Annotated in this window: 56 protein-coding genes and 3 tRNA genes (2 of these 59 running past the window's edge); 33 read left to right on the forward strand and 26 right to left on the reverse strand. The window is 72.4% G+C overall.

The genetic code is table 11. The features are described 5' to 3' along the window. Both QSK10_RS27785 and QSK10_RS27790 read left to right on the forward strand, forming a co-directional pair. A protein-coding gene (locus tag QSK10_RS27785) for a GNAT family N-acetyltransferase (protein WP_285666105.1) crosses the window boundary here: on the forward strand, positions 1–291 show its 3' portion. The gene continues 183 nt to the left of window position 1, outside the view; 291 of the gene's 474 nt are visible here — the last part of the coding sequence; its start codon lies off the left edge, out of view; its stop codon occupies positions 289–291. Positions 292–370: 79 nt separating this feature from the next. Continuing rightward, a tRNA-Tyr gene (locus tag QSK10_RS27790) sits at positions 371–452 on the forward strand. Positions 453–509: 57 nt separating this feature from the next. On the opposite strand, the gene QSK10_RS27795 is transcribed toward QSK10_RS27790, so the two are convergent. Together QSK10_RS27795 and QSK10_RS27800 are read right to left on the reverse strand one after the other, a co-directional pair. Continuing rightward, entirely contained in the window at positions 510–713 is a 204-nt protein-coding gene (locus tag QSK10_RS27795; RefSeq protein ID WP_285666106.1) for a hypothetical protein, read from the reverse strand. Positions 714–879: 166 nt separating this feature from the next. Next, positions 880–1,536, reverse strand: a complete 657-nt coding sequence (locus tag QSK10_RS27800; protein ID WP_285666107.1) for a glycine-rich domain-containing protein — start codon at positions 1,534–1,536, stop codon at positions 880–882. A 313-nt stretch (positions 1,537–1,849) separates the two neighbouring features. On the opposite strand from QSK10_RS27800, the gene QSK10_RS27805 reads away from it, so the two are divergent. Then, complete coding sequence (locus QSK10_RS27805) at positions 1,850–3,055, forward strand: MFS transporter (protein WP_285666109.1); 1,206 nt, start codon at positions 1,850–1,852, stop codon at positions 3,053–3,055. 87 nt (positions 3,056–3,142) lie between these two features. Continuing rightward, the gene (locus tag QSK10_RS27810; RefSeq protein ID WP_285666110.1) at positions 3,143–3,490 is read left to right on the forward strand and encodes a DoxX family protein; all 348 of its coding nucleotides are present in this window, start codon (positions 3,143–3,145) and stop codon (positions 3,488–3,490) included. A 54-nt stretch (positions 3,491–3,544) separates the two neighbouring features. On the opposite strand, the gene QSK10_RS27815 is transcribed toward QSK10_RS27810, so the two are convergent. Further along, a complete protein-coding gene (locus tag QSK10_RS27815; RefSeq protein WP_285666111.1) occupies positions 3,545–4,297 on the reverse strand; it encodes an SDR family NAD(P)-dependent oxidoreductase in 753 nt (250 codons plus the stop codon). Between the two features lie 84 nt (positions 4,298–4,381). Here QSK10_RS27815 and QSK10_RS27820 point away from each other — a divergent pair, with 84 nt between their 5' ends. From QSK10_RS27820 to QSK10_RS27830, 3 genes are all read left to right on the forward strand, one after another. After that, on the forward strand, positions 4,382–4,948 hold the full coding sequence (locus QSK10_RS27820; protein ID WP_285666112.1) for a TetR/AcrR family transcriptional regulator: 567 nt from the start codon (positions 4,382–4,384) through the stop codon (positions 4,946–4,948). A 64-nt stretch (positions 4,949–5,012) separates the two neighbouring features. Beyond that, positions 5,013–5,735, forward strand: a complete 723-nt coding sequence (locus QSK10_RS27825) for a hypothetical protein (protein WP_285666113.1) — start codon at positions 5,013–5,015, stop codon at positions 5,733–5,735. Positions 5,736–5,766: 31 nt separating this feature from the next. Next, positions 5,767–5,937 carry a hypothetical protein gene (locus QSK10_RS27830; protein ID WP_285666114.1) on the forward strand — a complete coding sequence of 57 codons (171 nt, stop codon included), beginning with the start codon at positions 5,767–5,769 and terminating at the stop codon, positions 5,935–5,937. 275 nt (positions 5,938–6,212) lie between these two features. On the opposite strand, the gene QSK10_RS27835 is transcribed toward QSK10_RS27830, so the two are convergent. The 5 genes from QSK10_RS27835 to QSK10_RS27855 are packed head-to-tail and all read right to left on the reverse strand — an operon-like array spanning position 6,213 to position 17,745. Next, positions 6,213–7,868 (reverse strand): hypothetical protein, encoded by a 1,656-nt coding sequence (locus tag QSK10_RS27835; protein WP_285666115.1) that lies wholly within the window; start codon positions 7,866–7,868, stop codon positions 6,213–6,215. Continuing rightward, positions 7,865–11,185: a DUF5682 family protein gene (locus QSK10_RS27840; RefSeq protein WP_285666117.1), complete on the reverse strand. Its 3,321-nt coding sequence runs from the start codon at positions 11,183–11,185 to the stop codon at positions 7,865–7,867. Before QSK10_RS27840 ends, QSK10_RS27835 begins: the two co-directional genes overlap by 4 nt. A 5-nt stretch (positions 11,186–11,190) precedes the next feature. Then, positions 11,191–12,312 (reverse strand): ATP-binding protein, encoded by a 1,122-nt coding sequence (locus QSK10_RS27845; RefSeq protein ID WP_285666119.1) that lies wholly within the window; start codon positions 12,310–12,312, stop codon positions 11,191–11,193. Then, complete coding sequence (locus QSK10_RS27850) at positions 12,309–16,835, reverse strand: hypothetical protein (RefSeq protein ID WP_285666120.1); 4,527 nt, start codon at positions 16,833–16,835, stop codon at positions 12,309–12,311. Before QSK10_RS27850 ends, QSK10_RS27845 begins: the two co-directional genes overlap by 4 nt. 1 nt (position 16,836) lies before the next feature. After that, positions 16,837–17,745: a DUF4132 domain-containing protein gene (locus QSK10_RS27855; RefSeq protein ID WP_285666121.1), complete on the reverse strand. Its 909-nt coding sequence runs from the start codon at positions 17,743–17,745 to the stop codon at positions 16,837–16,839. A 644-nt stretch (positions 17,746–18,389) separates the two neighbouring features. Here QSK10_RS27855 and QSK10_RS27860 point away from each other — a divergent pair. The 4 genes from QSK10_RS27860 to QSK10_RS27875 all read left to right on the forward strand — a co-directional run bounded on the left by QSK10_RS27860 (position 18,390) and on the right by QSK10_RS27875 (position 21,439). Beyond that, positions 18,390–18,557, forward strand: coding sequence for a hypothetical protein (locus tag QSK10_RS27860; RefSeq protein ID WP_285666123.1), 168 nt, complete (start codon positions 18,390–18,392; stop codon positions 18,555–18,557). Positions 18,558–18,664: 107 nt separating this feature from the next. Further along, positions 18,665–21,157, forward strand: a complete 2,493-nt coding sequence (locus tag QSK10_RS27865) for a putative bifunctional diguanylate cyclase/phosphodiesterase (protein WP_285666124.1) — start codon at positions 18,665–18,667, stop codon at positions 21,155–21,157. 82 nt (positions 21,158–21,239) lie between these two features. Further along, positions 21,240–21,312, forward strand: a tRNA-Thr gene (locus QSK10_RS27870). A gap of 54 nt (positions 21,313–21,366) precedes the next feature. After that, positions 21,367–21,439: transfer RNA gene (locus QSK10_RS27875), tRNA-Met, on the forward strand. 42 nt (positions 21,440–21,481) lie between these two features. Here QSK10_RS27875 and QSK10_RS27880 read toward each other — a convergent pair. Further along, a complete protein-coding gene (locus QSK10_RS27880) occupies positions 21,482–22,018 on the reverse strand; it encodes a GNAT family N-acetyltransferase (RefSeq protein WP_285666125.1) in 537 nt (178 codons plus the stop codon). Positions 22,019–22,289: 271 nt separating this feature from the next. On the opposite strand from QSK10_RS27880, the gene rpmG reads away from it, so the two are divergent. From rpmG to QSK10_RS27900, 4 genes are all read left to right on the forward strand, one after another. Continuing rightward, complete coding sequence (rpmG, locus tag QSK10_RS27885; RefSeq protein ID WP_285666127.1) at positions 22,290–22,457, forward strand: 50S ribosomal protein L33; 168 nt, start codon at positions 22,290–22,292, stop codon at positions 22,455–22,457. A 97-nt stretch (positions 22,458–22,554) separates the two neighbouring features. Beyond that, positions 22,555–22,854 (forward strand): FAS1-like dehydratase domain-containing protein, encoded by a 300-nt coding sequence (locus tag QSK10_RS27890; protein WP_285666129.1) that lies wholly within the window; start codon positions 22,555–22,557, stop codon positions 22,852–22,854. Next, positions 22,851–23,234, forward strand: a complete 384-nt coding sequence (locus QSK10_RS27895; protein WP_285666130.1) for a MaoC/PaaZ C-terminal domain-containing protein — start codon at positions 22,851–22,853, stop codon at positions 23,232–23,234. Before QSK10_RS27890 ends, QSK10_RS27895 begins: the two co-directional genes overlap by 4 nt. A gap of 124 nt (positions 23,235–23,358) precedes the next feature. Continuing rightward, a complete protein-coding gene (locus tag QSK10_RS27900) occupies positions 23,359–24,465 on the forward strand; it encodes a serine hydrolase domain-containing protein (RefSeq protein WP_285666131.1) in 1,107 nt (368 codons plus the stop codon). A 43-nt stretch (positions 24,466–24,508) separates the two neighbouring features. Here the strand turns inward: QSK10_RS27900 and QSK10_RS27905 are convergent, their stop codons facing one another. Then, complete coding sequence (locus QSK10_RS27905; protein WP_285666132.1) at positions 24,509–25,246, reverse strand: D-Ala-D-Ala carboxypeptidase family metallohydrolase; 738 nt, start codon at positions 25,244–25,246, stop codon at positions 24,509–24,511. Between the two features lie 155 nt (positions 25,247–25,401). Between QSK10_RS27905 and QSK10_RS27910 the strand changes: the two genes are divergently transcribed. Further along, on the forward strand, positions 25,402–26,058 hold the full coding sequence (locus tag QSK10_RS27910; protein ID WP_285666133.1) for an HNH endonuclease family protein: 657 nt from the start codon (positions 25,402–25,404) through the stop codon (positions 26,056–26,058). Here QSK10_RS27910 and QSK10_RS27915 read toward each other — a convergent pair whose 3' ends face one another. Both QSK10_RS27915 and QSK10_RS27920 read right to left on the reverse strand, forming a co-directional pair. After that, the gene (locus tag QSK10_RS27915) at positions 26,059–26,391 is read right to left on the reverse strand and encodes a YbaB/EbfC family nucleoid-associated protein (protein WP_285666134.1); all 333 of its coding nucleotides are present in this window, start codon (positions 26,389–26,391) and stop codon (positions 26,059–26,061) included. 101 nt (positions 26,392–26,492) lie between these two features. Then, positions 26,493–26,927 (reverse strand): winged helix-turn-helix transcriptional regulator, encoded by a 435-nt coding sequence (locus QSK10_RS27920; protein WP_285666135.1) that lies wholly within the window; start codon positions 26,925–26,927, stop codon positions 26,493–26,495. Between the two features lie 107 nt (positions 26,928–27,034). On the opposite strand from QSK10_RS27920, the gene QSK10_RS27925 reads away from it, so the two are divergent. Then, positions 27,035–27,964, forward strand: a complete 930-nt coding sequence (locus QSK10_RS27925; protein ID WP_285666136.1) for an NADP-dependent oxidoreductase — start codon at positions 27,035–27,037, stop codon at positions 27,962–27,964. Here QSK10_RS27925 and QSK10_RS27930 read toward each other — a convergent pair. Then, positions 27,954–28,400, reverse strand: coding sequence for a winged helix-turn-helix transcriptional regulator (locus QSK10_RS27930; protein WP_285666138.1), 447 nt, complete (start codon positions 28,398–28,400; stop codon positions 27,954–27,956). The genes QSK10_RS27925 and QSK10_RS27930 overlap by 11 nt on opposite strands. A 113-nt stretch (positions 28,401–28,513) precedes the next feature. Between QSK10_RS27930 and QSK10_RS27935 the strand changes: the two genes are divergently transcribed. Then, positions 28,514–29,437 (forward strand): NADP-dependent oxidoreductase, encoded by a 924-nt coding sequence (locus QSK10_RS27935; RefSeq protein ID WP_285666140.1) that lies wholly within the window; start codon positions 28,514–28,516, stop codon positions 29,435–29,437. Here QSK10_RS27935 and QSK10_RS27940 read toward each other — a convergent pair. Beyond that, complete coding sequence (locus tag QSK10_RS27940; RefSeq protein WP_285666142.1) at positions 29,434–30,750, reverse strand: MFS transporter; 1,317 nt, start codon at positions 30,748–30,750, stop codon at positions 29,434–29,436. The genes QSK10_RS27935 and QSK10_RS27940 overlap by 4 nt on opposite strands. A 175-nt stretch (positions 30,751–30,925) precedes the next feature. On the opposite strand from QSK10_RS27940, the gene QSK10_RS27945 reads away from it, so the two are divergent. The 3 genes from QSK10_RS27945 to thpR all read left to right on the forward strand — a co-directional run bounded on the left by QSK10_RS27945 (position 30,926) and on the right by thpR (position 32,714). After that, positions 30,926–31,672 carry a maleylpyruvate isomerase N-terminal domain-containing protein gene (locus QSK10_RS27945; protein WP_285666143.1) on the forward strand — a complete coding sequence of 249 codons (747 nt, stop codon included), beginning with the start codon at positions 30,926–30,928 and terminating at the stop codon, positions 31,670–31,672. A gap of 116 nt (positions 31,673–31,788) precedes the next feature. After that, on the forward strand, positions 31,789–32,196 hold the full coding sequence (locus QSK10_RS27950; RefSeq protein ID WP_285666145.1) for a hypothetical protein: 408 nt from the start codon (positions 31,789–31,791) through the stop codon (positions 32,194–32,196). Continuing rightward, positions 32,193–32,714, forward strand: a complete 522-nt coding sequence (gene thpR / locus QSK10_RS27955; protein WP_285666146.1) for an RNA 2',3'-cyclic phosphodiesterase — start codon at positions 32,193–32,195, stop codon at positions 32,712–32,714. Before QSK10_RS27950 ends, thpR begins: the two co-directional genes overlap by 4 nt. Here thpR and QSK10_RS27960 read toward each other — a convergent pair. The 7 genes from QSK10_RS27960 to QSK10_RS27990 all read right to left on the reverse strand — a co-directional run bounded on the left by QSK10_RS27960 (position 32,693) and on the right by QSK10_RS27990 (position 38,725). Beyond that, positions 32,693–33,487, reverse strand: coding sequence for a hypothetical protein (locus QSK10_RS27960; protein ID WP_285666147.1), 795 nt, complete (start codon positions 33,485–33,487; stop codon positions 32,693–32,695). The genes thpR and QSK10_RS27960 overlap by 22 nt on opposite strands. Before the next feature lie 118 nt (positions 33,488–33,605). Next, complete coding sequence (gene serC / locus QSK10_RS27965; RefSeq protein WP_285666148.1) at positions 33,606–34,718, reverse strand: phosphoserine transaminase; 1,113 nt, start codon at positions 34,716–34,718, stop codon at positions 33,606–33,608. A gap of 80 nt (positions 34,719–34,798) precedes the next feature. Further along, complete coding sequence (locus tag QSK10_RS27970) at positions 34,799–35,299, reverse strand: GNAT family N-acetyltransferase (RefSeq protein WP_285666149.1); 501 nt, start codon at positions 35,297–35,299, stop codon at positions 34,799–34,801. A gap of 61 nt (positions 35,300–35,360) precedes the next feature. Further along, on the reverse strand, positions 35,361–36,131 hold the full coding sequence (locus tag QSK10_RS27975; RefSeq protein WP_285666150.1) for an SCO4651 family lipoprotein: 771 nt from the start codon (positions 36,129–36,131) through the stop codon (positions 35,361–35,363). Between the two features lie 126 nt (positions 36,132–36,257). Further along, on the reverse strand, positions 36,258–36,998 hold the full coding sequence (locus tag QSK10_RS27980; RefSeq protein ID WP_285666151.1) for a LolA-like protein: 741 nt from the start codon (positions 36,996–36,998) through the stop codon (positions 36,258–36,260). Positions 36,999–37,095: 97 nt separating this feature from the next. After that, the gene (locus tag QSK10_RS27985) at positions 37,096–37,416 is read right to left on the reverse strand and encodes a hypothetical protein (RefSeq protein ID WP_285666152.1); all 321 of its coding nucleotides are present in this window, start codon (positions 37,414–37,416) and stop codon (positions 37,096–37,098) included. Between the two features lie 214 nt (positions 37,417–37,630). Continuing rightward, positions 37,631–38,725 (reverse strand): citrate synthase 2, encoded by a 1,095-nt coding sequence (locus QSK10_RS27990; RefSeq protein ID WP_285666153.1) that lies wholly within the window; start codon positions 38,723–38,725, stop codon positions 37,631–37,633. Between the two features lie 295 nt (positions 38,726–39,020). Here QSK10_RS27990 and pdxH point away from each other — a divergent pair, with 295 nt between their 5' ends. The 3 genes from pdxH (at position 39,021) to QSK10_RS28005 (ending at position 41,147) form a co-directional block, all read left to right on the forward strand. After that, positions 39,021–39,677: a pyridoxamine 5'-phosphate oxidase gene (gene pdxH, locus QSK10_RS27995; RefSeq protein ID WP_285666154.1), complete on the forward strand. Its 657-nt coding sequence runs from the start codon at positions 39,021–39,023 to the stop codon at positions 39,675–39,677. A 133-nt stretch (positions 39,678–39,810) separates the two neighbouring features. Then, entirely contained in the window at positions 39,811–40,701 is an 891-nt protein-coding gene (locus tag QSK10_RS28000) for an aldose 1-epimerase family protein (protein WP_285666155.1), read from the forward strand. A 104-nt stretch (positions 40,702–40,805) separates the two neighbouring features. After that, a complete protein-coding gene (locus QSK10_RS28005) occupies positions 40,806–41,147 on the forward strand; it encodes a type II toxin-antitoxin system VapB family antitoxin (protein ID WP_285666156.1) in 342 nt (113 codons plus the stop codon). Here the strand turns inward: QSK10_RS28005 and QSK10_RS28010 are convergent. Then, the gene (locus QSK10_RS28010; RefSeq protein WP_285666158.1) at positions 41,092–41,898 is read right to left on the reverse strand and encodes a hypothetical protein; all 807 of its coding nucleotides are present in this window, start codon (positions 41,896–41,898) and stop codon (positions 41,092–41,094) included. The genes QSK10_RS28005 and QSK10_RS28010 overlap by 56 nt on opposite strands. Positions 41,899–41,939: 41 nt before the next feature. After that, positions 41,940–42,635 carry a hypothetical protein gene (locus tag QSK10_RS28015; RefSeq protein ID WP_285666159.1) on the reverse strand — a complete coding sequence of 232 codons (696 nt, stop codon included), beginning with the start codon at positions 42,633–42,635 and terminating at the stop codon, positions 41,940–41,942. An 83-nt stretch (positions 42,636–42,718) separates the two neighbouring features. On the opposite strand from QSK10_RS28015, the gene QSK10_RS28020 reads away from it, so the two are divergent. From QSK10_RS28020 to QSK10_RS28030, 3 genes are all read left to right on the forward strand, one after another. Beyond that, a complete protein-coding gene (locus QSK10_RS28020) occupies positions 42,719–44,155 on the forward strand; it encodes an aldehyde dehydrogenase family protein (RefSeq protein WP_285666160.1) in 1,437 nt (478 codons plus the stop codon). A gap of 97 nt (positions 44,156–44,252) precedes the next feature. Further along, positions 44,253–46,115, forward strand: coding sequence for an ABC transporter ATP-binding protein (locus QSK10_RS28025; protein WP_285666162.1), 1,863 nt, complete (start codon positions 44,253–44,255; stop codon positions 46,113–46,115). Beyond that, entirely contained in the window at positions 46,112–46,600 is a 489-nt protein-coding gene (locus QSK10_RS28030; RefSeq protein ID WP_285666163.1) for a S26 family signal peptidase, read from the forward strand. Before QSK10_RS28025 ends, QSK10_RS28030 begins: the two co-directional genes overlap by 4 nt. On the opposite strand, the gene QSK10_RS28035 is transcribed toward QSK10_RS28030, so the two are convergent. Continuing rightward, positions 46,559–46,864 (reverse strand): DUF202 domain-containing protein, encoded by a 306-nt coding sequence (locus QSK10_RS28035; RefSeq protein WP_285666164.1) that lies wholly within the window; start codon positions 46,862–46,864, stop codon positions 46,559–46,561. The genes QSK10_RS28030 and QSK10_RS28035 overlap by 42 nt on opposite strands. Further along, on the reverse strand, positions 46,861–47,238 hold the full coding sequence (locus QSK10_RS28040) for a YidH family protein (protein WP_285666166.1): 378 nt from the start codon (positions 47,236–47,238) through the stop codon (positions 46,861–46,863). The genes QSK10_RS28035 and QSK10_RS28040 overlap by 4 nt, the downstream gene beginning before the upstream one ends. A 91-nt stretch (positions 47,239–47,329) precedes the next feature. Here QSK10_RS28040 and QSK10_RS28045 point away from each other — a divergent pair, with 91 nt between their 5' ends. From QSK10_RS28045 to QSK10_RS28060, 4 genes are all read left to right on the forward strand, one after another. Continuing rightward, entirely contained in the window at positions 47,330–48,004 is a 675-nt protein-coding gene (locus QSK10_RS28045) for a permease prefix domain 1-containing protein (RefSeq protein WP_285666167.1), read from the forward strand. Between the two features lie 35 nt (positions 48,005–48,039). Next, on the forward strand, positions 48,040–48,474 hold the full coding sequence (locus QSK10_RS28050; RefSeq protein WP_285666168.1) for a PepSY domain-containing protein: 435 nt from the start codon (positions 48,040–48,042) through the stop codon (positions 48,472–48,474). Between the two features lie 81 nt (positions 48,475–48,555). After that, positions 48,556–49,233 (forward strand): response regulator transcription factor, encoded by a 678-nt coding sequence (locus QSK10_RS28055; RefSeq protein ID WP_285666169.1) that lies wholly within the window; start codon positions 48,556–48,558, stop codon positions 49,231–49,233. 4 nt (positions 49,234–49,237) lie between these two features. Next, the gene (locus QSK10_RS28060; protein ID WP_285666171.1) at positions 49,238–50,647 is read left to right on the forward strand and encodes a sensor histidine kinase; all 1,410 of its coding nucleotides are present in this window, start codon (positions 49,238–49,240) and stop codon (positions 50,645–50,647) included. 27 nt (positions 50,648–50,674) lie between these two features. Here QSK10_RS28060 and QSK10_RS28065 read toward each other — a convergent pair whose 3' ends face one another. Beyond that, a complete protein-coding gene (locus tag QSK10_RS28065; RefSeq protein ID WP_285666174.1) occupies positions 50,675–51,325 on the reverse strand; it encodes a TetR/AcrR family transcriptional regulator in 651 nt (216 codons plus the stop codon). 69 nt (positions 51,326–51,394) lie between these two features. On the opposite strand from QSK10_RS28065, the gene QSK10_RS28070 reads away from it, so the two are divergent. Both QSK10_RS28070 and QSK10_RS28075 read left to right on the forward strand, forming a co-directional pair. After that, complete coding sequence (locus tag QSK10_RS28070) at positions 51,395–52,744, forward strand: DHA2 family efflux MFS transporter permease subunit (protein ID WP_285666176.1); 1,350 nt, start codon at positions 51,395–51,397, stop codon at positions 52,742–52,744. Between the two features lie 74 nt (positions 52,745–52,818). Next, positions 52,819–54,072: the 5' portion of a SpoIIE family protein phosphatase gene (locus QSK10_RS28075; protein WP_285666177.1), read on the forward strand. 846 nt of this gene lie beyond the right edge of the window; only the first 1,254 of its 2,100 coding nucleotides appear in the window; its start codon is at positions 52,819–52,821; its stop codon lies off the right edge, out of view.

The following is a 54,072-nucleotide window of genomic DNA, read 5'->3' on the forward strand; positions in this document are numbered from 1 at the left end:
CGCCCCGGCGACCCCGGCCACCTCGCCTCCTGCGCGGTCGGCACCATCGAGCAGCGCCTCGCCGCCCCCGACAACCCCAGCGGCCGCGTCGGCTACCTCTTCTCCGTCGCCACCGACGAGGACATGCGCCGCCGCGGCTACTCCCGGGCCTGCGTGTCGGCCCTCCTGGACTGGTACCGCGAGCGCGGCGTCACCAAGGTCGACCTCCGCGCGTCCGTCGACGCCGAACCCCTCTACCGCTCACTGGGCTTCATCCGCACCGCCGACCCGGCCATGCGCCTGAGCATGTGAACGTGGTGGGAACCCGGTTGCGAAGCCCCCGGGGGGTCTGGTTATTCTGTGTGCCGCGCCGTCGTTCGCGAAGGCGTGAGGCAGGTTGCCCGAGTGGCCAAAGGGAGCGGACTGTAAATCCGTCGGCTTAGCCTACGTTGGTTCGAATCCAACACCTGCCACCGCAGGAAGAAGAGCCCCTCACCTGGGGAAACTCGGGTGAGGGGCTCTTTCGTGCGCTAGTTGTCGCAACCGCAGCCGGCGAAGCGCTCGGGCTGGCCGCTCTTGTGGCACAGCAGTTCCGCGCCGCCGGTCTTGGCGCAGACCACCGGGTTGTAGACGCAGCGGCAGTAGAGCACCGGGCCGGCTTCGGCGGTGGCCTGGCCGACGAGGCGGTCGAGGAGCTTGTCGGTGGCGCGGTGGACAGCGGAGAGCAGCTTCATGAGGTCGCGGGCCTTTCGCCGTGGGTGATGGGTCCGCCGGGGTTCGCCCGTTATGGGCCGAAGCCCCGGCTGTTGATGACCTTGACCGAAATCCTCTACAGCTGTCAAGGCTTTGACGGCTGTAGAGCAATCGATGTGCGGTCCCGTATGCGCTGCGGACGCCCGGTCACCATGTGATCAGTGCCCACCCGTCGGTTCCCGACAGGCCCGTCGCGCCGATGCCGTCGCCGCCGTGGGCGCGGCCGTCGCCGGGGAGGAGGCCGTCGGACGGGGGAGCGCCGCCGTGGCCGACGGAGTCGTAGTCGCCGGTGGTGCCCGCCTCGCCGGTGAGGGTGTAGCCGGAGCCGTGGGCGGGGTCGATGGAGCCGGTGCCGCCCGCTCCCGCGCCGCCGGAGGCGGTGGCGCCGTCGCCGCCACCGGCGAGGGCGACGCGCAGCTCGCCGATCGACACGAAGGTGGGGCCGCCGACCGCGCCGTCCATGTCCTCGCGGGGACCGCCGGGGCCGCCGGGGCCGAGGTTGACGCCGAGGACGGTGTCCTGCGTCAGGCCGGTGAGGATCATGAAGGTGTAGCCGCCGCCTCCACCGCCGTTGCCGTTGTACATCCCTTCCGGGGTGCCGGAATCCAGCGTGCCGGACCGGCGCCCGCTGCCGCCGCCTCCGCCGCCCCACAGCTGGAGCTGGACGCGGGTGACCTTCGCGGGGACGGTGAAGGTCCCCGAGGCGGTGAACTCCGCGACGCCGCCGTCGACCGCCGCGCGGGCGGGGACGGGCGCGATGGCGAGGGCGAGGAGGACGGCGAGGGCGGTGGCGCGTGCGTGCATGCCGTCAGCATCGCGGCGGGCGGGGACGGGGGTGCGCGGCGCGGAGAGGACGGCGGGAACCCGCCGTGATCCTCGTCTCGCGGCCGGGGCCGCGAAAGCGGCCGGTGAAAACGGAGCCGGGCGAAAGCGGCGAATCCGGCGGCGTTCGCCGGGACCTTTTCAGCACCGGGGCGGCCGGTGAAAATTACCGCCAAGAGCCCTCACCGTTTTCGGATTCGGCCTCGCCACCTGCGGTTCCGTGCGCGTAAGGTTCGCGCCGCCCCTTGGAGCGACGGTGCTCCGCCCACCCCTTCACGTCCTTCGAGGTAGCCGCATGGTCGCGTCCGTCGCCGCTCCGTCCCGTTTGTGGACGGCGAACTTCGCCCTCTACTTCACCGGCCGCATGGCCTCCCTGTACGCCGACGCGATGATGCCCGTGGCCCTCTCGGTCGGGATGATCTCGATGGGATACGGGGTGGGCGCGGTCGGATTCGCGCTCGGCGCGTGGATGGCGACGTTCGCGCTGTTCGTCATCTTCGGCGGGGTCTTCGCCGACCGCTTCCACCCGCGGCCGCTCATGATCGGCGCCGACGCCGCCCGGATGCTGCTGCTGGGCGGGCTGGCCACGTGGTTCTGGCTGGACCGGCCGCCGCTGTGGTTCATCCTGGCCATCTGCGCGCTCGGCGGGCTGGCCACCGCGATGTTCCAGCCCGGCGTCAACGGCCTGGTGCCGCAGGTGGCGTCCGACCCGCAGAAGGCCAATGGCGTCGTGCGCATCGGGCAGGGCGTGTCGGGCATGGCCGGACCGGCGATGGCGGGCGCGCTGGTGGCGTTCGCGCCGGTCGCGGTGGCCTTCGCGGCCACCGCGCTGACCTTCGCCATCAGCGGGATCTCGCTGGCGGCGCTGCGGCTGCCGCCGTTCGTCGCCGACCGCTCGGAGTCGACCTGGGCGAACCTGCGCACCGGCTGGTGGGAGTTCCGCTCCCGCACCTGGCTGTGGGCGGTCATCCTGATCTGGTGGGTGCAGGGCGTCTTCGTCTCCGGCCCGATCATCCCGCTCGGCGCGGCCTCCATCATCGCCGAGCACGGCTCGGCCTCGTTCGGTTACGCCCAGGGCGCCTTCGGGATCGGCTCGGTCATCGGCGGCCTGGTCGCCGTCCGGCTGCGCCCGGCGCGCCCGCTGTTCGGCGGCGGCCTGGCGATGTTCCTGTTCCCGATGATGCCGCTGGCCGCCGCGCTCGTCCCGGCGCAGCCGCTCCTGTTCGCGCTCTACGCGATCAGCGGCGCCGGCTGGACGTTCTGGGGCGTCCAGTGGGCCACCAGCGTGCAGACGCAGATCCCCGAGGACCGCCTCAACCGCGTCACCGCCTACGAGATCGCCGGATCGATCGTGGCCATCCCGTTCGGGCAGGCCATCGCCGGTCCGGTCAGCGAGCTCATCGGCCTGCACCGCTTCCTGGCGATCTCCACCGTCGTGGGCCTGGGCTGCGCGGTCGCGCTGGTGAGCATCCGCCCGATCCGGGAACTGACCCGGGTGTGACCGGGCGCACGGTCACACTCTCGCGGGGCCCCCGGTCATGAGGGTGTGCGGCCGGAACGGACCGGCCACCGCGCGAAGGAGCCCCTCATGGAACTCGCCTACAAGATCGTCACCGTCGTCGCCGCCCTCTGGGTCGCCTTCTCGGCCTACTCGCTGTGGACCAAGAAGGCCTACACCGCCGACCCGCTGCGCGCCTACGGCGTCGACGAGAAGTTCTGGGGCGTCCTGGGCGCGCTCAAGCTCGCCGGTGCCGTCGGCCTGGTCGTCGGCTTCTGGATCCCGTTCCTGGGCGTGGCCGCCGGCATCGGCCTGATCCTGTACTTCCTCGGCGCGCTGGTCTTCATCGTCAGGGCCAAGTGGTTCGGGCACATCGCCGCCCCGATGATGTACCTGCTCCCGGTGGGCGCCTCGCTCATCCTCATGAGCCTCATCTGACCCACGGCACGAGTGAGGCCCCGGCGAACGCCGGGGCCTTTATCCGTGCCCGGCCTACAGCAGCGACCCGCCGGTGGCGTCCAGCCAGCTCCCGGTCACCCAGCGGGAGTTCTCCGAGGCCAGGAACGACACCACGTCGGCGACGTCCTGGACGGTCCCGACCCGCTTGAACACCGACCAGGCGCCGCCCGCCTCGCGGCCGCCCTCGGCGTCCAGCCAGAACGCGTTGCTCTCGGTGTCGATGACGCCCGGGCCCACCGAGTTGACGGTGATGCCGCGCGGGCCGACGTGCTTGGCGAGGGTGCGGGTGAAGGTGTCGAGCGCGCCCTTGGTCATCGCGTAGGCCGGGTCCTGCGGCCAGGGCAGAATGCCCGCGCCGGATGAGATGTTCACGATGCGCCCGCCCTCGCCCATGCGCTTCAGCGCCTCCTGCGCGATGAAGTAGGGCGCGCGCACGTTCAGCGCGAACACCCGGTCGAAGCCCTCGGCGTCGCTGTTCTCGATCTCGCCGGGACCGGCCTTGCCCACGTTGTTGACCAGGACGCCCAGGCCCGGCTCGATCCCGCGCTCGGCGAGCGCGGCGTCGAAGGCGGCGAACAGCTCCGCGGCGTCGCCGTGGACGCCCAGCGCGGCGCGGACGGCGAAGGCGCGGCCCCCGGCCTTCTCGATCGCGGCGACGGTGTCGCGCGCGGCGGCGTCGTCGGAGCCGTAGTGGACGGCGACGGTGAGGCCGTCGGCGGCCAGGCGCTCGGCGATGCCGCGTCCGATGCCGCGGGTGGCGCCGGTGACGAGGGCGGTGACAGACATGGTGACTCCAGGGGTAGGAATTCTGTAGTGCTCGCTACGGAAGTCACCGTAGCACATGTGTAGCGCCCGTTATAGAATTAGGGGGTGACCCGAGGACGCCCCCGCGCATTCGACCGCGACGAAGCCCTGCGCAAGGCCACGCTCGTGTTCTGGGAGCGCGGCTACGACGCCACCTCCATCGCCGACCTCACCGGGGCCCTCGGCATCCGCCCGCCGAGCCTTTACGCCGCCTTCGGCGACAAGCGCGCCCTCTTCGACGAGGTCGTCGCCGGGTACCAGACCGAGCACCGGCCGATCGTGGACGAGGCCCTCGCCCTGCCCACCGCCCGCGAGGCCGTCGCGTACCTGCTGGACGCCCTCGCCCGCGACTACACCGACCCGGGCCACCCGCCGGGCTGCCTGATCATCCACGCGGGCGTGAACACCACGTCCCCCGAGATCGGCGAGTACCTGCGGAGCCAGCGCGAGATCACCAAGGCCGCCCTCGCCGAGCGCCTGGCCGCCGAGGGCGTCCCCGGTCCGTGGGCCCTCGCCACCTATTACGCGGCGGTCATCCAGGGCATGTCCACGCAGGCCAGGGACGGCGCCGACCGCGCGTCACTGCTGGCCGTGGCGGGCCTGGCGATGCGGGCGTGGCCCGATCCCGATTGATCGAGGTCGATGGGATGTGCGAACCTGTTCCAGCCCGCACTCCCTCGCCCATGAGGTGCCCCCCATGCGTACCCGACGCATCGCCCTGCTCGCCGTGTCCGCCCTGCTGGTCCTGACCGCCTGCAAGGCCACGTTCCAGGACCCCGTCCTCGGTTCCGACCCCGCGAAGATCCTGGCCGGGGCGGTGAAGAGCTTCGAGAAGGGCGTGAACTTCTCCGGCGCGGTCACCAAGGACGGCCGGACCACGACCTTCCGGGGCTCCGAGGCCGCCGACGGGAGCCTCCGGCTCCTCGCCACCGACCCGAGCGTGACCACCTTCGACACGCGCTGGTCCGCGGGCGAGATGTGGATCAGCGCCATCGGGAACAACGCCCCCGACGGCTGGGGACACATGACGACCCAGGTCGACACCATGCGCGGGCTCTTCGGCGCGTACTCCCCGGCCGAGACGATGGCCGGGCTGCTGGAGGACGTCGACGCCGTCGAGCGCACCGGCAAGCTGCGCTACGAGGGCGTCCTCGACTACGGCGGCTCCGGCGACCGGCGGCTGGCGATGACCAAGTACTCCACCAGCTCGCTGGAGGACGCCGACGAGGTGGACTTCCTGGCCGTCCTCAACCCCGACGGCACGATCTCCTCCTTCGGCTACACCGTCGACGGCTTCGACGTCGTCTACAACTTCTCCGAGTACGGCGCCCCCGAGGCCCCGGCGAAGCCCGGCGACGGGATCAAGGAACTGGCGGGCCCCGAGGAGTTCCTCCGCTGGCTGCTCGGCACCGAGAAGTAACCCCCGTACGAACCCTTCACGAGGTACCACCATGCGCATTCGCCGTCTCACCGTGCTCGCCGTGTCCGCCCTGCTGGTCCTGACCGCCTGCGAGGCCACGTTCCAGGACCCGGTCCTGGGCAGTCCCGCCCACGCCATCAAGGAGGCCGTCAAGGCCCTCGCCAAGGGCTTCGAGTTCGGCGGCTCGATCGAGACCAAGTAGGGGACGAACTCCATCCACGGCGCCGACGATCCCGCCGCGAACGCCTTCGTCTGCAACACCGGCGACGGTCTGGAGGACGCCGAGGAGACCGAGTTCACCGTCCACCTGTACCAGGACGGCACCCTCGCGGGCCTCACCTGCGTCCTCGACTCGATCGACGTCACCGTGACCTACACCTTCAAGTCCCACGGCAAACCCGGCGCCATCGAGAAACCGAACGGCGAGGCCGTCGAGCTCGATGGCGCCGGGGACTTCGTGAACTGGGTGACCGGCCGCTAGACCGTCCACAGGTGACGCAGTAGCGCCCGCCTGGCGGCCGTCTCGTAGACGCCGCAGGCCACCCACGCCTCGGCGAGCGCGTCCGGCGGGGCCGGGACGCTCTCCCCGGTGGCGCGCAGGACGGTCGCCCCGGCCTCCTCGGCCAGGCGGCCGAGCATGGCCGCCGCCGCGGGCATCCGGTGGCGGCGCAGGCCCGCGCGGACGCCGTCGAGCACCGCGCCGCGCACGCCCGCGCGTCCACTGAGGACGGCGCGGCGGCGGGTGCGGGCCACCGGCTCCAGCGGGTCGGGGACGTCGGTGGCCAGGTGCCCCAGCGCGCTGCCGGTTGGCCCGGGCAGCTCGTCGAGGGTCAGGTTGGCGTGCCCGTGCCAGGCCTCGGGCAGGCCCAGTTCGGGGCAGTCGCCGACGGCCAGGGCGAAGGCGGTGCGCGGCAGGCGGGGGTGGACGCGCAGGATCATGCGCGCCGTCCGGCCACTGTGGAGGGACAGTCGCCGCAGGTTCCCGGTGACGGGCTGGGCGTCGGTGGCGGCGATGACCGAGACGGGCGTCTCCCCGATGTGGACGGTGAGCGCGCCCGGGGTGAGGCCGCCCAGTTCGGCGGCCACGAACAGCAGGTCGTCGCCGGCCCGCCGCTCGTCCTCGGGACCCGAGACCGCCGCCAGGGCGCGGTCGAGCTGCTTCTCGAAGGGCACGGCCCACAGCGCGTCCGGCCAGCCCTGGTGGCCGACGCGGGCCAGGAACGTCTTGCCGCCCTGCCCGAGACGGCCGTCGGCGCTCATGGTGAGGCCGGTGGCGAAGACCTCCAGGCGGCACAGGTCGCGCGGCGGCGGCCCCCACTCCGAGCGCCGGTAGGCGTCGTCGACGCGGGAGGCGTCGCCGGGACGCACGTCGGCGACCGTCCAGGTCAGGCCCTCGGCGTCGGCCACGTAGGTGACCACCCCGGCGTATCCGGACGCGGTCACCACCCGCTCGGCGAACAGCCCGGACAGCCGCCCGGTGCTCGCGTCGCCGTAGTCGCGGCGGGCGATGCCCAGGTCGGCCTCGGTCGGCTCGCCGCGCAGGCGCCCGGAGATCGCCAGCAGCGACCACAGGTCCTCGGTGAACTGCGGCAGCCGGAACGACGGCTCGTCGGAGGCCAGGCCCGACAGCCCCGACAGCACGCGCGTGGCGATCGCCGACAGGGCCGGGAGCTTGGCGCGGCGGGCCGACTCGGCGGCGTGCCGCAGCGCGTCCCGGGCCGGTGTTCCCGCGCGGGAGGCGCCCTCGGCCAGCAGCGCGGCACCGGCCGACCAGGCCAGGTCGGCGGCCTCGCGCTGCTTCGCGCTGAGGGTCACCGGAGCCGGTGGCGGCTCCTCCTCGGCGGCCTCGGGGACGGCCGCCGCGCCGGTCTCGGGCAGGGCCGCGACGACGGCCAGCAGGTGCAGGCATCGCGGCGACAGCAGGCAGTCGCAGGAGACCTGCCCGTCGCCGTCGAGCGTCTCGCCGTCGAGGCGGACCTTCTGGGCGCCGGTGTCGACCGTCCACACCGGACCGTCCTGGGACCAGTGCCAGCTCTCGGCGACACCGGGGTCGGCGTCGAGCTTCTTGGTCACCCGGGCGGGGGCGGCGGCGGTCAGCGCGGCGCGCAGGTCGGGGCTGATGGCGGGTCTCATGCGCGCACCTTCGCGGCGATCCAGTCGGCGAGCTGGGACGGGGACAGCGCGGCGACCGGTACCCCGGCGTCGGCGATGCGTCCCGCGATCGCCTTGTTGTAAACGGGTTCGCCCTTGTCGTCGAGGGCGGCCAGGCCGAGCACGTGGGTGCCGCCGGTGGCCAGCTGGCGGAACTCCTCCAGCATCCGCGACACCGACGCGCCCTCCTCGAAGTCGCTGACCACGGCCAGGATCGTGCGCGAGGGCACCTTGATCCGGTCGCGGACGTAGCGCAGGCCCTTGCCGATGTCGGTGCCGCCGCCGATGGAGACCTCCATGAGCAGGCTCAAGGGATCCGAGACGTGCTCGGTGAGGTCCACGACGTCGGTGGAGAACGTGGTCAGGTGCACCGACAGGGCGGGCACGCCGTGGAGGACGGCGGCGACGAGGGCACTGTAGACGGTCGAGCGCTCCATGGAGCCGGAGACGTCGACGAGGATGTGCACGTCCCAGTCGGCGCTGCGGGCGCCCCGGGAGCGGAAGACGAGCCGCTCGGGGACCAGCGTCGTGCCGTCCTGGACGGTGTGCAGGTTGGCGCGGACGGTGCGGGCCAGGTCCAGGCGGCCGGTGTGCCGCCGGGTCGGGCGCGCGGTGGTGAGGCCGGTCAGCGCGGGCCGCATCTTGGTCGCCAGGGCCTTGGTGAGCTCCTCGACGAGCCGGGCGGCCAGCCGCCGCAGCGGCGCCAGCTTCGACTCCGGCATCGCCCCGGCCAGCCCGAGGACGCGGGTCAGCAGGTCCACCGAGGGCGTGACGTGCCCGGGATCCAGTTGCAGGATGGCGTCGAGGCGGCCGCGCCCGGCGGCGCGCGCCAGGACCTCCTCGCGGACCCGGGAGCCGAACAGCTCGGCCAGATCCTCGGCCCACTCCCGGATCGAGGGCTCGGCCGCGCCGACGCCCCCGCTGGTCCCGCCGACGGCGCCGATGCCCATGGAGCCCTCGCCGTGCCCGCTGCCGTACAGGTCGTCCAGGGCCAGCGCGCCGCGCCGGTAGGACGCCGACAGCCGGTCGCTCTCGCGGCCCAGGATCAGCCGCCAGCGGTCGACGGTCTCCGCGCCGTCCACAGGGGACTCCGGCGCGAGGTCGTCGCCGGTGTCCTCGCCACCGGCGGCGGCGATCCGGCCGGCTTCGTCGGCCGCCGCCCACGCCGCCAGGAGCTCGGGCGCGACCTCCAGCCGGCCCAGGGCGGTGTCGTCGCCGTAGCGGCCGCTCACCGTGCGGAACAGCCGCTCGCGGGCGGCGGTGGACAGGGCGTCGAAACCCTCGCGCAGGGCGGGCAGGCGCGGCCAGAAGTCCCGCTCGGGCCACGACTCCAGCCGCCGCGCCAGGGGCTCCCACAGGTCCGGGTCGGCGTCCCACAGGTCACCGGCGACCAGCAGCGCGCCGCGCAGGGCACCGGCGGCGCGTTCGCCGTCGGCGTCCTCGGCCCAGCTCGCGGCCAGTTCGCCCAGCCACTGGTGCGGACGCCGGTCCAGCAGCGTCAGCGCCGCCGCGGCCGCGCCCCGGGTGGGCGGGGAGGCGTCCTCGGTGAGCCGCGCGAGCTGCCAGACGAGGCGTTCGGCGCCCAGGTGCTCGTGCTCGGCGCGCGAGAGGCGCACCAGCTCGGCGAGCGCCCGGATGTCGGCGGCCTCACCGCTTCCGGCGAGCCCGCCGACGGCGTTGATCGCCGCGGCGGCGACCTCGGCGCGCAGCACCGGGTCGGTGCCCGCCCGGCCCAGCAGGTGGTAGGCGGTCAGCAGCTCGGGCAGCCCGGCGGTGGCGACGACGTCCTCGCGCATCCGGGCGGTGAACTCGGCGAGCAGGCCCGGCAGGTCGGCCTCCACGGCCGCCTCGAAGAACCCCAGCCGGTGGGCGGTGGTGGCCTCGGGGTCGATCCAGCGCTGCCGCAGCAGCCCGGTGGCGGCGTGCGCCAGGGTCGGGCCGTAGGTGGACAGCCAGTCGAGGGTCGCGGCGGTGCGCGGCTCCCACTTGACCGTCCACTCGCGGCCGAGGCTGTCCTGGTCGCCGATCCCGGCCAGTTCCCGGCGCTTGCCGAACGGGACGCCGCAAACGCGCGTGCGGGTCAGCAGCGCGTGGCGTTTGCGGTCCAGCGGCGAGCGGTGCGGGGCGAGTTTCAGCTGCTTGGCGCGGCCGTCGCGGGGGATCTTGAGCTCGTCGCAGGCCTGCTCCACATGGGACAGCAGTCCGGCGCGAGGCGCGTCGGGCGGCAGCTCGCCGCGCCGGTCGCCGACCAGGACCGCCTCGCAGGCGCGCGCGACCGCGGCCGCCCGGCCGAGCTGGTCGCCTTGCCCCAGCACCGATCCGAGGGCCTCGATGACCTCCCGGCGGCCCGGCGCGGTCAGCCCGCGCAGCGCCGACAGGCCCATCGCCAGCGAGTGCCCGGCGAGGGCGTCGGGGGTACCGGCGGCGTGCCCGGCCGCGCGCATCTTCCCGCAGACCTCGGTGATGACGCGGGTGGCGTGCCGCTCGACGGCGGTGGCCTCTCCCTTGGACTCCCAGACCGCCTGCTGCCACTCGGGATCGCGGATCCCGGCGGGGTAGCCGGACCGCGAGTCCAGCAGCGCGAAGGTGTAAGGCACGACCGCGCACGTCACCGGCGCGACCGGGCCCGACAGGTCGGGTTCGGTGTGGTCTCCGATCAGGGCGGCGGCGTGGAAGGACCCGATGACCGCGACCGGCCGGGACGCCCCCGTCGCCGCGATCTCCTTGCGCATCCACGCCTCCCGCAGCGCGTCGGCCTCGGATGGCCCGGCCTCGCCGCGCATCGCCACGCCCACCGCCAGCGCCGCCCGCCGCAGCGCCTGCGGATCGGCGCCGTAGGAGCGCGACTCCACCAGGCGGTCCCACAGCTCCTCGGTGTCGTCCACGCCGGCGGCGCGCCCGAAGGCCGCCGACAGCGGGTCGTGCTCGCGGAACTCCGAGCCCCTCGGGTGACCCGACGGCAGGTCGATGGCGTAGACGGGCACGTCGTTCTCACGCGCCCAGCGCAGTGCCGCCAGCTCCGGGGAGAAGTCGGCGAACGGGTAGAACCCGAGCCGCTCACCGGTGGCGTCGATGACGCTGCACGCCACCGGCGCCAGCGTGCCGGGATGGGCCAGCCAGCGCGTCCACTCGCCGAGCTCTTGAGGCAGCTCGACGCAGACGGCGTCGGGTTCGGCCGCGGCCAGCAGGTCCGGCATCGCCGCCGCCAGGGCGGGGGAGTGATGCCGGACGCCGATCAGGTGCGGCGACTTCGAGGAGTGGAGGGCGTCCACAAGGGACGCCGGATCGGTTTCCGACACCTGCCTCAGCCTTCGAGCAGGTGACGCAGCTCGTGCAGGCGCTTCCACGGCGCCGCCTCGGCCTCGGCCCGCCGCCGCACGGCGGTGTCCCAGTAGGCCAGCAGGCGGCCCCGGTCCTCCGGGTCGTCCTTGTGGACGGTGCCCAGCAGGTAGCCCGGCAGCAGCGCGGTCTCGTCGACCCCGCCCAGGTAGGTGCCCTGGAGACCCATGGACGTGGCCACGCCCACCGCCTCGGCGGTGCTCATGACCGTCGCCGGGCGCTCCACCGCCCAGCCCTCCTCGGCCTGCCCGCCGCGCAGGTCCCGGAACGCGGTGACCAGCGCGCGCAGGACGAGCTCGTCCACCGCGAAGTCGCGGCCGTGGCGGGACAGGGCCGCGCCCGCCTGGCGGCGCACCAGGTCCACTTCGGACTCCAGGTCGCCGATGGGCGGCACGGTCTCGAAGTTGAAGCGCCGCTTGAGGGCCGCGCTCATCTCCGACACGCCCCGGTCGCGCAGGTTCGCCGTGGCGATCACGGTGAAGCCCTCCGCGCTGGAGATGTTGGACCCCAGCTCCGGCACGGCCATGCGCCGGTCGGACAGCAGCGAGACCAGCGCGTCCTGGACCTCGGGCAGGCAGCGGGTGATCTCCTCCACCCGCACCACCGCGCCGCGCCGCATCGCCGTCAGCACCGGCGAGGGCACCAGCGCCTCCTCGGTCGGGCCCTTCGCCAGCAGCAGACCGTAGTTCCAGCCGTAGCGGAAGTGCTCCTCGGTGGTACCGGCGGTGCCCTGCACGGTCAGCGCGCTGCTGCCCGAGACCGCCGCCGACAGCAGCTCCGACAGCATCGACTTCGCGGTGCCCGGCTCGCCGACCAGCAGCAGCCCGCGGTCACCGGCGAGGGTGACCACGGCCCGCTCCACGAGGGCGCGCTCGCCGACGAACTTGCGGCTGATCTCCATCGTGGGCGGCGCCACCGGGTGCGGCTCGGGCAGCTCCAGGGTCTGGCCGCCCAGGACGAAGGTCACCACCGCGGCGGGGGTGAGCTTCCAGCCGGGCGGGCGGGGGCCGGAGTCGTAGGCGGCCAGGAATTCCAGTTCGGCCGCGTACCGCTGCTCGGCGGGCATGACCTGGGGACGTTCGGTCATCGGGGGAGGGTTCCTTCCGTGTGCAGACGCCAGGCGGCCGCGAAGATTTCGGGGAGGGGACGGTCGGGCAGGTAGCGCGGGCTGTTGTCGGTGTACAGGCCGAGTTTGTGGGTCTCCAGCGGCAGGTGCGGCGCGTTCAGGACCGTCCACGGCCCCGGCACGAACACCTTGCGCCCGGCGCGCGGGCGGGTCGCCTCGATCAGCAGACCGGCGTCCACGAGGGACGCGTGCGCCTTCTTCAGGCGCGGCGAGGCCCAGGCGTTCCACGCCTTCAGGTTGCGGTCGGTGGGCTCGGCCAGCGCCAGCAGCTGGAGGTAGGCCACCGCCGCGTCCTCGCCCAGGCCCAGGACCCCGGTGACCTCGGCGACCAGGCCCGGCGCGCACACGCGCGGGTCGGTCTCGTAGGCGCCCTCGGGCAGGCCCGCGTCGAGCCGTTCGAGGATCCCGGTGAGCCCTTGCGAGCGCGCCAGTTCCAGTGTCGGGACCGGGTTGTAGTAGCCGCGGATCAGCGACAGCGCCAGCTGCGTGGCCGTCCCGCCGTCCATCCGCGACGGCCGCAGGAACGTGCTGACCCGGGTGTCGGCGAAGACGAGGACCGCCGGGCCGGTGTCGGCCGTGCCGGGCACCGGCTTGCCGTCGGGACCGACGTACTCCGGCGCGTGCGTCGACTGGCGCAGCGAGGTCATCTCCTCCTCGCCCAGCCAGTTCCCGGAACCGTCGAGCAGCAGGCCCGGGGCGTCCAGCCGCGCCCGCAGCAACCGCACCGACTCGGCGACCACCGCGCGCACGGGGTCACCGCCGGGCAGCAGCGCGTAGGCGGCGCGGGCGCCGTTGACGATGTTGAGGAAGGCGCTCTGCAGGCTCGCGCCGCGCCCCGACAGCTCCGGCCACCGGGTGTCGCTCATGGCGACGTGGTCCTCGGCGTCGACGGTGAGGCACTCGACGCCCGCGGGCGCGACCAGCAGCGGCAGGACCGCCCCGATCGCCCCGTTCACGTGGTGGGACAGCAGCTCGACGGTCTCCTCGGGGACGCTCTGGCGGCGGCCGTTCGCGGCCACGTACTTCGCCGCCAGGCGCAGCGCCAGCTCGCGCGGCCCGTCCTCGGCCCACAGCGCGGCCGGGTCCTCCGGCATGAGGCCGGTGAACAGGTCCAGCAGGCCGTCCTCGCCCAGGCCCGACACGTCGGTGCGACCGGCCCGAAACGCCGCCGCCGACAGCTTGAAGGCGGTCTTGACCGCCTTGTCGCGCTCGGGGTCGCGCGGCCAGGAGCCGTGCGGCGGCACCGTCGCCAGCAGCCACGTCGCCGCGCCCCTGGTCAGGCCGGTGGCCTCGGCCAGCGCCTCCGCGACGGCCGGGTCCCACGTGACGGGACCGCGCTCGCGCAGCAGCGCGACGAACGCGCGCAGCCGCTCGGGCGTGGACCAGCCGGCGGGAGCCAGGCGGGTCTCGTTGACCGCCTTCGGGACGCCGCCCAGGCTCAGCACGTGGTTGCGGTTGAAGCGGACGTGCACCGCCCCGCCGTCGCGGATGACCTCCCCGCCGAGGTCGCTGTCGTAGGCGTCCATGTCGACGACGCTGAGCCGGACCGTCACGTTCGGATCGGCGAAGACGGTCCCGGCGGTGAACTCCAGGAAGTCCAGGATCGCCGCGCGGTGCTTCTCGGGGGTGAACGGCTGCGCCGCCCGCCACGCCATGCACTCCAGGCGGCCCATCAGCTGCGTCCACCGCGTCGGCACCCACCACGGGTGCTCGGTGGGCGCGGGCGCGTCGTGCCCGGTCAGCAGCTCCGAGGCCCAGCGCACGTGCGGCAGGATCGGGTGTTCGGTGGAGTTCCAGCTGCTGCCCATCAGCCCTTCGAGGGCGTGGATGAAGGCCTGGCGGTCCAGATCACCGGTCTCGGCGACGGTCACCTTGGCCATGCCGTCGCGGGCGGTGGCCAGGTTGCGGGCGTGCGCGATCAGCGAGGCCAGCCCCAGCGCGAGCCGCTCGTGGCCGGGCGCGAGGACCTCGGCGACCAGCTTCGGCAGGTCCTCGTCGGCGCCGGTGAACAGGCGCGCGACGGTGTCGTCGCCGAGGGTCCGCAGCCGCGCCGAGGTCTCCGGCGAGCGCGGGCTCAGGAAGTGCCAGAACGCCACCGGGGGCACCATCGCCTGCCCGGCCGCCTCGCGGCAGAGCCCGGCGGCCTTGCCGTCGCCCTCGCCGGCGCAGACCCGCCAGTGCGGGGTGCCCGAGCCGGGCTCGAACAGGCCCAGCTTGTCGCCGTTGACCGCGATCAGCCGCCGCTCGTCGCTCCCCGGGAGGGTGATCAGCGCGTGCGGCCACCACGTGTCGTTGCGGCGGGTGTCCATGCGGACCTCGGTGCCCTCGGCGGTGTGGAGGGTGACGGTCGCGGCGCCCTGGCCCCGGTGGGTGTACCAGTCGCCGACCTCGGGACCGCTGACGCGGCCGCCGAGCAGGCCCTCGCCGAAGGGACCGGACACGCCCTCGGGCAGCCGGGCCAGCCACGTGTACCACTCGTTGCGGATCTCGCCGGTGGGGACCGGGCCGACGGCGATCGCGGGCGGCTCGCCGGGGGCGCGGCGGCCGTCGGCGTCGAGGACCTTGTACTCGCCGTCGGAGTGGACCCAGCGGGTCTGGCCGTCGAAGAGGACGTGGGGGGCGGCCTCGTGCAGCTCGTTCAGGTCGCGGCGGCCGGGGTGCAGCGGCCCGTGGTGGCCGACGCGGACGCCCTGCTCGTCCACCGGCGAGTAGCCCAGCGGCGAGCTGCGGTAGGCGTAGCCGTAGGGCGGCTCGAAGGTGTCGGTCGGGTGGTCCGACCAGTAGCCCTCGCGCGGGTTCCAGCCGTGGCCGACCAGGAAGCGCCCGCCGGAGTAGATGACCAGCAGGTTGTAGTCGTCGAGGACCTCGCGGAACTGGTGCCGCGCGACCACGCCCTCGGGGCCGACGACCACGGCGTGGGTGGTGTCCCAGATGGTCAGGTACGGCCAGCTGACCGAGTACGCGTTGACGGACTTGAAGTCGGCCAGCGCCTCCTCCAGCGCGGGCCAGCCCAGCTCGTCGAAGACGCCCGCCCGCAGCGTGCGGCCCAGGGCGGCGGTGACGTCGACGCCCTTGAGGCGCGCGGCCAGCCGCTCGTCGACGGGCACGCCCTGCAGGACGCGCCGCAGCGTGTCGAGGGCGTCGGAGGCGGCGGCCAGGCCACCGCCGGCCGCGTGCTGGAACTGCTCGTCGAGGTACTGCTCCAGGTACGGCTTCAGCGCCGGATGCTCCAGGAACTTCACGCCGGAGTTCTGCGCCAGGTACAGCCACGCCGAGCGCCGCATCAGCGGCTCCCACTCCACCCGGGAGGCCAGGGTGGACAGTCCGGTGCGGCCGCGCCATTCGTCCAGGCCGAGGATCGACTGCGGGCCGGGCACCTTCATCGGGACGCCGGAGGCCAGGCAGGTCTCGACGAGGTCGGCCTGGAGGAAGCTGTGGCGCTCGACCCAGTTCTCGGGGTCCAGCGGCTCGGTGACGCGCGGGGCGAGGCGCTCGACGAAGGTGTACAGCTCCACCGGCGGGGCGGGCTGGCGCCAGGAGGTGCTCACCGTGTGGGCGCGGGCGATCCAGGCGGCCGGGTCGGAGACGGCGGCGGCCGCGTCGAACTCCAGCAGGAACGGCCACCACCAGGCGCGCTCCTCGGGGAAGAGGTCGGCGACGAGGCGGGCGGCTTCGGTGTTCGCCTTCACCAGCTTCGCCAGGATCGGCGTGACGGCCGTCCAGAAACCGGCGGGCGCGCGGCGCACGGCGGGCTGCCGCAGCAGGCGCAGCGCCAGGTCCGCCAGGGTCGCCTCGACGTCGAGCCCGGCGGCCCTGGCCAGGTCGCGTACCTGGACGGTCAGGCCCGCCCACGGCGCCACGCCCGCCTTGGTGCGGCGCATCGTGAGGTCCAGGAAGATGTCGAAGGCCTCCTGCGGGGTGTGCCGCTTCTGCAGCTCCGCCTGGTAGGACTTCAGTGCCTTCACCGACACCGCGCCCGCGATCGCGAACTCCACATAGGACAGGTGCAGCTCGTCGGGGTCGGGGGTCAGGGCGTGGGTGAGCTCGGCGGTGCGGGCCCGCCCGAAGTACGTCGACGCCCAGTGCCCGCGCTCGGCGTCGAGGAAGTCGCGGGCGGCCTGCTCGTACAGCGACGGCAGGTGCCGTACCGGGAGCCGCTTGGCGATCGTCTCGTAGGTGGCCTCGGCCTGCTTCGGCTTGGCGATCGCCTGCGCGGCGGCGACCCGCAGCTCCTTGGCGGCCTGCAGCGCGAGGGCCCCGTTGTCCGGGTCGTGCACCAGCGCCCAGCCCGGGTAGCCCAGGGGGCGGCGGGGGGCGGTCAGGCTCGGCTCGCCGAGGTCGGGCGCGCCGAAGCCGAGGAAGGACATGGCCGCGTCGGTGGCGGGGGCGATGCCGTCGGCGACCAGCCGCACCACGGACCGGCCGCCGAGGCCGGTGTGGGGGTAGGCGCGGGAGCGGACGACGTCATGAGGGGTGTCGGTCACGTCAGGCGTCTTCCTGGTCCGTGGAGCGTCCGGCGTAGATGAGTTCGGCCATGCGGATGCCCTCCGACCACGCGATCGGGCCCACCTGCGCGAGGGGCACCTGCTCCTCGTCGGCGTCCACGAACACCAGCTCTCCGGTGGCGGCCTCCGACCAGGGGTCGTCGGCGCCCAGCCAGTAGCGCGCCTGCCGCGCGGAGCCGGTGTCGGCGACCTGGCAGGTGGCCCAGCCGGCGCGCACCGGGAAACCGTGCCGCTGCGCCAGTCCCGTGGCGTGCTGGAGCTCGTCGAAGCGCGCGTTGGCGTACTTGATGACGGTGGCGATCTCGGGGGTGAGGTCGGACGGCGGGAGGAAGACGTCCCGCGCCAGCTGCGCGATCTCCTGCCGCGCGCCGAGGTCGGCGACCAGCCCGCGCCACTCGTCCAGTTCCTCCAGCAGCACCGGGTGCGCGATGAGGACCCGCTCGGGGTGGAACCACACGGTCTCGGCGTCGAGGTCGATGAGGCCGATGCGGCCCTCCTCGTCGACGCCCCGCAGCAGCCCGACCGTGGGGGGCTCGGTCAGGTCGGCGATGACCAGGTTCTCCAGCGCCATCCGCCACGACGGGTCCGGCCACAGCTCGGCGATCAGCCGCCCCGGCAGCGGAGTGGCGGCCAGCAGCCACGACTCCACGGTGTCCAGGCACTCCTTGTCGTGCTCGACCAGCCAGTCGCGGACCGCCTGGAGGGTCTGGCCCACGGTGGACTCGCGGATCTTCTTCGGCACCGATTTGAGTTCGCGGCCGTTGCTGTTGCGGCACAGCAGGCGCGTGCCGTCCAGGCGCAGCTCGTACCCGTCCCCCGCCGGGGTCCAGCCGTCAACCGGCACCCCTGTCTGGTCCGGGAAGTCCGATGTGGAGTCGTTCGCAGGCATGCCAGGCATAGTGCCATGGCCCTCCGACAGGACTTTCCCGGACGCCACGCGCGCGCAACTGATCTTCATGTCCCTGACGTGCGGATTCACAACTAGTCGGGTCGTGGATGCGGTGCGTCGGGGAACGGACAGAGAGGTGGACGGAATGGGAGGTGTGAGTGATTTTCAGATAGTGCGCGGAACAGTGCGTGAAGAGGCTCGAACGGGGTCGCTCGAACGGGTGGAAAAGATCGGCCCGGCGTCAGGACGGGGAGGAGCGTTCGTCGGAGTGTCGTGGGCGGAGGGATATGTGCCGGGGGACGAACGATGTTCTGGAGTGGAATGAGGGTGGGGTCGTGTGGCGGATGGGGCGGGAAAAGAGGTGTGGCGCAGTGAGTTCCCCGCCCGTCCTGAGATGATTTACCCGATACGCGACTCAGCGTGCCGACACCGCATCGGTGATCCGGTGTAGAAGAGACAGAGGACACACGGAAAATTGTCATGCGGAGAATCCCGGCATATAGGTGTATCTTGATCCATCAGCGCCGGACGGCAGGTCGGCCGTCTTTCAGATGGGTCGAAACCTGTGACACGATGTGGCCAATGGGCATTGATAGCCCACCCCCCTCGGATGGACGTCCCCCAGACCCAGAAGGAGGAGCAAGATGACGCGCATCATCAAGCGCCTCATTGTCGCCGCGTTCGCCCTCGCGGCACTCGGAGGAGCCGCAGTGACGGCTTCCGCGACTTCCAGCACAAGCACCGAAGCCACGCCGGGCGTGAGCAGTAGCCCGGTCGTGATGGTCGGGCTCCTAGAGCACGAGTGGAACTGATCACCCGCGGCCGCTAGAGACGGCGTGGAGCTCGCTGGGAGGCGTCGCCTTTGCCAAGTCAGACTCCTGTGACAAAGCGTTCGTCTCTCGCTTCATGGGGCGTGGCGATGGGGATCGCCGTACTGGCGGTCCTTCTCAGCCTCATCACGCTGCCCAAGACAGGGCAGATGCCCGAGCCATATGTGCTTCTGCTGTTCACCCTCGCGATACCCGGCGCCGCCGCGGTCTCGCTTCGATTCACCACGGGGCGGCAGAGCTGGGCCACGACGGCGACCGATGTGCCGCTGCTCCTGGCCCTGTTCTTCCTCCCGGCCTTCTGGCTGATCCTGGTCCGCGCCGTCGCCAGCCTCGCCATCTACGCCTACCGCTACTTCCGCGGCCAGGTGACCGCCGTGCAAGTGGTGTTCAATGTGGCCGCCCAGTCGGCCGCCGCCGCGTGCGCCGGGCTCCTCGTCATGGGCCTGGGCGTGGGCAGCGCCACCGATCCCAAGACCTGGGCGGTGCTGCTCCTGGGCATCCTGCTCGGCAGCGCCGTCACCGGCACCTGCGTGACCGCCATCCTGACGGTCCTGCAGGGCTGGGGCGGCATCGAGAGCGTGCTGCGCACGATGGTCGGCACGCTCCTGCTGACCGCCGTCAACGGTGTGCTCGGCCTGGTCATCCTCGTGTGCCTCAACGCCACGCCGTGGGCGGCGATCCTCATCGGCGTTCTCGCCGCGGTCGTGATCGGCATCTACCGGGGCTACTCCCGGCTCCTCGAACAGCGCCGGTCGCTGTCCGACCTGAACGACTTCACCCGCGAGGTCTCCGAGGCCACCCAGAGCGGGCGCCTCATCGACGTCATGCTCGGCCGCGTGCGCGCCCTGCTCAACGCGGAGAGCTCCTCGGTGTGGGTGCCGGCCGACGGGCGCTTCCCCGAGCTGCTGCTGAGCGCGCGCGTGGACGACATGGGCCTCCTGGACATGTCCCCGGTGCCCGAGGCGCTGCGCCGCCAGGTTCTGGAGAACGGCGCGACCCTCTTCGTCGGCCGCGACGGCGCCGCCGCCCACCGGGACGCCCTCAAGGGCAGCGACGTGACCGAGACGATCATCGTGCCGCTGCGGTCCGGGCAGGCCGTCTTCGGCTGCATCTCGATCACCAACCGGCTCGGCAGCGGCATGCCCCGCTTCCGCCACGCCGACCAGACCCTCCTTGAAACCCTCACCGCCCACGTCGGCGTCGCCGTCGAGAACTCCCGCCTCGTCGACCGCCTGCGCTTCGACGCCTACCACGACTCCCTCACCCGCCTCCCGAACCGGCGCCGCGCGATGCTCGCCCTGGAGGAGTCCATCAGCCGCGAGGTGCCCGGCGAGTTCGTCGCCGTGCTCGTGTTCGACGTGGACGGGATGCGCGAGGTCAACGACTCGCTCGGCTTCGCCGCCGGTGACGACCTGCTCGTCGAGGTCGCGCGGCGGTTGCGGGAGCTCGCCCCGGAGTCGGCGCACATCGGCCGGATCGGCGGGGACGAGTTCGCGGTGGTCTTCCGCACCGGTGACACCGAGCACGCCCTGGAGCAGGCGCGGACGATGCGCGCCGGGCTCCAGCAGCCGTTCCTGCTGGGGACCCTGGACGTGGACGTCGACGCCGCCGTGGGCGTCGCGATCCACCCCGAGCACGGCGACTCCGCCGACGGGCTTTTGCAGCGGGCCGACGTGGCGACCTACGCCGCGCGGAACGTCTCCTCGGGCGTGCAGCTGTTCAACGTCGGCCTCGAATCGCGGTCGGTGCGGCGGCTGGGCCTGGCCAGCGACCTGCGGCGGGCCTTCGACACCGGTGAGCTGTCGGTGCACTACCAGCCCAAGATCGACCTGGCCACGCGCACCGTCCTGGGCGTGGAGTGCCTGGCGCGGTGGCATCACCCGACGCACGGCGAGGTGCCGCCGGACGACTTCGTGCCCGTCGCCGAGCACACGGGGCAGCTGGCGCGGCTCACCGAGTTCGTGCTGCGGGCCGGGCTGCGGCACGCGCGGGACTGGGCGATCCAGGGGCGGCCGCTGACCGTGGCGGTGAACCTCTCGCCGCGCACCGTCGCCGACCCGGAGTTCCCGACCGTCGTGGACGCGCTGCTGCGCGAGTACGGGGTACCGCCCCGGCAGCTCACGCTGGAGATCACCGAGGACGGCATGGTCGGCGACCCCGACCGGCCGCTGCCGACGCTGCACCGGCTGCACGAGCTGGGCGTCCGGCTGTCCGTCGACGACTTCGGGACGGGTTACTCGTCGCTGTCGTACCTGCGGCGGCTGCCGGTGCACGAGGTCAAGATCGACCGCGGCTTCGTGCAGGGCATGGCCACCGACGAGGGCGACCTGGCGATCGTGCGCGCGGTGGTCGACCTCTCGCGGCACTTCGGCCTGTCCGTGGTCGCCGAGGGCGTGGAGAGCGAGATGACGCTGGCGCTGCTCACCGACATCGGCTGCGACATCGGGCAGGGCTTCCTGTTCTCGCGGCCGCTGTCCGAGGAGCGCCTGGAGGCGTGGCTGAACGCCCAGGCCGAGGAGCCCGCCGTGACCCCCGACCAGGGCGAAGAGGGCGCCGTGGTGCGCCGGCTGCGGGCCATCTGAGACCCGGGGGATACCCGTTTTGGCGGCCGCCCGCAGGTCGTGTAATCTATTCGAGCGCGCCCCGGAAGGGGAGCGGTGAACTGCCCCTTTAGCTCAGTCGGCAGAGCGTCTCCATGGTAAGGAGAAGGTCTACGGTTCGATTCCGTAAAGGGGCTCTGAAATCCCTCAGGCCGCCGGGCCCGGCGAAAGCCGGGCGGTGAGCGGCCCGCGGCGGTGTAGCTCAGATGGCAGAGCAAACGGCTCATAATCGTTGTGTCGGCGGTTCGATTCCGCCCACCGCTACGACACAGAACCCGGCGTCCACGACGCCGGGTTCCTCGCTTTTCAGGGCCGGTCGGCCCGGTAGACGTAGTGCGGCTCGCCGAAGGCGGAGTTGTCCGGACGCAGCGTGCCCTCCGCGACCCGCCGCAGCCCGGCCAGCTCCAGCGCCTCCCACGAGGCCCGGTTGGCCACCGCCACCGGCACGATGACGCACTCCGCGCCCTCCACGTCCGTCCAGGTCGCCTCGACCACGGCCCGCACCATCGCGGCGCCCAGGACGTGCCCGGGGTCCTCCTCCTCGCCCACGAGGTAGTCGAGGGCGACCGCGCCCTTCGGGACCTCGGTGAGGGCGGCGATCTCGTCGCGGTACTCGGGGTAGTCGCCGAAGCGGGAGCGCTGCACGAGCCCGACCGGCGTCCCGTACCGGCGCACCAGGAGGTCCTCCGAGGGCTCCTCGCCGCGCATGACGGGACCGAAGTCGCGCTCCAGGTAGTAGTCGTCGGTCTCGTGGTTCCACCACTCGTGGACGTGCGGCCGCCGCAGCCACTCGCCCAGCAGCGGGAAGTCCTCGGCGGTGAGGGCGGTCCAGGTGAGGTGCATCGGCGGCCTTCCTGAGCGTCGGCGGGCGGTCTCGCGTGACGGTAGCCGGTCGGCCGGACTACCCTGATGGGGCGTGCGGAGCTCGGGTCCGGCCCCCAGGGAGGCCGTGAAGGCACCTGGTAGAGTCGGATGCTGGCCGCCATCCCGGTGGTCATGCCGTGGTGCATCTGAATCTTCGGGGGCATCCGGCGCGCACAAGCCAATGTTCTGTTTACGCACGTGGACGCCCCCGCGTCCGATCACGTGCGCCGCAAGTAGGAGGCACTCCGCCGTGGCGAAGGCTACTGACGTCCGTCCCAAGATCACGATGGCGTGTGTGGAGTGCAAGGAGCGCAACTACATCACGCGGAAGAACCGTCGGAACAACCCCGACCGCCTTGAGCTGAAGAAGTACTGCTCGCGCTGCAACTCCAGCACCGCGCACCGCGAGACCCGCTAACTTGCTCAATGCCGCGTATGTCGGCCGGACGCTGCCCGCGACCGCGCCGCACGTTGTGACATCCGCCGAAGTCGCCGCCTTCCGGGCGGCGCTCGGCATGTCCGCGGAAGGCCCCGCCCCCGCGACGTTCCTTGTGTCACACACGCTGCCGGCGAGCGACCGTCTCGTCGACGACCCGGACTTCGGCCTGGACTTCACCCGCGTGCTGCACCGCGAACAGCGTTTCGCGCACGCGCGTCCGGTCGTCCCCGGGGACGCGCTGACGTGCACCGTCCACGTCGAGAGCATCAAGACCGTCGCCGGCAATGACGTGCTGACCACCCGCACCGAGGTCGCCGCCGGAGACGAGACCGTGTCCACGGTCTGGACCACCTTGTTCGTGAGGGGCGACGCGTGATCATCGACACCGCGTACACCATCACGCGCGCCGACCTGGTCGCCTACGCCAACGCCTCCGGCGACCAGAACCCGATCCACCAGGACGAGCTCGCGGCCAAGGCCGCCGGTCTCCCGGACGTGATCGCCCACGGCATGTACACCATGGGCCTCGGCGCCCGGGCCCTCACCGCGTGGGCGGGCTCGGAGGACGCGATCCTGGAGTACACCGTCCGCTTCGCCAAGCCCGTGGTCGTCCCGGCCGAGGGCGGCGCCGAAGTCCGGATCACCGGCGAGATCCGCAAGGAACTCGAAGACGGCCTCGTCGAGGTGAACCTCACCGTCACCTGCGGCGGCGAGAAGGTCCTGGCGCCCGCGAGGGCGACGGTCCGCAAGCCCTAGCGGCCACGAAGACGTACAACCGCGAGCGGCCCGGCCGCTCGCGGTTTTCTCATGCCCGAAATCCGGGTACGCACTAGGGGACATCCCCTACGGTGACCGTCCTCATCGGACATACCTTCGGGCCATGACGCACACGATCAGGCCGATCGCGGCCCTCCTCGCCGTGCTGGCCCTCGGGCTCACCGGCTGCGGCACGGTCGGACCGGCCGCCGGGCCCTCCGCCGGTGACGGGCTCCCGGCGACCGCCGCCGCCCTCCGGCTGGGCCTGACCGGCCTGGTGGACTCCGGCGCGCTGGTCGGCGGCGAGGCGGTGCTCCGGGACGGCAATGGCGCCGAGGACGTGACGGCCGGCCTGGGCGACCGCGAGACCGGCACGCCCTACCCCATGGGCGCCCACTCCCGGATCGCCAGCGTGACCAAGATGTTCACCGCCTCGATCGTGCTCCAGCTGGTGCACGAGGGCACGCTGCGCCTGGACGGCCCGGTGGGCGGGTACCTGACCGGCCTGCCGCACGGCGAGGGCGTCGACCCGGGCCGGATCACCGTCCGCCAGCTGCTGCGCCACCAGAGCGGCCTGCCCGAGCTGCCGGACGACGCCGACCCCGCCCGGGCGTACACGCCGCGCGAGCTGCTTGCGCTGACCGACGCGCTGCCCGCGCAGTTCCCGCCGGGGGAGCGCATGGTCTACACCAACACCAACTACGTCCTCGCCGGTGTGCTCATCGAGCAGGTCACCGGGCACGCCTACGCCGATGAGCTCGCCCGCCGGATCACCGGGCCGCTCGGGCTGAGCGGCACCCGCTTCCCGAAGCCCGGCGAGCGCGCGCTCCCGGGCCCGGCGCCGCGCGGCTACCAGGACGGCGTCGACGTCACCGAGCAGGAGCCCTCGGCCCTGTACTCCTCGGGCGGGATCGTGTCGACCGCCGCCGACCTGAACCGCTTCCTGACCGCGCTGCTGGACGGCGAGGTCGTGCCCGCGCCGCTGCTGGACGCGATGCGCGAGACGGTCCCGATGCCGGACGTGCCGGGCGTCGGGTACGGGCTGGGGCTGATGCGCCTGCCGGTGAGCTGCGGTAAGACGGTCTGGGGCCAGGCCGGTGACGTGCCGGGCTTCCAGACGATGACCGCCACCGACGGCGAGCGTTCGGTGAGCCTGCTGTTCAACCAGGGGCCGGGGGAGAAGCTGGGGCCCGGGCAGCTGCTGGGGCTGGTCGGCACGGCCTTGTGCTGAGCGCGCGGGCCGGAGCGGCGCGCCGCTCCGGCCCCGGGCCGGGCTAGATCCCGCAGTTGGGGGCCGACCAGTACTGCGAGGACCTCATGTCCACGTGCGTGTGGTCATTGTGGTCGGGGTATCCCGGGCCGAGGATGCCCCGGAAACCGTGGTTGCGCGCCTCTTTCGCCAGCGTGCACAGCGAGTGCGGTCCGGCGCCCAGGTCGGCGGCGTCCCCGTACAGGTGCCGTGAACTGGACGCCCCGCCGGCGGCGTTGTTGCAGGCGACCGACCGGAACCCGGAGGTCACCGTCAGCGGCTGGTCGCCGAGGGCGTGCCGCAGGGCCTCCAGCTTCCACATGGTCACCAGGGCGTTGAATTTGGCGGTGGCCGCCGAGACCGCGCCGCCCGACCAGGTCGAGTTGCAGTGGTTGAGTTCGGCGTAGGTGAAGTGGACGGGCGTGCAGTCGGCGTCCTGGAGGGCGTAGATCTTGGCGAAGGTCGCCGGTCCGGCCACGCCGTCGGCGGACAGTCCGTAGGCCTGCTGGAAGCGGGTGACGGCGGCCTTCGTTGCCGGGCCGAAGTCGCCGTCGAGGGAGATCGCGCTGCCGTATCCCGGGTAGCCGGAGACCCGGATCTGCAGCTGGCGTACGTCTTCGCCGGTCATGCCCTGGGACAGGCTGCGTCCCCAGCTGTAGCACTCGTCGGCGGAGGCGGGAGCGGTGGTCGCGGTCACGACGATGAGGGTCGCGGCGAAGGAGAGGACGATCGCGGAGAGGATCCGTAATGCGCGCTTGGCCATGTTGGTCGGCCTTCCATCTGGGGGGGCGTTGCCGCGAAGGTTTCCACGCACGCCGTCGGGGTGTCAAGACAAGTTGCCTACGCGTCGGCGAATCGTTTGTGGACGTTCGGGGAATGCCTGTGGGATAAGTGAAGTGCCTCTGGAAGGGTGAGCACATGCGCAAAGTGATCGCGGTCGTCTGCGCGGTGGCCGTGCTGGCCGGCTGCAAGCCGACGGGAAGCACCGGTGGCGGCGCCGGGTCCAGTGCCGACGGGCTCACCATCGCCGAGGCCCTGGAGAAGATCCCGGCCGGGGAGGAGGACCGCTCCGGCTACGACCGCGACAAGTTCGAGCACTGGGTCGACGCCGACGGCGACGGGTGCGACACCCGCGAGCAGGTCCTCATCGACGAGAAGACCGCCGGGAGCGTCAAGGACTGCAAGGTCACCGGCGGGAAGTGGCTGTCCTATTACGACGGGAAGGAGTGGACGAAGTCCACCGACGTGGACATCGACCACCTGGTCCCGCTGGCCGAGGCCTGGGATTCCGGGGCGAAGTCCTGGGACGCCGACCGGCGCAGGCGCTACGCCAACGACCTCGGTGATGACCGGACGCTGGTCGCCGTCACCGACAACGTGAACCAGGAGAAGTCCGATCAGGACCCCGCCGAGTGGCTGCCGCCCCTGAAGTCCGTCCAGTGCCGCTACGCCGCCGAGTGGGTGGCGGTGAAGCTGCGCTGGGGCCTGTCGGCCGATGACGCCGAGCGCAGGAAGCTCAAGGAGCTGGCCGGTGGCTGCCCGGACGAGCGGGTGACGGTGAAGGCCGCCGATTAGCTACAGCGGATCGGCCACGTCGTAGGCCCGCCGGATCGCCCCGGCCAGTTCGGGGTCCTCCGACAGCGCGTCGTGGACGACCCGCTCGACCTGGGCGGTGACCTGCCACTGCCCGGCCCACATGACGTGCATGATCTCCTCGGCCAGGCACTCGTGCCCGCGTTCGACGGCTTCGGGTGTCAGGCTCAGCCCGGCGACCCGGCCGTTGACGTCGACGCGGACGGTCACCGAGCGGTCGGCGTTGCTGGCGGCCACGCTGAGCGCGCCTAAGGCGTGGCGCAGCTCGGTGACGGTGCCCAGTCGCTCCTCGACGGTGGTTTCGAGTTCCCCCATGGCCGCATCCCTCCGGCAGGCGTGTTGCACCAGGCTAGTACCGGAGTTCACTGAATACTGTGGACGAACGGACGTATCCGCCGGAACCCGCGGCCGATGGCCTAGGACTTGCGGTTGAGCGCGGCCACGGCCGTCTGTTCTTCGCGGGCGTCGTAGGCCTCGCGCGCCAGGTACACGAAGTCCATGTGTTCCTCGGCCCAGCACTTCACCTTCCCCAGCAGGGCGCGCAGGCTGTCGCCGAGGTCGGTGAGCGCGTAGTCGACGCGTACGGGGACGGCGGCGGTGACCGTGCGGGTGACCAGGCCGTCCCGCTCGATGATGCGCAGGGTCTGCGTCAGCATCTTCTGGCTGACGCCGGGGATGGCGCGCGCCAGGTCGGAGTAGCGTTTCGGGCCCTCGCCGAGGGCGCTGATGACGAGGGTGACCCACTTGTTGCTGATCTGGTCCAGCAGGTTGTGGGAGGCGCACTCGGACAGGAACGCGTCGTAGGCCCGGCGCTCCTCGGCGCGGCGCTCGGCTGCGGTGCTGGTCGCCATGACACTCCTCCAGGTGGGATACGCACTTTCAGGTGCCTTCTTTCTAAAAGAGAGTAACCCGCTTAGCGTGGTGATCGTCAAGCAGAGAGAGCTGTGAGGAGAACACCATGCGCGCCATCGTCGTGAAGGGCTTCGGCGGTCCCGAGGTCCTGGAGCTGATCGAGACCCCCACCCCCGAGGCCCGCCGCGGTCAGGTCCGCATCAAGGTCGCCGCCAGCGCGGTCAACCCCGTGGACGTGGCCACCGCCGCCGGGATCATGCACCAGATCGGCAACGCGCCCGAGCGCGCGCAGGTCGGCATCGGCTGGGACGTGGCCGGGACCGTGGACGCCGTCGGCGAGGACGTCACCGGCCTCGCGGTCGGCGACCGGGTGATCGCGCTGCTGGACCGGACCGGCGCGCCCCTGGGCGCCTACGCCGACTACGTCGTCGCCGGGACGCACGCCGTGGCCCGCGTACCCGAGGGCGTGGACCTCGACGAGGCCGCGACGATCCCGCTGCCCGGGCTGACCGCGCTCCAGGCGCTGGAGGCGCTCGACCTCAAGCCGGGCGACACGCTCCTGGTCACCGGCGCCGCCGGTGGCGTCGGCCAGTTCGCGGTGCAGTTCGCCGCCGCGCGCGCCATCGAGGTCGTGGCGCAGGGTTCGCCGGAGGACGAGGGCTTCCTGCGCGCGATCGGCGCGACCCACGTCGTCCACCGTGGACAGGACCTCGGCGAGGCGGTCCGCGCGATCCACCCGGGTGGTGTGGACGCCGCGATCGACGCCGCCGTGCTCGGGATCGCCGCGCTGGACGCCGTCCGCAACAAGGGCGCCATCTCCACCGTGGTCGGCTCGGTCCCGCACCTGCGCGGCATCCGCGTCCACAACATCCTCATCCAGGCCGACGAGACGCACCTGGCGGAGGTCCTCGGCCTGGTGGCCGAGGGATTCGTGCGGCTGAACGTGGCCGGCTCCTACCCGCTGGAGCGCGCCGGGGAGGCCTTCACCCGCTTCAGCGCCCGGGGCGTGCGCGGGCGGCTGCTGATCAAGCCGTGACGGCCGCCGCGTCCCGCCGGTTGAGCACCGCCACCGGCGGGACGGGCTCGCGCTCGTCGTAGCGCTCCCGTTCGCTCTCCATCTCGGCCATGTTCGCCTCGGACCACTTCTTGATCGACCACAGCAGCGGCAGGACGCTGCGGCCCAGATCGGTGAGGGCGTAGTCGACGCGGACGGGGACGGTCGGGGTGATCGTGCGGCGCACCATGCCGTTGCGTTCGAGCATCCGCAGGGCCTGGGTGAGCATCTTCTGGCTCACCCCCGGCACCAGCCGCCGCAGCTCGGCGTGGCGCCGGGGCCCGGCCGCCAGGGCGAGCAGGCTCAGGTTCGCCCAGCGGGAGCGGATCTGGTCGAGCAGGCCGCTCACGGGGCAGAAGGGGGTGGCGCCGTCGTAAGTGAACTCGCCGGGCGTGGGCCCGGGAACGGGGAAGGTCATGGTGCTCCGGGAAGCCGTGGGGAGGGCACCGAAAAGTGCCTTCTTACGGCACGACCCTAGCTCTCCTAACGTGGTGCGGGCCGGGTGAATCCGGCCACTATCACGGGAGATTCATGTCTATCGATACAAAGATGCGGGCCGTCGTACTGCGTTCCTTCGGCGGGCCCGAGGTTCTCGAAGACTCCGAAGTGGACCGTCCGGAGCCGGGTCCGGGCGAGTTCCTGGTCCGGGTCGCCGCCGCCCACGTGCACAATGTGGACACCATGATTCGCCGGGGTTTCCTGGCGGGCGAGGACGCGAAGGGCCGCCCGCACACCGGGCTCGGCCACGACGCGGCCGGAACCGTTGCGGCGCTGGGCGAGGGTGCCACCGGCTTCGCCGTCGGCGACGCGGTCATCGGCCTGCACTCCCCGCTGGACAAGCCCCTGGGCGCCTACGCCGAGTACGCCGTCTTCCGCGCTCATGAGGTGGCCCGCGCGCCGGAGAGCGTGGACGCGGTGGCCGCGTCCACGGTGGTCGGCAACGGGCTCACGGCCCTGCAGAGCCTGCGGCAGCTGGGACTGGCCGGGGGCGACTCGCTCCTGGTGACCGGGGCCGCCGGTGGCGTGGGCGGGTTCGCGGTCCAGCTCGCCGCCGCGCGGGGCCTGAAGGTCACCGCGCTGGCCGGTCCGGGCGACGAGGACCTGGTGCGCGGCCTGGGCGCGAGCGCGTTCGTGGCCCGGGGCGGTGAGCTTCCCTCCGATGTGGACGGTGTGCTGGACGCCGCCGTGCTCGGCGTGCCCGCGCTGGCCGCGGTGCGCGACGGCGGCGTCCTGGTCCGCCTGCTGCCCGGTGAGACGAGCGATGAACGCGGGGTGCGCGACGTCCAGTTCCAGGCCGAGGCGGACGCCGCCGATCTCGCCGAGGTCGCCGGGCTGGTCGACGCCGGTGTGCTGACCCCGCGCGTGCTGGACGTCCTGCCACTGGCCGGGGCCGCCACGGCGCACCGCCGGTACGAGGGAGGCGGCCTGCGCGGCCGCCTCGTCCTGCGTCCCTAGGCGGCCTTCACCCACTTCGACCCGTTGGGGAAGGAGATGGCGGTCCGGCCCGGCTCGGCGAACACCAGGTGCGGGCGGGGCCGCCGCTCCAGCGAGACCACGACGTTGCGGCGGCGGGAGCGGTAGATCAGCGCGATGAGCCCGGCGGCCAGGGACAGCGCGCCACCGGCCCACAGGCCCGAGCGCGGGCCGAGGACCTCGGCGAGCCAGCCGACCAGGGGCGCGATGATCGGCGCGGAGCCGATGAAGACCATCACGTAGAGGGCCATGACGCGTCCCCGCATGGACGGTGAGACGCCCATCTGGACGCGCTGGTTGGCCGCCTGCGCGAAGAAGACCATCAGGAAGCCGGTGGGCACCAGCAGGATCACCGCGGTGACGAAGTTGGGGGAGAACCCGGCGATCATCTCCAGCGCGCCGAAGCCCATGGCCGCGCCCAGCAGCAGGTACACGCCCGGCCGCTTGCGGCGCTTGGTGCCGCCCAGGGCCCCGGCCAGCGCGCCGACGGCGAGGGCGGTGGTGAGCAGGCCGAAGGCGGCCGGCCCGACGCCGAACTCCGACTTGGCCAGCAGCGCCAGGGTGACCTGGAAGTTGAAGCCGAAGCCGCCGATGATGAGGATCAGCCCCAGCGGCAGCAGCAGGTCGGGGCGGCGGCGGACGTAGGCGAGGCCCTCGCGGACGGTGGCGTTCGTCTTGGCCTTGGGCGGGCGGTGCAGTTCGGCGGGGTTCATCATCGCCATGGTGATCACGGTGACGGCCAGGGTCACGGCGTTGATGGCGAAGATGGGGCCGACGTCGATGAGCGCGATCAGCACACCGGCGACGGCGGGCCCGACGATGCGCGCGGAGTTGAAGGTGGCGCCGTTGAGGGCGAGCGCGTTGGGCAGCAGCTCGGGTCCGACCAGCTCGGAGGCGAAGGCCTGGCGGGTCGGGATCTCCTGGGCCGAGACGACGCCGAGGACCAGTGAGAAGGCGTAGATCTGCCAGAGCTGGATGTTGCCGCTCATGATGAGCACGGCCAGGGTCGCGGTGAGCACGAACCAGATCGCGTTGCAGATCTGCAGGATGCGCCGCTTGTCGAAGCGGTCGGCGAGCTTGCCGGCGTAGAGGGCGAAGACGAGGGTGGGGGCGAGCTGGAAGGCGGTGACCAGGCCGAGCGCGGCGCCGGAGTTTCCGGACAGGTCCAGGGCGAGCCAGTCGAGGGCGATGAAGCGCATCCAGGTGCCGATGAGCGCGATCAGCTGGCCGATGAGGAAGAGGCGGAAGTTGCGGACCCGGAGTGATCGGAACGTGTCTGCCAGCTGATGTCTCATTGTGGGCTTTACGCCTCCCCAAGATTGCGAGTCTGACTCTTGAATCGGGCTTTAGAAGATTACCGCGCCTGCCTCCCTATCTCCAGATCTTTGTAGTGGGCATCACCGGATGGGGGTCCTTACACCTGGGCCAACCCGGCGCGGACGGTGGCGGGCCCGTGGCATCGTGGAGCGCATGGAGTGGTCCCGTTACACCACCTGTCTGGCCGTGGACGCCGCCCGCCTGGGCGAGCTCATCGACGGCCAGATGGACCTGCCGCTGTCCTCCGTCCCCGGATGGACCGCGGAAGACCTCGCGCACCATCTGGCCGAGACGTACGAGCACGCCGCCGCCGTCCTGCGGCTCGGCGCCGAACCCGACCCCTGGCCGCCCAACCGACCGCCCGTGTCACCGCTGACCCGCCTGCGCAGCGCCCTCGGCGACCTGCTCGCCGAGTTCACCGGCCGCGAGGCCGACGCCCCTGCCCACACGCCCTTCGAGGAGGACCGGACCGTCGGCTTCTGGGCCCGCCGCATCGGCGTGGAGACCGCCGTCCGCCGCGTCGACGCCGAACGCGCCGTGGGCGCCGAGGTCCAGCCCGTCCCCGAGGACGTCGCCCTCGGCGGCGTCGACGAGTTCCTGCACTTCCACTACGCCTGGACGGCCAACAACTCCGAGAACCACGCGCAGGCCACCGCCGACGGCTCCGGCCGCCCCGTGGTGATCCTCACCGGGGACCGCGAGTTCACCGTGCGCACCCTGCCCGGGCGCGTGACCGTCACCGACGGCGACACCGAGGACGCCGCCGCCCGCGTCTGGGGCGAGCCCTCGGCCGTCCTGCTGTGGCTGTGGGGCCGCGGCGACGCCTCCGCCTTCACCGTCGAAGGCGAGGAATCGGAGGTGACTCGTCTACACAGGACCTTCGCCTCCTTCGCGCGCTGACGCCCCGGCTCAATTGGTTTGCCGCCGGACGTAAGCTCGAAGCACACGTACTCGCCCGGAGGTGCTGACATGCAGCACACTCAAGCCCGAACAGCCCAGGGGGAGGTGGCCGCCGCGTGAACCTGTTGCGCGCCACCGTCGTCGTGCTGGCCCTGGTCACCCTGGCCAGCCTCCCGTGTGTGATCGCCTGGCTCGTCGTCAACGCCGACGAGATGACCGAACGCGCCGAAGCCGCCCGCCGCAAGCTGCCGCGCCTGCGTCAGCACCGGCCCATCGAGGACATCACGGCCGAACTGCGCCGCCTGTCCACCGCTCTGGACCGGGCCGGCTCGGTCGTCCGCCGCGAATCGGTCCTCACCATGCGCGACCGCGCCCTCCGCGAGGCCGCCCTCGCGCTCGGCGAGACCGAGCACCTCGGCGACCTCGACGGCCTCGACCTGGAGATCGAACGCGTCCGCGTCATCGGCGTCCTGCAACGCGCCGGGCTCCGCGTGGACGACACCGTCCGGCAGGAACACCCGTGACCGGGCGCCTGTTCGCCGCTCTCTATCCATCCGCCGCCGCGGTGACCGACCTGGAGCTGGTCACCGCGGCGCTTCCATCGCTCAAACGGCCCGCGCCCTCGCACCAGTGGCACGTGACCATCGCCTTCGTCGGCGTGGCCGGCGACCCCGCGCCCGTGCGGGCCGCGCTCGCCGAGGCCGGTGGGCGCACGCTGCGCCTGCGCGTCGCCGGTGGCGGCGCGTTCGGGCGCCCGGGCCGCGACTCGGTCCTGTGGGCCGGCCTGGAGGGCGACCTGGCGGGGCTGCACGCGCTGGGCGACGACGTCCGCGCCGCCCTCGACCGCCACGGCGTGGCCTATGACGAACGGCCCCTGCGCCCGCACCTGACCCTGGGCCGCGACGACCGCGACCTCGGCCCGGACCTGGCGCTGCTCGACGCCTACCGCGGGCCCTGGTGGGAGACCACCGAGCTGCTGCTGGTGGAGAGCTCCGGCGGCGAGTACCGCGTCCTGGACCGCTACCCGAGCCGCAGCTCGTAGTCCCAGGCCCGCGCGCCGATGGTGAGCCCGGCCAGTTCCAGCGCCCGGCGCACCGGCCCGTCCTCCTCCTCGAACTCGAAGACCGACAGCGCGGTGATCTTCGGGAAGACCCGCCCGAGATAGCCCACCAGCTCGGCGGTGAGCCCGGCCAGCACTTCGGCGTCGGCGCCCTCGATCGTCTCGGCGGCGTTGACGTAGGCGCGCTCGTCGCCCGGCTCGATCTCGATGCGCGCGCCCTCGGTCTCCACCCCGCCCCACGGCAGCGGACGCGCCTCGACCTCCGGCAGGCCCTCGGGCCGCCGGTAGGCGGCGATGTCGGCGTGCCAGATCCGGCCGACCTCGGCGATCGCCTCCGCCTTCAGCGTCGCGGCCACCGCGCCGGCCGCGCAGGCGTCCTCGCCCGACCAGCGCAGCACCGCGAAACCCTCGTTCCGCATCTCCTCGGCCGCGTGCCGGAACATCGCCTCGAAGGCCGCGACCTCGTCGGCGGAGGACGGCACGTCGTCGTAGACGCCCGCGTTCAGGTGATGCGCCAGCCGCTCCACCGTCACCGGCTCGATCCACGCCGCCGACTCGTCATCGCGGAACACGCTCGCCCACGCCAGCAGCACGCCGTCGCGGCGCGCGACGACCGTCGCCAGGGGCTCCGGCTGGTCCTCGGGCAGCGCCTCGGGGGCGGGCTCGCCGACCCGGGTGTACACCTCGGCGGCCAGGTCGAGGCCCGCGTCGGGATCGTGGTCCCACGCGGTGGTGATGGGGGTGGTGGCGGTCATAGGTCAATGGTGGAGCGTGCGCCCGGCGGGCGGAGGGGTTTCGGCGAACGCGCGGGGTGAGTCCGGGCACGAAAAAGGCGCCCGCCACCCCAGCGAGCGCCTCCCCAGGTGCGCGGCCCTACATCCGCTCCACCACGTGATCGATCGACTCGGTCAGCTTCACCACGTCGGCGGCGTCCACCGTCGGGTACAGCGCCACGCGCAGCTGGTTGCGGCCCAGCTTGCGGTACGGCTCGGTGTCCACGATGCCGTTGGCGCGCAGGACCTTGGCCAGCGCGGCGGCGTCGATCGCGTCATCGAAGTCGATGGTCGCCACGACCGCCGAGCGCAGGCCCGGGTCGGTGACGTACGGGGTCGCGAAGGAGGACTTCTCGGCCCAGTTGTAGATCGCCTCGGCCGAGGCGGCGCTGCGGCCGACGGCGAAGTCGAGGCCGCCGTTGGCGTTGAACCAGTCGGCCTGCTCGGCGGCCAGGAAGATCGTGGCCAGCGCGGGCGTGTTGTACGTCTGGTTCTTCAGCGAGTTGTCCACCGCGGTGGCCAGGTCCAGGAAGTCCGGGATCCACCGGCCGCCCGCCTTGATCTCGGCGACCCGCTCCAGCGCGGCCGGGGAGAACAGGCCGATCCACAGGCCGCCGTCGGAGCCGAAGCCCTTCTGCGGCGCGAAGTAGTAGACGTCGGTCTGCGCCAGGTCCACCGGGAGACCGGCGGCGGCCGAGGTCGCGTCGTGGACGGTGAGGGCGCCCTCGTGCTCCACGCGGGTCACCGGGACGGCGACACCCGTCGAGGTCTCGTTGTGGGGAACGCCGTAGAGGTCGACGCCCTCCTCGCGCACGAGGTAGGCGGCGCCACCGGGCTCTCCCTTGTGGACGGTCGGCTCGGCCAGGAACGGCGCCTTCTTGATCGCCGAGGCGAACTTCGCGCCGAACTCGCCGAAGGTGGCCAGCTGCGCCTTGTCGCGCACGAGGGAGAACGTCATCGCGTCCCACAGCGCCGTCGTGCCGCCGTTGCCGAGGATGACCTCGTAGCCCTCGGGCGCGGAGAACAGCTGCGCGAGTCCCTCGCGCAGGCGCCCGACCTCGTTCTTGACCGTCGCCTGGCGGTGCGAGGTGCCCAGGAAGGACACCGCCTTCTCGGCCAGGCGCGCCACCGCTTCCGGGCGGACCTTGGACGGACCCGAACCGAACCGGCCGTCTGCGGGCTTCAGCTCATCGGGGATGCGGATATCGGCCACCGCGGGCTCCTCTCAACAACGGGCTTGAGCTTTCGAGGGGCTCGGCGGCGCTGCCGACCGCCCCAGCATCGCATACGTCCTCAGGACGCCCAGTCCACGGGTGTCGTGGTGCCCGAGGCCCAGTCCTCGCGCAGGACGGCGTAGGTGATGGCGTCGTGCCAGGTCCCGGCGGCCGGCCAGGCGCGCCGGTGGTGGCCCTCCTTGACGTAGCCGCAGCGGGTGAAGACCGCGCGCATCGCCGTGTTGTCGAGGCGGGTGACGCCCTCGACGCGACGCAGGCCGGGGAACCCGGCGAAGGCGTAGGACGTGGCGAAGCGCAGGGCCGCCGGGCCCAGTCCGCGCCCGCGGTGGGCCGCGGCGATCCGCAGGTCCACCACGGCGGTGGGATCGCCCAGGTCCACCAGGCGGATCACGCCCAGCGCGCCGCCGATCCAGAAGGCCCGGACCCCGTCGCCGTGGAAGCCGCCGGTCATGCCGCGCGCGGCCTCGGCGTCCACGCCCGGGCGGCCGTGGAAGGGCCAGGACGAGCCGGTCAGCAGTGCGGCGAGCGCGTCGGCGTCGGCGGGTGTGTAGAGGCGCATCGCGGCAGGCTAACGAAAAAGCGCACCCGGCCGGGTGCGCTTTTTCGTGCGGTTGTGGCGGCTAGAAGCCGAAGCCCTCCTGGACCTGGTCCTTCGGCGGGGCCTGCACCGACACCGGCGTGCCGTAGTCGGTGACCGTCATCACCATGGTCCGGTCGGAGCCGTCGGGCATGATGCCCTTCATCGTCATCTCCAGCTTGGCGATGCGGCCCTGGTCGTCCAGGACGAGGGTGAACGGGACGGCGCCCATCTTCCCGGCGGCGTCCTTGGCGGCCTTCTCCTGCTCGGAGCCCATGGACGACAGGTCCATCTTGCTCAGGTCGAGGGTGCCCTTGTAGGTGTGGGCGTCGATCTGCTCGACGTCGCCGACCTGCTTGAGGAACTCGGCGGGGTCCATCTGCTTCTGATCCCAGGCCTTGCCCAGGTCTGCGTCGGTGGAGTCGAAGTGCATCCACTTGTCGGAGGCCATGAAGCCGCCGGTCATCTTCATGTACATGTCGTCACCGAGCATGATCATCTCGGTGTTCATGCTGAAGCCCTCGGCGGTGACCTTCATGGTGGCGTGCGCCGCCTTGGCCACCGGGTCGACCTGCGCGGTCATCTCGACCTCGGGCGCCATGGTCATGCTGAAGGAGTAGGACTCCTGCTTGACCTTCTCGGCGGCCACGGCGATCGCGGCCTTCGGGTCGGCCTTGACGGCCGGCTGCTCGGCGGAGGTGTTCTTGCCCCCACCGTCGATCTGGGCGTTCTTGCCGCACGCCGCCGCGCCGAGCGCGATGAGCGCGGCGAGGGTGACGGTGGAGGCGATCCTGGCGGCCTTGGTGATCCTCATGATGGATGTGTCTCCCGGTCGCGGTGGGGTTCTGCCTTCGAGGGTACGGGGCCCGGACCGGCCGGTCCGGGCCCCGTGCGCCCGCTCGGCACGTTCTGGTGAGAACGGCCCGCGGGCGAGTGGGCGTCAGGCGCCCATGGAGTTGGTGTCGACGACGTCCTTCGGGTCCGGCTTCTCGGCCGTGACGGGCTTGTCGTAGCCGGTGACGGTCATCTTGTAGTTGTCGTCGGCCTTGGTGCCGGTGGACTCCATGGCCGAGATGCGGCCGTCGGCGCCGACGGTGGCGGTCACCGTCGTCTTGTCCTTGGTGCCGGTGCCCTTCTCGCCCTTGAGCTTGCCGAACAGGCCGCTGGCGCCCGCGCCGGCCTCGGTCAGCTTGAACTGGCCGGCCGCCAGCCGCTCCACCTTGGTGGTGTCGCTGATGAGCTGGGTGTCGTCGAAGACCTTCTCCTCGAACACGTCCCCGAACTCCGAGGACGAGGTCTTCATCCACTTGCCCTTCATCATCTGGGCCATCTCGCCGCTGTTCAGCTTGATGTAGGCGTCCTCGCCGAAGATGCGGATCTCCATGTCCTGGTCTTCGCCGTCGATCTTGCCCTTCAGCTTCATCACCGCGACCTTGGCGGTGGAGTCGATGGACATGCTCACCGTCAGGTCGCCCGAGGTGCCCTCGACCGACATCGACTTGGCCTCGCCGGACTTCTTCAGCGCGGCCTGGAGCTCGGCCTTCGGGTCGCCCTTCTGCTCGGCGGCGTTGTTCGAGGACGACGACGCGTTGTCGGTGGGCTTGTCCTTGGTGCCGCACGCGGCACCGAACAGGGCGACACCGGCCAGGGCGGCGACGGCGACGATGGACTTCAGCTTCATGGTGAGACCTTTCACGTGCGGTGGAAATACCGGAAGGGTGGCGAAGACCGGAGACGCGCGTTTCGGGCGCAGTGGTGGCCCGAAACGGCCCGCCCGGCTACGCCGGTGGTTCGACGAACTCGCGCGCGGGCGCGTCGGAGGGGACCGCCGCGACGGCGTCGGGACGGTCATGGCCGAGGTCGGGGGACGCCGGGAGACCGGCGAGAGGCAGGGCGGGCGGCAGGTCCCGAGTGGCCGGGCCGCCGTCGCCGTGGAAGCCGCCGGTGTCGCACTCGGCGACGTCGGCGGGACCGGATTCGTCGGAGGCGACGACCGGCTCGGCGGAGGCGGGATCCGGCGCGCCGGCCACCGCGTCCACGGTCGCGGCGAAGGCCGCGAGCACCGCGAACACGGCGAGCACGATGGACCGGAACTTCACGAGCGCTGCTCCTGCGAATGTCGGGCGACGCCGCTGGGCGGGCGGCGGAGACGGTTTCCGGGCTGATGAAACCGTCCATTCACGGTAACTCACACGCGCACGCCTAAGCCGCCCGTTTCACCTGGGGCAATGTGCGTCACAGCGGTCACCGGGCGAAACATGCGAAAGGCCCCGTGCGAAGCACGGGGCCTTTGTGGAGAATATGCCGATCCGCTTACAGGGAACCGAATCCCTCGACGTCCTCGGGCTTGCGCGGGGCGGGGCCGACGTACTTCGCCGACGGGCGCACGATGCGCGCCAGCTTCTTCTGCTCCAGGATGTGCGCGCTCCACCCGGCGACGCGGGCGCAGGTGAACATCGAGGTGAACATGTCGGCGGGGACCTCGGCGAAGTCGAGCACGACCGCCGACCAGAACTCCACGTTGGTGGCCAGGACCCGGTCGGGCTTGCGGGCCTTCAGCTCGGCCAGCGCGGCCTGCTCCAGCGCCTCGGCGACCTCGAAGCGCGGCGCGCCCAGCTCGCGGGCGGTCTTGCGCAGGACGCGGGCGCGCGGGTCCTCGGCGCGGTAGACGCGGTGGCCGAAGCCCATGAGGCGCTCGCCGCGGTCCAGGACGCCCCTGACGTAGGCCTCGGCGTCGCCGCTGCGCTCGACCTCCTCCAGCATGTGCAGGACGCGCGAGGGCGCGCCGCCGTGCAGGGGCCCGGAGAGGGCGCCCACGCCGGAGGAGATGCAGGCGGCCACGTCGGCGCCGGTGGAGGCGACCACGCGGGTGGTGAACGTCGAGGCGTTCATGCCGTGCTCGGCGGCGGAGATGAAGTAGGCGTCGACGGCCTTGACGTGGCGGGGGTCGGGCTCGCCGCGCCAGCGGCGCATGAAGCGCTCGACGATGGTCTCGGCCTTGTCGATCTCCTTCTGCGGTACCGCGGGGCGGCCGATGCCGCGCGCCGACTGCGCCACGAAGGACAGCGCGGTCACCGATACCCGCGCGAGGTCGTTGCGGGCCTGCGCGTCGTCGATGTCCAGGAGCTGGTGGAGACCCCAGTAGGGGGCGAGCATGGCGACCGCGGACTGCACGTCGACGCGGATGTCGCCGGAGTGGACCGGGACGGGGAAGGGCTCGGCGGGGGGCAGCCCGGGGCCGAACTTGCCGTCCACCAGCAGCGCCCACACCTGACCGAAGGAGACCCGGCCGATGAGATCTTCGATGTCGACGCCGCGATAACGCAGCGCCCCGCCTTCTTTGTCGGGTTCGGCGATCTCGGTTTCGAAGGCGACGACGCCTTCGAGGCCCGGTTTGAAGTCGGACATCAGGTCTCCTGTTTCGTCAGGTACTCTCGCCGGCCCCATCTTGCCCGTCCGCGCGCAACTGGGCGAGCACCGGGTGGAGCGGAACACGCCTGAATCGAGCGCGTCCGCGCATCCGAGCCTATCGTTTTGCACCCCTTGCCCGCACTTGGCGAGCGAAATCTGTGGTGTTCGGCTAAAGGATTTGGTGAGAATGCGACGAGTCGCCGATAGCCGATCACGATGCGATAAAGCCCGGGCGTGTTCCTAATATTGGGCGGTGGTCGGCGCATCCGGCCGGGATTGGGGAGAGACCGCGATGAACACGCCCGAGGAGACCTGGTCGGTTGCGAAGCTGGGCCGCCAATATTCCAGCGCGCCCTTCGACACCGGCGCCCTGGCGCCCACCTGGCACGAGCAGCTGCGCGACTGGCTGAAACAGGCCGTCGACGGCGGGGTGTTCGAGCCGAACGCGATGGTGCTCTCCACCGTGGACGCCGAGGGCGCGCCCAGCTCGCGGAACGTGCTGCTGCGCGACTTCTCCTCCGAGGGCCTGACCTTCTTCACCAACTACGAGTCCCGCAAGGGCACCGAACTGGCCGGCAACCCGAGGGTCGCGCTGCTGTTCTCGTGGCTGCCGCTGTACCGGCAGGTGAACATTCGCGGGACGGCGGTCCGGGTCCCGCGCGAGGTCTCCGCGGCCTACTTCGCCTCGCGCCCGCGCGGCTCGCAGCTGGCGTCCTACGTGTCCCCGCAGTCCCAGGTGCTGCCCGACCGGGACGCGTTGCAGCGCATGTGGGACGAGGCCGACGCCGCGTTCCCCGGCGAGGTCCCGCTGCGCGACAACTGGGGCGGCTACCGCGTCGTCCCCGAGACCGTGGAGTTCTGGCAGGGCCAGGAGGCGCGCATGCACGACCGGCTGCGCTTCCGGCGGGTGCCGGGCGCGGACTGGGCCGTCGAGCGCCTCGCGCCCTGATGAGGCGGCGGTGCGGTCTGGATAGACTTCCCCTCGCCGATCGGCTCGCCGTCCACACCCGCCTTGAAGACCCTGTTCTTCGATGACCGTCGCCCAACACGGGCGGGAGCCCCGGCCGCAGGGAGGAACGAGCATGGCGCTGTCCGGTGAGCAGTGGAGCATTTCGTACGCGGGCCGCGAGGCCGTCATCGTCGAGGTCGGCGGCGGCCTGCGCTCGTTCACCGTCGACGGTGACGCCTATGTGGACGGCTACTTCGAGGACGAGCTGTGCCCCGGTGGCGCGGGCCAGGTCCTGGCGCCCTGGCCGAACCGGCTGGGCGACGGCGCCTACGAGTTCGGCGGGAAGAAGTACCAGCTGCCGCTGTCCGAACCCGCCAACCGGAACGCCTCCCACGGCCTCGTCCGCTGGCTGCGCTGGCAGGCCGTCGACCACGACCCCGACTCGGTGACCGTGGAGTGCGCCCTCCCCGCCCAGCCCGGCTACCCGTTCCCGATCGTGCTGCGCACCCGCTGGTCGGTGGGGCCCTACGGGCTGCGCGCGGTCCACACCGCGGTGAACCTGGGGGCGTCCCCCGCGCCGTTCGGGCTCGGCGTCCACCCGTACCTGAAGGTCCCCGGCACGCCCATCGCCGACCTGACCCTCGACCTGCCGGCGAAGCTGCGCCTGAAGACCGACGAGCGCAAGCTGCCCGTCGGCGACGAGCCCTACGCCAACGCCTCCGCCAAGATCGGCGACACCGTCATCGACGCCGCCTTCGGCGACCTGGCCCGCGACGCCGACGGCAACATCGCCATCGCGCTGTCCACCGGCGACGGCCGCGGCGTCACCCTCTGGGCCGACGAGTCGTTCCCGTGGGCGCAGATCTACACCGCCGACGCCTTCGGCGACGAGCGCAAGCGCCGCGCGGTGGCCATCGAGCCGATGAGCTGCCCGCCGGACGCCTTCCGCACCGGCCGCGACCTGGTGACGCTGGCGCCGGGCGAGATCTGGTCCGGGACCTGGGGGATCAAACCCCGTCGGTGATGACGCCCCTCGATGTTGTGAGCTATCTCACTTGATGGTCCGTCGATGGAGTGCGGGAGCGTCTCGTTGACAAGGTGAAGTGAAGGTGAAGGGAGCGCGCAGCGGTGATTTTCAAGGGTGTCCTCGACGAGCGGCCCTACCCCGAGCACGGGCTCACCCTGCGCGAATGGTCGGCCATCCCGCCCCGGCTGGTGCGGCTGGACCGCATCATCACCACCAAGAGCGTCCTGGCCCTCGACCGGCTGCTCGCCGACGACTCCACGTTCTACGGCGACCTGTTCGCCCACGTCGTCCAGTGGAACGGCGAGTGGTACATGGAGGACGGCCTGCACCGGGCGGTGCGCGCCGCGCTGCGGCAGCGCACCGCCATTCACGCGCGGGTGCTGGCCCTCACTGCTGAGGGTGTTGTTGCCACTGCCCGGGTGGAGGGGCCGGGGCAGGGGTAGGCGCCGGGTAGCCCGGCTGCTGGTGCGCGACGACCGGCGAGGGCGGCGGTCCCGGTGAGGCCACCGCCGCAGGCGCGGCGGCCTTCGGGTCGAAGGTGACCGCCGCGGCGGTCATCACGATCAGGATCCCCAGGACCAGCAGGATCGTGCCCCACCCGAAGGACACGGTGTCCCCCAGGTACTCGTCGGGGTCGTCGCCGCTGCCGTAGGAGTCGGACGGGGAGGGCTCGGGAGCGTTCCCGGTGTAGTAGTGCTGCGTGCCCAGCAGGTAGGAGCGCCAGCTCAGGATCGAGCCGACGATCGAGGCGATCGCCACCAGGCCCGCCAGCAGCGTGCCGACCTTCAGCCCGACGCGGGCGCGCCCGCGGACGGCGAGGGTCGCCGCCAGCAGCGCCAGCGCCAGGTAGAGCGGCAGCAGGTCGATGCCCGCCACGCCGCCGTACTGGTAGCCGCGGGAGAGACCGTTGACCGGGATCTCCCAGATCTCCTTGTAGGCGGTCTTGTCATCGGCGTAGATCGCGGCCGGGCCGAGGTACCCGATCACGATGAGCAGCGTGCCCACGGCGGTCAGGATCAGCGGCACCGGCCCGAACGGCATGCGCTCGCGCCAGAACGACGAGACGGGCGGGGGCGGGGACGGTGGCGGCGGGGAGTAGGTGAGTGGAGGGGCGGTCACCGGCTGGACGACCGGGAACTGCCCGGTCGCCGTCGCGGGGTATGCCGCCTGCTGGGGCACAGGGGGCTGTGTCATGCGTCGCATCCTTCCCGACGCGCGCCACCTGTGGGAACCCGTCAGGCGGACGGTGCCGACCACACGGTGTTGTCGGGGACGACCTCGATGCCGTCCTCGTGCGGCGGCGGGGAGGCGACCGGGAGGACGGACGGGACGCGCCGGGTGGCGGTGACCGCGGCGACCGCGAGGAGGACGAGCGCGGCGATCAGCAGCCAGGTGCCCCAGCCCACGGACATCACGACGTCCTCGAAGGGGTTCTTCTTCATGGAGGGGTCGTATTCGTCCAGGCCGTAGTCCGAGGCCGCCGAGGTGCCCTCGGTCCAGCGGTTGGTGCCGGTGAAGATGCCGACCCAGTCGCGGAACTGGCCGTAGATCATGCCCACGCCGAGCACCGCGACGCCGACGGCGGCGAATCGTGCCGAGATGCGCCGCGCGCCGCCGGTGCCGTAGGCGAAGGCGAGCAGGAGCGCGGTGAGGATCAGCGGCCACACGGGCATCGCGAGGGCGGTCTGGGTGCTGGTGAGGCCGATGGGCAGGCCGGAGATGGGGATCGCGACGTACTTCGTCACGTCGCCGTTCTTGTCCGAGTGGACGGCGGCGGGGCCGAAGAAGGCCACCGCCCCGGCCAGGACGCCGGCGGCGGCGAACAGGGCCGACACGGGTGTCGTGGGGAGGGCGGAGAGGAGGCCGGCGCGCGTGGGAGCCGGGGCTTCGGTGGGCGTGGCGGGGTACGGGGCATCGGGCACGGTGGGCATGGCCCCATCCTGCCTCAGCCGCCCGGGTGGCCGCCATCGCGCTCCGCCCCCCGTCCCCGCGCCCGCCCTCGTAGGCTCGGGCCATGGACGCCACACCGATCTGGATCGCGGGCACGCCCGAGCACGGGACCGAGCCGCTCACCGTCACCCACCCCTACGACGGTTCAGAGGCGGGCGCGACCACCCACGCCACGGAGGAGCAGGTGGAGCGCGCGGTGGCCGCCGCGGCGGCGGTGGCGCGCGAGGCGGCTTCGCTGCCCGCGCACGTGAGGGCCGCGGCGCTGGACCACGTCTCGCGGCGGCTCGCCGAGCGGCATGAGGAGGTCGCGCGGCTGATCACCGCCGAGAACGGCAAGCCGATCACGTGGGCGCGGGTGGAGGTGACGCGCGCGATCGGCACGTTCCGGTGGGCGGCGGAGGAGGCGCGGCGGTTCGACGCGGTGACGCAGGACCTGTCGGCCGATCCGGGGATGGTGGGGCGGCTGGCGCTGACGCGGCGGGTGCCGCTGGGGCCGGTGCTGGGGATCAGCCCCTTCAACTTCCCGCTGAACCTGGTCGCGCACAAGATCGCGCCCGCGATCGCGGTGGGCGCGCCGATCGTGGTCAAACCGGCCCCGGCGACTCCCCTGTCGGCGCTGCTGCTGGGCGAGCTGCTGGCCGAGACGGACCTGCCCGCCGGGATGGTCTCGGTGATCCCGGTTCCCAACGACCGGGCGCCGGGCCTGGTGGCCGATCCGCGGCTGCCGGTGGTGTCCTTCACCGGCTCGGTGCCGGTGGGCTGGTCGATCGCGGAATCGGTGCCGCGCAAGAAGACCGTCCTGGAACTCGGCGGGAACGCCGCCGCGCTGGTGTGCCCCGACTGGTCCTCCGAGGAGGACCTGGAGTGGGCGGCGACCCGCATCGCGACCTTCGGTAACTACCAGGCCGGGCAGAGCTGCATCGCCGTGCAGCGGGTGTTCGTCGCCGGGGAGCTCTACGACGACCTGGTCGCCCGGGTGGTGACCAAGGTGGGCGCGCTCAAGGACGGCGATCCGTCCGAAGAGGACGTCGTGGTGGGCCCGCTGGTCGACCTCGCGGCGGCCGAGCGGGTCGAGTCGTGGGTCGGCGAGGCGGTGGCGGCCGGGGCGCGGGTTCTGGTGGGCGGCAACCGATATGGAACCGCATACGAACCGACCGTGCTGGCCGACGTGCCGCCCGGCGCGAAGGTCTCCGCCGAGGAGGTCTTCGGGCCCGTGCTGACCGTTTCGCCCGTGTCCTCAGTGGACGAGGGCTTCGCCGCGATCAACGATTCGCGCTTCGGCCTTCAGGCCGGTGTCTTCACCCACGACGTCGCGGTGGCCTTCCGCGCCCACCGTGAGCTGGCCGTCGGCGGGGTGATCGTCGGCGACGTGCCGAGCTTCCGCGCCGACCAGATGGCCTACGGCGGGACCAAGGACAGCGGGGCGGGCCGCGAGGGCCTGCGGGCGGCGATGGAGGACCTCACCGAGACCCGCGTTCTGGTGCTGCGGACGACGAGTTGATCTCTCCCTCCGGCGGTCTTGACCGCCCCCGCCATGGCGGCGATACTCGATCGGGCCCGGGGCCCGTTAACGGACGAAAAACGGCAGGGAGGTCCGCATGGCCGCGGAAAAGGCCGGTTTAAGCCGTCTGATCGGAAGGGGATTCCGGGCCGCCGGACTGACCTTCCGGGCCGGTCCCGTGGCCGCGTCGATCAACCTCGTCATCGTCGTCCTGCAGGGTCTCCTGCCGACGGCCGTGGCGTCGCTGACGGCGTTGCTGCTGACCGAGATCCCCGAGCGGGGATCCACCGGCTTCGATCCACAGTTCCTCGTCACCGGACTCGCCGTGCTCGGCGTGACGCTGGTGTCGCTGCCCTACATCACGTCCTATGTGCACGCTCGGGTGCGCAGGCAGCTCACGGTGATCGTGCAGGAGCGGCTGTTCGCGGCGGTCAACCGCTTCGGCGGCATGTCCCGCTTCGAGAACCCGGTGTTCCTGGACAAGCTCCGGCTGGCGCAGCAGGCCGCGATGAGCGCGCCCGACCAGGTCACCAACTCCATGTTCTCCATCGTGCAGGGCGTCCTGTCGGTGATCACGTTCCTGGGCGCGCTGCTGTTCATCAGCCCGCTGATGGCGCTGATCACCGTCGTGGCGGCGGTCCCGGTGCTGTTCATCCAGCTCCAGCTCAGCCGCGACCGGGCCAACATGTCCTGGCGGATCAGCCCGCGCAACCGGCGGCAGATCTTCTACCAGATGCTGCTGCTGGACCTGGCCGCGGTGAAGGAGGTCCGCCTCTTCGGGCTCGGGCCGTTCCTGCTCAAGCGCCTCAACACCGAGACCCACGAGATCAACGCCGCCGAGGAGAAGGTGGAGCGCAAGGCGCTCTACACCCAGACGCCCCTGGGCGTCCTGGGCGCGCTGGTGGCCGGTGGCGGTCTCATGTGGATGGTGTGGCGGGCGCTGGACGGCGAGTTCAGCATCGGCCAGGTCTCGCTGTTCGTCGCGGCCGTCGCCGGTGTCCAGAGTGGACTGTCCTCGATCGTGTCCTCGGTGTCGATGATGTACCAGTCGCTGCTGCTGTTCGGGCACTTCACCGAGGTCTCCGACATGGCCTCCGACCTGGCCGAGCCCGCCGCTCCCAAGGCCATCGCCAAGCTCGCCGAGGACGGCGGCATCGAGCTGCGGGACGTGTGGTTCCGCTACACCGATGACGGCCCCTGGATCCTCAAGGGCGTCGACCTGCGCATCGAGACCGGCCGCTCGCTGGCCCTGGTCGGCCTCAACGGCGCCGGCAAGAGCACCATGGTCAAGCTCCTGTGCCGCCTCTACGACCCCAGCAAGGGCAGCATCGTCTGGGACGGCGTCGACTACAAGGACATCGAGCTGCACGCCCTGCGCGACCGCATCTCGGCGGTCTTCCAGGACTACATGTCCTATGACCTGACCGCCGCCGAGAACATCGGCATCGGCGACCTCACCCACCTCGACGACCGCGAGCGCGTCATCGACGCCGCCCGCAAGGCCGACGTGGACGAGAAGATCAGCGAACTCGGCCGCGGCTACGAGACGATGCTGTCGCGCATCTTCTTCCAGGGCGAGGACAACGAGGACCCCGAGACCGGCGTGAGCCTGTCCGGCGGCCAGTGGCAGCGCATCGCGCTGGCCCGGGCCCTCATGCGCGCCCGCCGCGACCTGCTGATCCTCGACGAGCCCAGCTCGGGCCTGGACGCCGCCGCCGAGCAGGAGGTCCACGACCGGCTGCGCGAGTACCGGACCGGCGCGACCTCGGTGCTCATCTCGCACCGGCTGGGCGCCGTCCGCCACGCCGACCGCATCGTGGTGCTGTCCGAAGGGCGCATCATCGAAGACGGAGACCATGACACGCTGATGGGGCTGGGCGGGGAGTACGCGCGGCTGTTCACCATCCAGGCCGCCAACTACACCGGCGAACTCAGCGCCATCGGGGAGGAGTCGCCGTGACCTGGCTGCTCTACACGGCCGTAGCCGTCGCCGTCATCGCGGCGGGCGCGGCCTGGTTCGTCCACCGCCGCTACGTGGCCATCACCGTCGAGGGCGGCAGCATGACCCCGACGCTGCAACCGGGCGACCGGGTGCTCATCCGGCGCGGGCGCGGCGGGCTCCAGCGCGACCAGATCGTGGTCATCAAGGAACCCGACCTCGGCATGACCGGCTGGCGCAACAACACCCCCGCCACGCGGGACCTGAACGCCTCCGGCTGGTACATCAAGCGCGTCGTCGCCCTCCCCGGCGACCCGATGCCCGAGCGGGTGGTGAACTTCGGCGACGTCGTCCCCGAGGGCCACATCATCGTCATCGGCGACCACCCCCACAGCGGCGACTCCAAGCAGCACGGCCCCTGCCCGATCCACCAGGTCCTCGGGGTGGTCGTGCGGCGGATGGAGTCACGCCGGCAGGCCGATCCACAGCCCAGCCCCGGTCAGTAGCAGCACCAGCACCAGCATCGGGTAGACCGTCGCCGCCGTCAGCGGCGACGGTCTGTCCGCCGCCATGTGCCGGATGCGCGCGTGCGTCAGCAGCAGCGTCGCCACCCAGATCAGCGCCACCAGGGCCAGGGCGAGGGCCTGCGCACCGCTGACCCGGCCCGCGAAGACCGGTCGCGCCAGCAGCAGGACCACCACCGTGAAGGTCAGGACCGTGCGCCGCCACGCCAGCCGCGTCCGCTCCGGCTGGCGCCCGTCGGGATTCACGCCTTCCCCGAGATCAGCACGTACAGCACCACCGCCAGCGCGCCACCGGTGATGACGACCGCCAGCGCGGCCGGGAACCGGGTCGGCGGCAGGTCCTCGCCGTGCCGCATCGCCCACTCGCAGCGCAGCCAGCGCGCCACCGCCCGCAGCGCGCACATCGCCCCCAGCGCCATCAGGCCCACCGCCAGGACCTCCCGGAACGTCCCCCACTCGGCCCGGGGCAGGAACTGCGCGACGGCGATCCCGCCGCCCAGCAGCGCCAGCGCGGTGCGGATCCAGGCGAGGAAGGTGCGCTCATTGGCCAGCGAGAACCGGTAGTCGGGCGTGGTCCCCTCGTCGAGGAGGCGGGCGGGACTGAACCAGAGCTTGATCATCGAGCGCACCATGTCAGCCTAGATCCGGGCCGGTCCAGATCCGGGAAATCCCCCCTGGCCCGGGTCGGGGTACCCCGGACAGAATGGCCACATGGACCCCATCGCCGAACACCTCTCCGCGATGCGCGCCGCCCTGCTCGGCTCCCGCCGCCGCGTCGACGACCTGCTCCGCGAGGCCCGCCACGGCATGGAGGACGCCGCCGAGGCCTTCGAGGCCGACGGCGTCAGCCCGCCGGAGGCCGCGCGCATGGCCGTCGCCGACTTCGGGACCGTCGCCCAGGTCGCCCCCGACTACCAGGTCGAGCTCGCCGCCGGCGTCACCCGCCGGGCCCTGCTGTTCCTGGCGCTGCTGACCCCCGTCGGCAACATCACCGCCTGGTTCACCTGGCACGACGCCCCACCGCTGACCCACGCGCCCTTGCCCGGCACGTTCCAGCTGGCCACCGCCATGGACGTGCTGTCCTGGACGGTCACCATCGCCTCGGTGCTCGGCGCGCTCGCCGTCACCGTCGGCGGGCGCTGGATCGCGTTCCGCCCGTCCTGGGCGGCCGCCGCCGGGATCTCCATCTTCACGATGCTCACGCTGACCATGACCCTCGGCTTCGCCCTCACCGTGCTGTTCGCCGCCGCGCGCGACCTGCCGCCCTACGGCATGGTCCCCGACCCGGGGAACCTCGGGTACCTCGCGGCCTGGGGCGCGCTGCTGTGGACGGGGACGCGCTGCCTGCGCAGCGGCAGACGCGCGCTGCGCCTGGTCGCGGCTTAAGCGCGGCTTCAGGGCCCTTGCCGCATGGTGAGGGTATGAAGGCCTTCCTGAGCAAGTTCAAGATCGTCGGCCGCCGCCGCTGGATCGTGCTGAGCGTCGTGGCGTTCGTGGTCCTCCTCGGCGGGGGAGCCACCGCCTGGGCCACGGTGGCCCGCGACGGACACCGCCCGCACCCGCCCGCCGTCACCGCCGCGCCCGCCGTGACCGTCGGGCAGGCCGCCGACGCCGCGCTGGCCAAGGCGCCCGGCGTCGTCCACGAGGTCGAGCTCAAGGGCCCGGCCGACAAGCCGGTGTGGGAGGTGGAGATCTTCGGCACCGACGGCTCCTGGCACGAGGTGACCGTGGACGCCTCCTCCGGCACGGTCGTGGACGACCGGACCGGCCGGGGCCACGACGACGGCGACGACCACGGCGGTGACCGGGACCGCGGCCGCGACGACGACCACGGCCGCGGGCACCACGGCGACTAGACCTCCCCCGGAGGGAGCCCGGTCCGTCCCCGTCGGACCGGGCTTCAGCGCGTCTTCAGGCCCGCGTGCCATCCTCGGGCCATGCGCCTGCTCATCGTGGAGGACGAGAAACGCCTCGCCCGCGTCCTCGCCGACGGCCTGGGCGCCGAGGGCCACGCCGTCGACCTCGCCCACGACGGCCGCGCCGGGCTCACCCTGGCCCTGCGCGAGCCCTACGACGCCATCGTCCTCGACATCATGCTGCCCCTCATGAACGGCTACCAGGTCTGCGCGGCCCTCCGCGAGGCCGGGATCGCCACCCCCGTCCTCATGCTCACCGCCAAGGACGGCGAGTACGACGAGGCCGAGGGCCTCGACACCGGCGCCGACGACTACCTCACCAAGCCCTTCTCCTACGTCGTCCTCAAGGCGCGACTGCGCGCCCTCATGCGGCGCGGGACGGTCGTGGCGCCGACCGTGTGGCGCTTCGGGGACCTCGTGGTCGACCCCGCCGCCCGCACCTGCGCGCGCGGGACGTCCCCGATCACCCTCACCGCCAAGGAGTTCGCCGTCCTGGAGCACATGGCCCGCCACGCCGGGCGCGTGGTGCCCAAGACCGAGATCCTCGACCACGTGTGGGACCACGCCTACGAAGGCGACGTGAACATCGTCGAGGTCTACATCTCCAACCTCCGCCGCAAGATCGACGCGCCCTTCGGGCGGGCCGCGATCATCACCCTGCGCGGCGCGGGCTACCGCCTGGCGGTGGACGGTGGCTAGCTCCGTGAGAGGCCTCTGGCCCCAGTCGGTGCGCTGGCGCACCACCCTGTTCGCCACCGCCGTCTCGGCCTTCGCGCTGGTCGCGGTGGGCGCGCTGGTGCTGCTCCTGCTGCGCGCCAACCTCGCCGGGACCGCCCAGGACCGCGCCGAACTCGCCGCCCGCGAGATCGCCACCGCGCTCGCCGACGGGACGCCCCCGCAGCGGGCGCTGCCGCACGACGACGAGCTCGTGGTCCTCATCGACGGCCCCGCCACCGACTTCGGCGAGGACGAGGACCCCGTGCCGCGCTTCGGCGGCGAACCGCGCCCGGCGCCGCCGCCTGGGGACGACGACCACGGCGGCCGCGACGACGGTCACGACTACGACGACTCCTATACGAAGAAGGTCGGCCGGGTGCTGACCGAGGTCCGCTTCGACACCGTCAAGATCGACGGGAAGCCGCACCGCTTCGCCGCCATCACCGCCCAGGCCCCCGACGGCACCTGCTTCGTGGTCTACGCCGGGGTGTCCACCGCCGTCGGCGAGGAGGCGGTGGGCAAGGCCGCCCGGTACATGCTGCTGGCGCTGGCACCGGTCCTGCTCGTCATCGCCGGGGTGACCTGGCTGGTGACGCGCCGGGCGCTGCGGCCGGTGGCCGCGATCCGCGCCGAACTGGCCGCCATCACCGCCGGGGACCTGTCCCGGCGCGTGCCCGAGCCCGGCTCCCGCGACGAGATCGGCGACCTGGCCCGCACCACCAACGCCACCCTCGCGCAACTGGACGCCGCCGTGAGCCAGCAGCGCCGGTTCATCGCCGACGCCTCCCACGAGCTGCGCAGCCCCATCGCCACCATCCGCGCGCGCTTGGAGGTGGGGGCCGAGCACCCGGGCCTGCTGCGGCCCGCCGAGCTGCTGGACGACGTCGTCCGGCTCCAGCGCCTGGCCACCGACCTGCTGCTGCTGGCCCGCCTGGACGCCGGTGAGCGCCCACCGTCGCGTGCGGTCGACCTGGCCGGGCTGCTCCGCGAGGCCGCCGCGCGCCCGGCGCCCTACCCGGTGCGCCTGGAGGTCCCGGAGGAGCTGACCGTGCCGGGCGTGCGCTCGCGGCTGGAGCGGGTGCTGACCAACCTCCTGGACAACGCGCAGCACCACACGTCCACCGCCGTGTGGGTCACCGCCCGCGTCTCCGGCGGGCACGCCGTGATCGAGGTCGCCGACGACGGCCCGGGCGTGCCGGTGGCCGAACGCGAGCGCGTCTTCGGCCGTTTCGTGCGCCTGGACGAGGCCCGCAGCCGCGACGAGGGCGGCGCCGGGCTGGGCCTGGCGATCGTGGCGGACCTGGTGGCCGCGCACGGCGGGACGGTGGAGGTGGCCGACCGGCCCGGCGGGGGAGCGCTGCTGCGGGTGACGCTGCCTGCGTCCAGGGACTTCTGAGGCCGGCGTCCCGGGACCTCTGCGGTCTCAGGTCCCGAAGGCCGCCAGGAACGTCTCCACGCCGTCGGCGATGATCCCGGCGAGCTCCTCCTCGGGCAGTTCGCGCGTGCCCATCGCGGTGCGCGCGGCCAGTTCGCCGGTGATGAGCGCCATGAAGTGCCGCGCGGCCAGGACGGGGTCCGGCACGCGCAGGACACCGGCGTTGCCCAGCCGCGCCAGGCGCCCGGCGAGGGCCTCGTTGATCTGGCGGCCGCCCTCGGTCTGCACCTCGTCGTAGACCTCGGGGAAGCGGGCCGCCTCGGTGTACAGCAGCCGCGACAGCGCCCAGCCCTGCGGGCTGATGTGGCAGTCCACCAGGCTGCGGGCGACCGTGCGCAGGCCCGCGCGCAGGTCCTCGCCGGTGGTGGGGAAGCCGTCGACGGCGGCCAGGACCTTGGTCTTGCTGCGGGCGGCGGCCTCGGCCATCGCCGCGCGGTAGAGGTTCTCCTTGCCGCCCAGGTGGTTGTAGATCGTCGGTTTCGCCACGCCCGCCTCGGCGGCGATGGCCTCCACCCCGGCGCGCTCGTAGCCGTCCCGGGCGAAGACTTCGATGGCCGCGCTCAGGATCGCTTGCCGCTTGTCGATGCGGCCACGGGCGGTGGGTGGAGCGGGCGCGGCGGCGGCCCTTGCGGCGGACATGTCCCAGAGCGTACTCTCCGTCTCGCCTTCTTGAACTCATGAGTTCAAATTAGCTGACGGATTGGTTCTATGACTACTACCGCTGAGTCCACTGATGTCCGGGTCGGCAAACCCCTCACCGCCACCGTCGCCGTGATGGTCCTGGGCGCCGTCATGGCGATCCTCGACGCGACCATCGTCAACGTCGGCGTGGAGACCCTCGGCCACCACTTCGGCGCCTCCCTCGCCTCCGTCGAATGGGTCGCCACCGGCTACCTGCTCGCCTTCGCCCTCACCGTCCCCGTCGCGGGCTGGGCCGCCGAGCGCTTCGGCGCCCGCGCGGTGTGGCTGAGCGGCCTCACCGTCTTCCTGCTCGGCTCGGCCCTGTCGGCGATCTCCTGGTCCATCGGCGCCCTCATCGCCTTCCGGATCCTCCAGGGCATCGGCGGCGCGCTCCTCGAACCCACCATGCTCACGCTGCTGGCCCGCCTGGCCGGGCCGCGGCGTGCCGGACGGCTCCTCGGCCTCATCGGCGGGCTGCTGCCCCTAGGGCCGGTCTTCGGGCCGATGCTGGGCGGGCTGATCCTGTCCGGCCTGCCCTGGCAGTGGATGTTCCTGGTCAACCTGCCCCTCGGCATCGCCTCGCTGATCCTGAGCGCCCGGCGGCTGCCGCGCGACGAGCCCGGCGGGGCCGCGCGGCTGGACGTCCGGGGCCTGCTGCTCCTGCCGCCCGGCTTCGCCGCGCTCGTCTACGGGCTGTCCGGGGCGGCCGCGCGCGGCTTCGGCTCGCCGCACGTGTGGGTACCGCTCGTGCTGGGCACGGTCCTGCTCGCCGCCTACGCCGTCCACGGGCTGCGCCGGGCGGAGACGCTGATCGACCTGCGGCTGTTCGCCTCGCGCGGGTTCACCGCCAGCGTGGTGGCCATGTTCGGGGTCGGCGCGATGCTCTTCGCGGTCCTGTTCGCCGTGCCGCTGTTCTTCCAGCGCGGGCGCGACACCGGCGTCCTGTCCGCCGGGTTCCTGCTGGCCGCCGTCGGCGTCGGCGCGTTCATCGGGATGCCCCTCGCCGGGCGCCTGTCGGACCGGGTCGGCGCGCGCCCGCTCGTCCCGCTCGGCGCGGTGGTGGCCGGGCTCGGCTCGGCGGTCTTCGCGCTGGACGCCGCGCCGACGGCCGTCCTCGTCCCGGTCATGGTGCTCATGGGCGTCGGCTTCGGGTTCATCGGCGCGCCCTCGATGGCCGCCGTCTACCGCGGCGTCGCGCCCGCCTCGGTGCCCAGCGCGACCGGCGCGATCTACATCCTCAACCAGATCGGCGCCGCCCTCGGCGTCGCCGTCGCGGCCCTGCTCATCCAGACCCACGGCGAGGTGAGCGCGTTCTGGTGGCCGGTCGCCGCCGCGCCGCTGGTGCTGGTGGCCGGGCTGCTCCAGCCGCGCGCGTGAGGAGTGCGGGGAGCCACGCCCCGGGCTCCCCGCAACTACCACGGATGATGATCAAAGCCGCATATCATTCACGAATGATCACGGGGGACCCGCCGGACGACGGGGTGACCATCTCCTTTCCGGGCGACCTGCGCTACGCGGCGGGACCCGTCATCCCCGGCGCCACCAAGGTCCCCGGCTACGCCGAGCACCTGAAACTGGCCACGATCCTCGTCGACGCCCACGGCCGCGTCGTCTACTTCGACCCGCCCGCCGAGGAGATGACCGGCTTCGCGCGCGCCGAGATCATCGGGCGCGACGTGCACGTCCTGACCGGCGCGTCCATCCCCATGACCAGCGAGATCTTCATCAAGCTCGCGCAGAACCGGCAGGGCGGCATCGTGCCGATCCGCCGCGCCGGTGGCGACGTCCGCTTCGCCTCGGTGCGCTCGCAGCCGGTGAACCTGCCCGACGGCAGCCCCGCCTACCTGCTCCAGGCCATCGACCTGGACCGCGAGGGCGAGGGCGTGCGGCATCTGGGGATGCTGGAGGGCTTCTTCCACCAGTCGGCCTTCGGGTTCGTGGTCCTCGACGAGCACCTGCGCTTCGTGCTGGTCAACGAGGCCCTCGCCGGCCTGAACCGGCGCGGGGCGCCCGACCACGTCGGCCGCCACATCCGCGAGGTCTTCGACTCGCCCGACATGGACGAGTACGAGGCCCTGCTGGGGGAGGTCCTGCGCACCGGCGAGCCCATCGTGGACGTGCGCATCCCCGGCGCGCCCACCAGCGTCGCCGACGCGCGGCAGGTGTGGTCGGCGTCCTGGTTCCGGGTCACCAGCTGGCGCGACCTGCCCCTGGCGATCTGCGGGATCGTCTACGACGTCTCCTCCACCGAGCGGCCCGTCCTGGACGCCGCGCGCGGCCGCGACCGGCTGCTCCTGCTGTCGCGCGTGGGCGCGCTGCAAGGGGCGAACCTCGACATGCACGGCTCCGCGCAGGACCTGGCGCGGCTGCTGACCGCGGAGTTCTGCGACCTGGCCGTCATCGACGTCCTCGACGAGGTCATCACCGGCGAGCCCCTCCCGTTCGCCCTCGACGAGTCGGTCCTGCTGCACCGCCTGGCCGGGTCCGCGCGCGTGTCCGGGCCCATCGTGGACCGGCTCATCGACGTCGCCTCGCCCCGCGCGGCCCGCGACACCCACGGCTTCGCCGCCGTCCTGCGCGACCAGCGCGCGCAGCTCATCCAGACCCCCGGCGGGCTCCCGGTGTCCGACGAGCGGACCTCGATGGTCCGCGAGGTCGGCGGGCACTCGTTCATCATCGCGCCGCTGCGCGCCCGCGAGGTCACC

The organism is Actinorhabdospora filicis (assembly GCF_030269765.1).
Taxonomy (GTDB): Bacteria; Actinomycetota; Actinomycetes; order Mycobacteriales; family Micromonosporaceae; genus Actinorhabdospora; species Actinorhabdospora filicis.

Bases quoted from the DNA above. Each gene is read 5' to 3' on its own strand.
- QSK10_RS27795 (WP_285666106.1), bottom strand. From the start codon at position 713: ATGAAGCTGCTCTCCGCTGTCCACCGCGCCACCGACAAGCTCCTCGAC.
- QSK10_RS27925 (WP_285666136.1), top strand. From the start codon at position 27,035: ATGCGCGCCATCGTCGTGAAGGGCTTCGGCGGTCCCGAGGTCCTGGAG.
- QSK10_RS27975 (WP_285666150.1), bottom strand. From the start codon at position 36,131: ATGAGGATCACCAAGGCCGCCAGGATCGCCTCCACCGTCACCCTCGCC.
- QSK10_RS27960 (WP_285666147.1), bottom strand. From the start codon at position 33,487: ATGACCGCCACCACCCCCATCACCACCGCGTGGGACCACGATCCCGAC.
- QSK10_RS27915 (WP_285666134.1), bottom strand. From the start codon at position 26,391: ATGGGGGAACTCGAAACCACCGTCGAGGAGCGACTGGGCACCGTCACC.
- QSK10_RS28020 (WP_285666160.1), top strand. From the start codon at position 42,719: ATGGACGCCACACCGATCTGGATCGCGGGCACGCCCGAGCACGGGACC.
- QSK10_RS27830 (WP_285666114.1), top strand. From the start codon at position 5,767: ATGCGCATTCGCCGTCTCACCGTGCTCGCCGTGTCCGCCCTGCTGGTC.
- QSK10_RS28055 (WP_285666169.1), top strand. From the start codon at position 48,556: ATGCGCCTGCTCATCGTGGAGGACGAGAAACGCCTCGCCCGCGTCCTC.
- QSK10_RS27825 (WP_285666113.1), top strand. From the start codon at position 5,013: ATGCGTACCCGACGCATCGCCCTGCTCGCCGTGTCCGCCCTGCTGGTC.
- QSK10_RS28010 (WP_285666158.1), bottom strand. From the start codon at position 41,898: ATGACACAGCCCCCTGTGCCCCAGCAGGCGGCATACCCCGCGACGGCG.
- QSK10_RS27815 (WP_285666111.1), bottom strand. From the start codon at position 4,297: ATGTCTGTCACCGCCCTCGTCACCGGCGCCACCCGCGGCATCGGACGC.
- QSK10_RS27900 (WP_285666131.1), top strand. From the start codon at position 23,359: ATGACGCACACGATCAGGCCGATCGCGGCCCTCCTCGCCGTGCTGGCC.
- QSK10_RS27855 (WP_285666121.1), bottom strand. From the start codon at position 17,745: ATGCCTGCGAACGACTCCACATCGGACTTCCCGGACCAGACAGGGGTG.
- QSK10_RS28050 (WP_285666168.1), top strand. From the start codon at position 48,040: ATGAAGGCCTTCCTGAGCAAGTTCAAGATCGTCGGCCGCCGCCGCTGG.
- QSK10_RS27970 (WP_285666149.1), bottom strand. From the start codon at position 35,299: ATGCGCCTCTACACACCCGCCGACGCCGACGCGCTCGCCGCACTGCTG.
- QSK10_RS28045 (WP_285666167.1), top strand. From the start codon at position 47,330: ATGGACCCCATCGCCGAACACCTCTCCGCGATGCGCGCCGCCCTGCTC.
- QSK10_RS27905 (WP_285666132.1), bottom strand. From the start codon at position 25,246: ATGGCCAAGCGCGCATTACGGATCCTCTCCGCGATCGTCCTCTCCTTC.
- QSK10_RS27910 (WP_285666133.1), top strand. From the start codon at position 25,402: ATGCGCAAAGTGATCGCGGTCGTCTGCGCGGTGGCCGTGCTGGCCGGC.
- QSK10_RS27930 (WP_285666138.1), bottom strand. From the start codon at position 28,400: ATGACCTTCCCCGTTCCCGGGCCCACGCCCGGCGAGTTCACTTACGAC.
- QSK10_RS28000 (WP_285666155.1), top strand. From the start codon at position 39,811: ATGGCGCTGTCCGGTGAGCAGTGGAGCATTTCGTACGCGGGCCGCGAG.
- QSK10_RS27810 (WP_285666110.1), top strand. From the start codon at position 3,143: ATGGAACTCGCCTACAAGATCGTCACCGTCGTCGCCGCCCTCTGGGTC.
- QSK10_RS28040 (WP_285666166.1), bottom strand. From the start codon at position 47,238: ATGATCAAGCTCTGGTTCAGTCCCGCCCGCCTCCTCGACGAGGGGACC.
- QSK10_RS27920 (WP_285666135.1), bottom strand. From the start codon at position 26,927: ATGGCGACCAGCACCGCAGCCGAGCGCCGCGCCGAGGAGCGCCGGGCC.
- QSK10_RS27805 (WP_285666109.1), top strand. From the start codon at position 1,850: ATGGTCGCGTCCGTCGCCGCTCCGTCCCGTTTGTGGACGGCGAACTTC.
- pdxH (WP_285666154.1), top strand. From the start codon at position 39,021: ATGAACACGCCCGAGGAGACCTGGTCGGTTGCGAAGCTGGGCCGCCAA.
- QSK10_RS28065 (WP_285666174.1), bottom strand. From the start codon at position 51,325: ATGTCCGCCGCAAGGGCCGCCGCCGCGCCCGCTCCACCCACCGCCCGT.
- QSK10_RS27890 (WP_285666129.1), top strand. From the start codon at position 22,555: ATGTCCGCGGAAGGCCCCGCCCCCGCGACGTTCCTTGTGTCACACACG.
- QSK10_RS28015 (WP_285666159.1), bottom strand. From the start codon at position 42,635: ATGCCCACCGTGCCCGATGCCCCGTACCCCGCCACGCCCACCGAAGCC.
- QSK10_RS27990 (WP_285666153.1), bottom strand. From the start codon at position 38,725: ATGTCCGACTTCAAACCGGGCCTCGAAGGCGTCGTCGCCTTCGAAACC.
- QSK10_RS27880 (WP_285666125.1), bottom strand. From the start codon at position 22,018: ATGCACCTCACCTGGACCGCCCTCACCGCCGAGGACTTCCCGCTGCTG.
- QSK10_RS27835 (WP_285666115.1), bottom strand. From the start codon at position 7,868: ATGAGACCCGCCATCAGCCCCGACCTGCGCGCCGCGCTGACCGCCGCC.
- QSK10_RS28025 (WP_285666162.1), top strand. From the start codon at position 44,253: ATGGCCGCGGAAAAGGCCGGTTTAAGCCGTCTGATCGGAAGGGGATTC.
- QSK10_RS27865 (WP_285666124.1), top strand. From the start codon at position 18,665: ATGGGGATCGCCGTACTGGCGGTCCTTCTCAGCCTCATCACGCTGCCC.
- QSK10_RS27935 (WP_285666140.1), top strand. From the start codon at position 28,514: ATGTCTATCGATACAAAGATGCGGGCCGTCGTACTGCGTTCCTTCGGC.
- QSK10_RS27845 (WP_285666119.1), bottom strand. From the start codon at position 12,312: ATGACCGAACGTCCCCAGGTCATGCCCGCCGAGCAGCGGTACGCGGCC.
- QSK10_RS27945 (WP_285666143.1), top strand. From the start codon at position 30,926: ATGGAGTGGTCCCGTTACACCACCTGTCTGGCCGTGGACGCCGCCCGC.
- QSK10_RS27980 (WP_285666151.1), bottom strand. From the start codon at position 36,998: ATGAAGCTGAAGTCCATCGTCGCCGTCGCCGCCCTGGCCGGTGTCGCC.
- QSK10_RS27800 (WP_285666107.1), bottom strand. From the start codon at position 1,536: ATGCACGCACGCGCCACCGCCCTCGCCGTCCTCCTCGCCCTCGCCATC.
- QSK10_RS27940 (WP_285666142.1), bottom strand. From the start codon at position 30,750: ATGAGACATCAGCTGGCAGACACGTTCCGATCACTCCGGGTCCGCAAC.
- QSK10_RS27860 (WP_285666123.1), top strand. From the start codon at position 18,390: ATGACGCGCATCATCAAGCGCCTCATTGTCGCCGCGTTCGCCCTCGCG.
- QSK10_RS28070 (WP_285666176.1), top strand. From the start codon at position 51,395: ATGACTACTACCGCTGAGTCCACTGATGTCCGGGTCGGCAAACCCCTC.